Source organism: Geodermatophilus sp. SYSU D01119 (genome assembly GCF_054049975.1).
The window spans coordinates 55965-111449 of sequence record NZ_JBJGYL010000003.1; the positions used below are offsets into that span (position 1 = coordinate 55965).

Genomic DNA, 55485 nt, shown 5'->3' on the forward strand with positions numbered 1-55485 from the left:
CGGCGAAGGCCGGGGCGCCACGCCGCACGAGCATGCCCAGCGCCACCGGCACCAGCACGACCGCGAAGACCTGCACCGTCTTGCCGAACTGCAGGCCGATCGAGTCCGCGCCGGCCGGCTCGAAGACGGTGACCGCGAGGTTGGTGAGCAGCGGCAGCGTGACGACGGCCAGCAGCGAGTTGACCGCCGTCAGCGAGACGTTGAGCGCGACGTCGCCGCGGTACAGGTGGCTGAACAGGTTCGCCGTGGTGCCGCCGGGGGAGGCGGCGAGCAGCACCATGCCGACGGCGAGCACCGGCTCCAGCCCGGCCAGCGCCACCAGCCCGAAGCACAGCGCGGGCAGCACGAGCACCTGCAGGCCCAGCGCGACGACGGCCGCCTTCGGGCGGCGGGTGACCCGGGCGAAGTCGTCGACGGTCAGCGACAGCCCGAGGCCGAACATGATCACCGCCAGCGCGGCGGGGAGGGCGACGGTGCTGAGGGCCGAGTCCATGGGCGACCTCCGGGACGGCCGCGGCGCCGTTGCCGCGGGACTGTGCGGATCGTGGCGGACCGCGGGCCCCGAGGCGAGCCCCACACCGGTCGGACGCCACCCGGGCGGTTGAGGGTGCACCCGTCCGGGCACCCCACCTGGAGCGCTCGCGGCGGCACCGCCGTCGCCGGGCCGCTCCCGGGGGGAGTCGACCGAGGCGGGCAGCAGGCCCGCGCACGCGGACGGGACGGAGCACGGGACGTGACCTCGCTGGGCACCGGGCGGCAGACGCTGGGCGGCCGCTACGAGCTGGTGGAGCCGATCGCCAGCGGCGGCATGGGCCAGGTGTGGCGCGGCCGCGACGTGCTGCTCGAGCGGCCGGTTGCGGTCAAGGTGCTGCGCAGCGAGTACGCCGACGACCCGGTGTTCCTCGAGCGGTTCCGCTGCGAGGCCCGGCACGCCGCCGCGCTGAGCCACCCGAACATCGCCGCGGTCCTCGACTACGGGGAGACGAGCGACGCCGACACCGGCGAGTCCCTCGCCTACCTGGTCATGGAGCTGGTCGAGGGCGCGCCGCTGTCGGCGCTGCTGTCGGCCGACGGGCCGCTGGAGCCGGGCGCCGCCCTGTCGGTGCTCGAGCAGACGGCGGCCGGGCTCGCCGAGGCGCACCGCGCCGGCCTGGTGCACCGCGACGTCAAGCCGGCCAACATCCTCGTGCGCCCCGACGGCGGGGTGAAGCTCACCGACTTCGGCATCGCCTGGTCCGCCGAGAGCGTGCCGCTCACCGGCACCGGGCAGGTCATCGGCACCGCGCGCTACATGTCCCCGGAGCAGGCCGCCGGCGGGCGGGTCAGCCCGGCCAGCGACGTCTACGCCCTCGGCCTGGTCGGCTACGAGTCGCTCACCGGCCATGCGCCCTTCGACGGCACCAACCCGGTCACCGTGGCGCTCAAGCAGGTGCGCGAGCAGCCCGAGCCGCTGCCCGAGGACGTGCCGCCGGTCGTGCGCTCCCTCATCGACGCGGCCCTGGTCAAGGACCCGGCCGAGCGGCCGCCGGACGCCGACGCGTTCCTCACCGCGGTGCAGGAGACCATCGAGGGGACCGCCGGGGCGACCGCCGTGCGGACGGGGCCGCCGACCAGCCCGGTCCCCGGCCTCCGGCCGGTGGGCGACGGGGACGACGGGGGCGACGACACGGCGCAGGCATCCTCCCGGCGCTCCCGCGCCCTGCTGCTCGTCCCGGTGCTGGCGCTCGTGCTGGCCGGCCTGCTGGCCGTGGTGCTGTGGCCCAGCGGCTCCGGCGGGCAGGCCCCGGCGCAGGCCGCGGAGACGTCCGCGCCCTCCGGCGGGAGCGCCGCCGCGGCGTCGTCGGTGGTGCTGACCGCCGGCGAGCACGTGGGCCGGCCGGTCGAGGAGGTCGCCGCCGACCTCACCGCCCTCGGCCTCACCGTCGCCCGCGAGACCGAGGAGACGACGGCGGTCGAGCCGGGCACCGTCGCGGCGCTCGACCCCGTCGGCGTGCCGCTGCGGGCCGGCGACACGGTCACCCTGTCGGTCGCGGTCGCGCCGCCCGCCGCGTCCCCGGCCGGGCAGGCGCCCGCGGAGGAGACCGCCCCGGCCGGGGAGCAGGCGCCCGCGCCGTCGGACACCGCCGCTCCCGGCGACGCGTCGGGGCCCGCGCCGGCCGCTCCGTCGGGGACCACGCCGTCCGGTCCCGCCCCGTCGCAGCCGGCCGGGTCCGCGGCCCCGCTGCCGGGGGCCGGGGTGTCCGCGCCGGAGGACCCGGCGCCCGAGGGGTCCGGTGCCGCGCCGTCCGAGCCGGTGGAGACCGGGCCGGCGCCGTCGGACCCGGTGCCGTCGGACCCGGTGCCGTCGGAGCCGGTGCCGTCTGAGCCGGTGCCGTCGGACCCGGCGCCGTCGGACCCGGTCGGGCCGTCGCCGTCGGAGCCGGAGGCCCCCGCGCCGACGTCGCCGGGGTCGTCGGCGTCGTCGTCCGCGCCGTCGTCGGGCCCGTCCGGGCCGCCGTCGGCGGTCCCGTCCGCCCCGGACGCCGGTGCGGCCGGCTGACCGGCGCCGACTAGGGTCCTCCGCCATGCCGACCAGGTCGCCGGACGCGCCGGCAGGGACGATCGCGACGCTGGACCTGCCCACCCGGGCGGTGACCGCGCTGACCCGCGCCGGCATCACCGACGTCGCCGCGCTCGCCGGCCTCTCCCGACGCGAGCTCGCCGCCGTGCCGGGCCTCGGGCCGGGGCTGGTGAGCGCCATCCGCCGGGTCGTGCCCGAGCCGCCGGCGCAGTTGCCGCTCCCGACCGAGGACGACGGCGGCCCGGCCTCGCCGGAGATCCCGTCCTTCGCCTCGCTGCGCGACCCGCGCCGGCGCACCGCGTTCGACCTGCTGGTGCCCGAGACCCCGCCCGCGGCCGAGCCGACCACCGGGCGCGCCGAGGCGCCTGCCGCCGACGCCGCCGACCCCGGGGACGACGAGCCCGGGGACGACACGCCCGGGGACGACGACCCCGAGCCGGCGCCCGCGCCTGCGCCTCCGCCTCCGGCGGCGCCCCGCCCGGCCGAGTACGCCGACCTGCTCGCCTTCGGCGTCCGGGTGGCCCGCGCCGCCGTCGCGCTGCCCGCCCGGCTGGCCTTCTGGTCGGTGCGCACCCAGGCCGACTGCCTGCGCCGCCTGCTGGGCTGAACGAGGAGGAACCCGTGTCGCTGCAGCGCCGAGGGATCGCGCGCCGCCGCGCGGCCCTGGTGGGACTGGTCCTCGCGGTCGTCGTCCCCGTCACGACCGCCTGCGGCGGGGGCGACGGGGAGGGCGGCGGGAACGGCGTCGAGCAGACCGAGGACGAGGGTGGCTCGGGCGGCGGCTCCGGCGGCGGGGACGAGCCGGACGAGAACCAGCCGGACGAGAACGAGCCCGGCGAGGACGAGGGTGGCTCGGGCGGCGCCTCCGGTGGCGAGGACGAGCCCGACGAGGACGAGCCCGACGAGGACGAGCCCGACGAGGACGAGCCCGACGAGGACGAGCCCGACGAGGACGAGCCCGACGAGGGCTGAGCCCGCGGGAAACCGCGCGACACGCCGACGACGCGCGCGACACTCGTCACGCCCGGCGGGCGCGCGATTGTCACGGACCGATAACGACGTCTACCGTGGCGCCGTCCGACCGGTCGTCACGTCCCCGCCCGGGGAGTCCGGGCGGATGCCGCCGAGTCGCCCTCCGGGGCGAGCCGGGGACCCACCGCACCACTGGGGTGAATCCCGCGCGGCCGGACGCCGTCCGGTGCGCGGGTAGGGCTGCTTCCCGCCCGAACCCGTCAGCTGACCCGGTAGGCGGCCATCGGGAGAACGGAGAGCCGCCGGATGGCGCGCGCCCTCAGCACCACCGCACCACCCCCGCGCCGGCTCCGCCGCACCGGGGTGCGCCCCCGGATCTGACCGCCCCGGCCGTCCCCGACGCCGGTCCCGCGACCGCCCGGCCCGCCCGGACGCCGGTCGCCGGCCGACCGCGTCCCGCGGACCGCCGGAGCCGCCACGCACATCCGCCACGCCGTGCCCGTCACCGGGCCGCGTGGCCGCACCCCTGGAGCACAGCCCCGCATGGACGCCCCCACCGCCGAGATCCGCACGCCGGAGCCGGCCGCCCCCACCGCGGAGATCACCGTCCCCGCCGCGCCGCGCGCTGCCCGCCGCAGCGCCCGGACCGCCCGCACCGCCCGCCCGGCCGCCCGCCGCTCCGCCGTCCGCCGTCCCGGGCTGCTGCTCGGCGTCGCCGCCGCCGGCGCCCTGGCCGCCAACCTGCTGCTCACCCCCGACCCGGCGGCCGAGGCGCAGGCCGGCACGTCGGGGTCGGTCAGCGTGGCCGCGGCCCTGGGCCTGTCGGCCGCCACGGGGCCCGCCGCCGAGCCGGAGACCGTGCAGCCCCAGGACATCGAGGCGCTCGGCCAGGTCGCCGCCAGCCGCGGCAGCCGCGAGGCCGCCGAGACCGCCGCCCAGCAGGCGCAGGCCGGCGCCGACCAGGCCGTCCGCGACGCGCAGGCCGCCGAGGCCGCCCGCCTCGCCGCCGAGGCCGAGGCCGCGCGCGTGGCCGCCGAGGCGGCGGCCGCCGCCGAGGCCGCGGCCGCCGAGGCCGCCGCCGCGGCGGAGGCCGAGCAGGAGTCCACCGCCGCGTCGTCGTCCTCGTCGTCGTCGTCCTCGTCGTCGGCGTCCTCGTCCTCGTCCTCGTCGGGGACGACGGCCTCGCGCGTGGCCCGGATCAGCAACACCTCCGGCCCGGTGAAGCCGGTGGTGCAGGCTGCCGCCGACGCCGTGGTGAGCAACGTCCCCGGCGCCGCCTCGATCACCCTGGGCGGCACCCGGGCCAGCGCCGCGGATCCGGGCGGGCACCCGTCGGGCCTGGCCCTGGACTACATGGTCATGTCCGACGCCGCCCTCGGCGACGCGATCGTGCAGTACCACATCGACCACTGGGCCGAGCTCGGCGTCGACTACCTCATCTGGGAGCAGCGGATGCTGTCCTCACCGGGCGGGTCGTGGTCGCGCATGGAGGACCGCGGTGGCGTGACCGCCAACCACTACGACCACGTGCACGTCAACTACCAGGGCTGAGCCCCGGACCCGGTCCGCTCAGGCCGGCAGCCAGCGCACCGGGTCCTCGAGCACCGCGTCGAGGGCCCGGAGCGCCGCTCCCGTCGCGCCCGCGGCCGGCGCCGCGCTCCCGGAGTCGACCACCGGCCGCCGCCAGCGGGCCGACAGCACCCGGCGGGCCAGGTGGTCCTCGAGTTGCGGCCGCAGCAGGCCGGTGAGCTCGGCCAGGTGGCCGCCGAGGACGACGGTCGGGATGTCGAGCACGTTGACCACGCCGGCCAGCGCCACGCCGAGCGCCCACGCCGCGCCGTCGAGCGCCGCCCGCGCGGCCGGGTCGCCGGCCTCGGCACGGGTGCGCAGCTCGTCGGGGCCGGCGTCGGCGGGCACCCCGGCCGCGGCGAGCAGCGCCAGCCGGCCGGCGTAGCGCTCCAGGCAGCCGGTCGATCCGCACGGGCAGGCCGGGCCGTCCGGGTCGACGCAGACGTGGCCGATCTCGCCCGCCCAGCCCGAGCTGCCGGTCATCACCCGCCCGCCGAGCACCGCGGCGCCACCGATGCCGATCTGACCCGAGAGGTAGACGAAGTCGCGGTGCGGCCCGGGCCGTCCCGGCGCGTCCTCGGCGACGCTGCGCGCGGCCAGGTCGGCCTCGTTGCCGAGCGCGGGCGCCAGGTCCGCGGGCAGCGCGCCGGCCAGCACCTCCGCGGGGCACACCCGCGACCAGCCCAGGTTCGGCGCGCGCAGGAGCAGTCCGCGGCCGGCGTCGACCAGGCCCGGCAGCGCCAGCCCCGCCCCGACCACGCGGGTGCCCGCGGGCAGCGCGCCGAGCACGTCGGCCGCCAGCCCGCCGAGCAGTGTCAGCGCGGCGACCGGGTCGCTGTCGCGCAGGTCCTCCTCGCGCAGCCGCTCGGCGAGCACCCGGCCGCGCAGGTCGAGCACCCGCACGGCGACCAGCCCGGCGTCGACCTGCATGCCGAGGCCGGCGGGGCGCGCGCCGGGCGCCAGGGGGGTGGCGGGGCGGCCGCGGCGGGCGGCGGGCCCGCGCTCCACCTCGTCGAGCAGGCCCCCGGCGACGAGGTCGTCGACGAGGCGGGCCGCCGTCCCGCGGGTGGTCCCGAGGGCCGCGGCGACCCCGGCGCGGGACAGCTCGCCCGGGTCGGCGCAGACGGCGCGCAGGACCAGTGCGAGGTTGGTCGCGCGCAGGGTCGACTGCCGGGCACCGCTGGGGGTACGGCCGTCGGACACGGGTTGAGGCTAGCGGCCTCCGTCGTTTATGTTCTACGGCAGCACAAAAGCGGTGGCCCACGTCACCCGGACGAGCACCCCGTGCCCAGCGGAAGGAACCCCATGGCGAACCAGCCCACCCGCGAGGACAAGTTCAGCTTCGGTCTCTGGACCGTCGGCTGGAACGCCCGCGACCCGTTCGGCGAGGCCACCCGCCCGGCGATCGACCCGGTGGAGAGCGTCGAGAAGCTCGCCGAGCTCGGCGCCTACGGCGTCACCTTCCACGACGACGACCTGATCCCCTTCGGCACCGACGACGCCGAGCGCACGAAGATCATCGAGCGGTTCAAGCAGGCGCTGGCCGACACCGGCCTCGTCGTCCCGATGGCCACCACCAACCTGTTCACCCACCCGGTGTTCAAGGAGGGCGGCCTCACCGCCAACGACCGCGGCGTCCGCCGGTTCGCCCTGCGCAAGATCATGCGCAACATGGACCTGGCCGCCGAGCTCGGCGCGAAGACCTACGTCCTGTGGGGCGGCCGCGAGGGCGCCGAGGTCGACGGCGCCAAGGACCTCAAGGCGGCGCTGGACCGCTACCGCGAGAGCATCGACACCCTGGCGCAGTACTCCGAGGACCGCGGCTACGGCCTGCGCTTCGCCCTGGAGCCCAAGCCCAACGAGCCGCGCGGCGACATCTTCCTGCCCACCATCGGGCACGCCATCGCCTTCATCTCCACCCTGCAGCACGCCGACCTGGTGGGCGTGAACCCCGAGGTCGGGCACGAGCAGATGGCCGGCCTGAACTACACGCACGGCATCGCCCAGGCGCTGTGGCAGGGCAAGCTCTTCCACATCGACCTCAACGGCCAGCACGGCATCAAGTACGACCAGGACCTGGTCTTCGGCCACGGTGACGTGCTCAGCGCCTTCGCCACCGTCGACCTGCTCGAGCACGGCGGCCCGAACGGCGGCCCGGCCTACGACGGCCCCCGCCACTTCGACTACAAGCCGCTGCGCACCGAGGACCTCACGGGCGTGTGGGAGTCGGCCGCGGCCAACATGCGCACCTACCTGCTGCTCAAGGAGCGGGCCGCCGCGTTCCGCGCCGACCCGGAGGTGCAGGAGGCCCTCGCCGACGCCGCCGTGCCGGAGCTCGCGCAGCCGACCCTCGGCGACGGCGAGTCCTACGAGCAGCTGCTCGCCGACCGCTCGGCGTTCGAGGACTTCGACGCCGAGGCCGCCGGTGCGCGCCGCGGCGGCCAGGTCCGCCTCTCCCAGCTGGCGGTCGAGCACCTCCTCGGCGCCCGCTGATGGCACTGGTCGCGGGGGTCGACACCTCGACCCAGGCCTGCAAGGTCGTCGTCCGGGACGCGGAGTCCGGCACCCTCGTCCGCGAGGGCCGGGCGCCGCACCCCGAGGGCACCGAGGTGGCCCCCGCGGCCTGGGCGGCCGCGCTGGAGCAGGCGGTGGCGCAGGCCGGCGGTCTCGACGACGTCGCCGCGGTCGCCGTCGGCGGCCAGCAGCACGGCATGGTCTGCCTCGACGAGGACGGCTCGGTCGTGCGCGACGCCCTGCTTTGGAACGACACCCGCTCCGCCGGCGCGGCCGCCGACCTCACCCGGGAGCTCGGCGGCCCGCAGGCGTGGGCCGACGCGGTCGGCCTGGTGCCGGTGGCGTCGTTCACCGTCACCAAGCTGCGCTGGCTGGCCGAGCACGAGCCGGCCAACGCGGAGCGCACCGCCGCGGTCTGCCTGCCGCACGACTGGCTGACCTGGGTGCTGGCCGGGGAGCCGGGTCTCGACGCCCTGGTCACCGACCGCGGCGACGCCAGCGGCACCGGCTACTGGTCGGCGGCGACGGGGGAGTACCGCCCCGACCTGCTCGAGCGCGCCTTCGGCCGCACCCCGGCGCTGCCGCGGGTGCTGGGCCCGGCGGAGTCCGCCGGCACGTCCACCACGGGCGCCACGCTGGGCCCGGGCACCGGCGACAACGCCGCGGCGGCGCTGGGCCTGGCCGCCGAGCCCGGCGACGTCGTGCTGTCGGTGGGGACCTCCGGCGTGGTGTCGATCGTGTCGGAGGTCCCGGCCGCCGACGCCACCGGCGCGGTCGCCGGGTTCGCCGACGCCACCGGCCGCTACCTGCCGCTGGTGGCCACGCTCAACGCCGCCCGCGTCCTCGACGCCACCGCCCGGCTGCTCGGCGTCGGCCACGACGAGCTGTCCCGGCTCGCCCTGTCGGCCCCGGCCGGCGCCGGGGGGCTCACGCTCGTGCCCTACCTGGAGGGCGAGCGCACGCCCGACCGCCCGACGTCGACCGGCGCCCTGCACGGCCTGACGCTGGGCACCTCCACCCCCGCGCACCTCGCGCGCGCCGCGGTCGAGGGGCTGCTGTGCGGCCTGGCCGACGGCCTCGACGCCGTCCGCGCCACCGGGGCGGAGGTCCGGCGGGTGCTCCTGGTCGGCGGCGGCGCCCGGTCGGAGGCGGTGCGGGCGATCGCCCCGGCCGTCCTCGGCGTGCCGGTGCTCGTGCCGCCGCCCGGGGAGTACGTGGCCGACGGCGCCGCCCGCCAGGCCGCCTGGGTGCTGTCGGGCGCGGAGGCGCCGCCGGAGTGGGCGCGGCCGGGCACCGAAGTGCACGAGGCCGCCCCGACGCCGGAGGTGCGCGAGCGCTACGCCGAGGTGCGGGAGATGACCGCCGAGCGCCTGCGCGCCGGGTGAGCGGGGGGTTCCTCCCGGAGGGGCTGACGCCGTCGCTGCTGGTCCTGGTGCTGGTGGCGGCGCTGGCCGCCGGGTGGGTCGACGCCGTCGTGGGCGGCGGGGGCCTCATCCAGCTGCCGGCGCTGCTGCTGGTGCCGGGGCTGGCGCCGGTGCAGGCGCTGGCCACCAACAAACTCGCCTCCGTGTTCGGCACCACCACCAGCGCGGTCACCTACCAGCGCCGGGTGCACCCCGACCTGCGCACCGCGCTTCCCATGGCCGCGGTCGCGCTGGCCGGCTCGTTCGGCGGCGCGTCGGTGGCCGCGCTCCTGCCGGCGAGCGTGTTCAAGCCGGTGATCGTCGTCGCGCTGGTCGGGATCGCGCTGTTCACGGCGTTCCGGCCCGCGCTCGGCGAGGTGACGGCGCTGCGGCACACCGGCCGGCGGCACACCGGCACCGCACTGGGGATCGGCGCGGTCATCGGCTTCTACGACGGCGTGCTCGGCCCGGGCACCGGCTCGTTCCTCGTCTTCGCCCTGGTGTCGCTGCTGGGCTACGACTTCCTCAACGCCAGCGCCAAGGCCAAGATCGTCAACGTCGCCACCAACCTCGGCGCGCTGGCGTTCTTCGTGCCGCACGGCTCGGTGGTGTGGGGGCTGGGCCTGTCGCTCGCCGCGGCGAACGTGGTCGGCGGCTACCTCGGGTCGCGGACGGCCACCAGCCGCGGCACCGGCTTCATCCGCGCCGTCTTCCTCGTCGTGGTCACCGCGCTGATCGTGCGGCTGGGCTGGGACGTGTGGACCGAGAACGTGCGTGGCTGACCGTGCGGGGCCGGCCGGGCCCCCGCCGCGCGCCGGCGGGGGCCCGGCCGGTCTCAGGTCCCGCGCAGCTCGCGGCGCAGGATCTTGCCGGTGACCGTCTTGGGCAGCTCGTCGAGGAGCACGACGCTGCGCGGGTACTTGTAGGCGGCCATCCGCTCCCTGCAGTGCGCGATCAGCTCCTCGGGCGTCGCGCTCGCGCCCGGCTTGAGGCTGACGAACGCCTTGACCGTCTCCCCGCGCTTCTCGTCCGGCACACCGACGACGGCGGACTCGCGGACGGCGGGGTGCTCGGCCAGGACGTCCTCGACCTCGCGCGGCCACACCTTGTAGCCCGAGGCGTTGATCATGTCCTTCTTGCGGTCGACGATGAACACCCAGCCCTGCGGGTCCATGAAGCCGACGTCGCCGCTCCTGAGCGCCCCGCCGGGCAGGTTGGCCGCCGTCTCGTCGGGCTTGCCCCAGTAGCCGGCCACCACCTGCGGGCCGTCGGCCACGATCTCGCCGACCTCGCCGAGCGGCACGTCCTTGCCGTCGTCGTCCTGGATCCGCACGACCGTGTTCGGCGCCGGGACGCCCACCGACAGCGCGCCCGAGGTCGGGTCCACCGGCGAGGGGGACCCGAACGGCGTCACCGTCATCGGCGACGTCGTCTCCGTCAGGCCGTAGGCGTTGTGCACCTGCTTGCCGGTGGCCTGCAGGAACCCCTTCTCCGCGGTCGGGGAGATGGCCGCCCCGCCCGAGTAGATGGACGTGAACGACGCGAAGTGGTCCTTCGTGAACCCCGGCGCGTTGAGCAGCGCGCTGAATGCGGTGATCGCCCCGATGGTGAACGCCGGCCGGTGCTCGAGGAACGCGTCGAGCACGACCTGCGGCTCGAAGCGGTAGGCGAGCACCAGCGTCTGCGGCACGAGCATGCTCACCGCGATGTGCCCGATCAGGCCGGTGATGTGGAACAGCGGCGCGATCCCGAAGATCGACCCGTCCCGGCCGGCGTGGGTCCAGTCGCGGTAGACCTGCGCGGTGAAGCAGACGTTGCGGTGGGTGTTCATCGCGCCCTTGGGCACGCCCGTCGTCCCCGACGTGTAGGTCAGGAACGCGACGTCGTCGGGCCCGAGCGTGGCCGCCGGCGGTGTCTGCCCGCGGTGCTGCTCGACGAACTCCAGCAGGTCGGTGGTGCCCTCGTGCCGCTGCCGGGTGACCCCGGCGAACAGCCGCTCGTCGTCGCGGGTCTGCAGGTCCAGCCCGCTGGTGGTGAGCACCAGCCGGACGTCGGTGCCCGGGACGACGTCGCGGGCGACCTCGTCGTAGAGGGTGTCCAGGCACAGCAGCACCGTGGCCCCCGAGTCACCGAGCAGGTAGGTCAGCTCCCGCGCCCGGCTCATCGGGTTGATCGACACCATGACGCCGCCGGCCTTCCAGGTGGCCACCATGGCCATGACGAACTGCGGCACGTTCTGCAGGTAGACCGCCAGCCGGTCGCCGGGGGAGAACCCGTTGGCCAGCAGCCCCGCCGCCATCGCGTCGGTGGTCTCGTCGAGCTCGCGGCGGGTGACGGTGCCGTCGAAGTACTGCAGCGCGACGCCGTCGGGGTCGCGCTGCACGCCGGCGCGGAACATCGACAGCGCGTCGGCGAACTCGATGTCGTAGTCGGCCGGCTGGTCGCCGTAGAGCGACAGCCAGGGCCGGTCGTCGTAGTCGCTCATGACGGGCTCACTTGAGGACGACGGGGTTGACCGGCGAGCCGCTGCCCTTGTGCACCTTGAGCGGGGCGGCGACGTAGAGGCCGTCGTACTGCCCGTCCTCTGCGCAGTCGGCGGCCAGCGCCTCGAGGTCGGCGATCTCGGTGAGGGTGACGCCGAGGTTGCGCATCAGCGCGTTGTGCAGCACCAGCGCGACCCCGTTGTTGGGGTCGGTGGTCACCTCGTTGGCGATCGTGTCGGTGACCAGGTTCGGGATCTCCATGTCCTGGAACCACTGCACGAGCTCGGGGCTGTAGACCAGGCCCGGCTCGTTGAAGCCCTCGTAGAAGCCCTCGCCCTGCTCGAAGAACAGCTGCAGGAAGTTGGTGCGGATGACCAGGATGTCCCGCTTGCGGATCTCGGTGCCCTGCGCCTGCGCGCAGGCCAGCAGGTCCTCGTGGGTGAAGGTCTCGCCCTTGTCGAGGGTGGGCTTGCCGCGGAAGCGGGCCATGTCCAGCAGCACCGAGCGGCCGACGACGCCCCGCTGGGCGATCGGCTCGACGCTCGCCTTGTCCAGCCCGCCGACGGTGGTCCGCGCGTCGTAGCCGTTCCAGATCTTGCCGCCGTACCAGACGTGGCCGAGGCCGTCGTACTGCGTGGAGCCCTGCAGGAAGGCGTTGATCTTGTCGTCGGCGTAGTGCAGGCCGCCGGGGTACTGCGGCGCGTCGGGGGAGTCCCAGGTGGACTCGTCGAGGATCTGGGTGCGCTCGGCCGGCGTGCGCCCGGGCCAGACCGGGTCGCCCTTCGGGTCGCCGATGAGCCGCTGCAGCGTGAAGACCTTGCCCTGCCGGACCAGCCCGACGGCGGCCAGCACCTGCTCGGGGCCGAGGTAGTTCAGCGAGCCGACCTCGTCGTCGTCGCCCCACTTGCCCCAGTTGGTGGGCGAGTCGGCGAGGAGCTCCTCGAGCGAGGGGACGGTGGTCTCGGGCTCTGCGGTCACGGCTGGCCTCCATGGGCAGACGGGGGAACGGTTGCGGGGTGCACCCGACCCCGACCCTGCCGCGCTGTGGTCCCGGCCACAAGGCGGGTGCAACGATCCCTGCAACCGGATCCGCCGCCCAGCCGAGGAGCGCGTCATGACCAGCCCCGAGTCCGTCTTCACCTACGGCGCGCCGCAGCTCAAGTTCGGCAGCGGGGCGTCCGACGAGATCGGCTACGACCTCAGCCGCTACGGCGTGCGGCGGGTGCTCGTGGTCACCGACCCCGGGGTGGCGGCCACCGGGCTGCCGCAGCGGGTGGCCGACCAGATGGGCCGCTTCGGCATCGAGGCCCGGGTCTACGACGGCGTGCACGTCGAGCCCACCGACGTCAGCCTCACGCAGGCCATCGAGGACGCCCGCTCGTCGGGCCCCTGGGACGCGTTCGTGGCGGTCGGCGGCGGGTCGAGCATCGACACCGCCAAGGCGATCAACCTGCTCACCACCAACCCCGGCGAGCTCATGGACTACGTCAACGTGCCGGTGGGGAAGGGGCAGGCGCCGAGCGAGCCGCTGCGGCCGCTGGTCGCCGTCCCGACGACGACGGGGACCGGCTCGGAGAGCACCACGATCTGCGTCATGGACGTGATCGCCCAGCGGGTGAAGACCGGCATCAGCCACGCGCGGCTGCGGCCCACCCTCGCCGTCATCGACCCGGACCTGACGCTCACCCAGCCGGCCGGCGTCACCGCGGCGTCGGGGATGGACATCCTCTGCCACGCGCTGGAGAGCTACACCGCGCGCTGGTACACGACCTACGACCGCAAGGCGCCCGAGCAGCGGGTGCCCTACTGCGGGTCCAACCCGATCTCGGACATGTGGTCGGAGAAGGCGCTGTCGCTGCTGGCGGGCTCGTTCCGGCGCGCGGTGCGGCACGGCGACGACACGCAGGCCCGGGCGGACATGGCGATGGCGGCCACCTTCGCCGGCATGGGCTTCGGCAACGCCGGCGTGCACATCCCGCACGCCAACGCCTACCCGATCGCGGGCCAGGTGAAGGACTTCCACCCCAAGGACTACCCGTCCGACGAGCCGATGGTCCCGCACGGGATGTCGGTGGCCCTGACCGCGCCGGAGGCCTTCCGGTTCACCTTCGACGCCTCGCCCGAGCGGCACGTGCGGGCCGCGCAGCTGCTCGCCCCGAACGCCGGGCAGCCCGACGACCCGTCGGAGTTCCTGCCCACCGTGCTCACCGACCTCATGCGCGACATCGACATCCCCAACGGGGTGGGTGCCGTCGGCTTCGGCGAGGGCGACGTCGGCGACCTCGTCGAGGGCACGATGAAGCAGCAGCGCCTCCTGGCCACCTGCCCGAAGGAGGTCACCGAGGACGACGTCGCGGGGATCTTCCACCGCTCGATGTCGCTGTGGTGACCCGCTCCCGCTGACCGACCTCGCGCCGCGGTGCCCGACCTCGCGCCGCAGCGCGAGGTCGGGCACCGCACGGTGGGGCCGGGCGGGCTCAGCCGGCGGGGACGACGCTCTTCGTGACCTGCGCCGAGGCGACCAGGACGCCGTCGACCGTGGCCTCGGAGCGCAGGAACGCCACCGCCCGCCCGCGGCGCAGCACCGCGCCGGTGACCTCGACCCGCGCGTCCGCCGGCACCGGCCGCAGCAGCGAGGCGGTGAGGTCGTGGGTGACGGCGTGCTCGGCGTCGCCCAGGTGCGGCAGCAGCGCGAGGAACGCCGCGACGTCGAGGAAGGTGTAGACGACGCCGCCGTGCAGCAGCGCCGCCTGGTTCTGCGCGGCGGCGCCGACGGGGAACCAGATGCCGGCGGTCGGGTCGGCCGGGTCGCGCAGCCGCATGCCCAGGTGCCGGTGCAGCGGGATGTCGAGGACCGCCTGGACGCGGGCGGCCGTGACCTCCGGCGAGGTCCCCGGCGAGGTGCCCGGGGAGGTCACCGGCCGGCCAGCAGGTCGAGCGCGCGGCGGGTGAGCGCGGCCGTCGCCTCCGCGTCGTAGGAGGGCAGCGTCCGGTCGGCGAAGTAGTGCTGGTCGCCGGGGTAGAGGTACAGGTCCGCCCCGGCGCCCGTGGCCCGCGCCGCGGCGACCAGCTCGCGGGCGGCGTCGAGGTCGCCGTCGTCGACGAACAGCGGGTCGGCGTCCATGCCGTGCACCTGCAGCGGGACGCCGGCCGGCCACGGCCCGAACTCGCCCGGCGGGAGGCAGGAGTAGAGGAACAGCGCCCCGCGGGCGCCGGCCCGGGTCTGCGCCAGCTGCTGGGCCGGCAGGACGCCGAGCGACATCCCGGCGTAGACGACCTCGGCGGGGAGGTCCGCGACCGCGCGGGCGCCGCGGTCGGCCAGCTCGCCGGAGCCGATCTCCCGCGCGTGCGCGACGCCGTCGGTGACCGCCTCGAAGGTGCGGCCGGCGAACAGGTCGGGCGTGTGCACCGTGTGCCCGGCGGCCCGCAGGTCGTCGGCGAAGGCGGTGACGCCGGGCGTCAGCCCGAGCGCCGCGTGGAACAGGACGACCTCGGCCATGCGGGCATCATCCCGGGGCCCGGGACCGCCCGCCGCGCGGGCCGGGCGCCGTGCGGTCAGGCGCTGAGACGCTCCCGGCGCTCGAGGCGCACCCGGCGGCGCTCGCGCTCGGACAGGCCGCCCCAGATGCCGAAGCGCTCGTCGTTGGCGAGGGCGAACTCCAGGCACTCGGCGCGCACGGTGCAGCCGGTGCACACGCGCTTGGCCTCGCGGGTCGAGCCGCCCTTCTCCGGGAAGAAGGCCTCGGGGTCGGTCTCGGCGCACAGGGCGTCGAGACGCCAGGCGGCCGAGCCGCCCTCGGTGGGGTCGGCCCAGAAGGACAGCGGGGCCTGCTCGGCCGGGGCGTCCGCGGGGACGGTGTAGTCGTCGTACACGTCCTCGGCGTCGTAGGCGAAGTCGGCCTCGTCGTAGGCGAGGGCGGGGCCGTCGGCGACGAGGCTGAGGTGGGGGCGCGAGAAGGAGTACACGGGGAGCTCCTCGGGAGTCGGGGGTCTGGCGTCGCCCGGTGTGACGGACGGGTACGCCCTGGCTGCTGACAGTGACGTTACGGAGACCCGTCCCGTGATCGCACTGGCAGAAAACTGCGGAACGTCGGCGTCCGCTTGGCGTTACCTGCCCTCGACCTGACCATCCGGCGTGTCGCCGCCGCCCGGTCCCGCCGGTGCGGTACGTGCCCGGCGGGAAGATCTTCCGGGCGACCTGTCGATCTGGTGCGGTGCTGCGTGTCGGAGAGGTGGAGGGCCCGAGAGGCGGGCTCCCGGAGCGCAGGAGGCGCAGATGAGCCGCTACATGATCCTGATCTACGAGGACGAGGCGTCCTACGCGACGGCGACCCCCGAGGTCATGGGCGAGATCATGCAGGAGCACGACCGCTTCTCCGCCGGCGTCGAGCAACTCGGCGCGAAGCTCGTCGGGGGCGAGGCGCTGGAGCCCACGCCCACCGCCACGAGCGTCCGCGGCGGCGACGTCACCGACGGGCCGTTCGTGGAGACCAAGGAGGCGCTCGGCGGCTACTACGTCATCGACGCCCCCGACCTCGACACCGCGCTCGCCGTGGCCCGCACGGTGCCGGCCCGCTTCGGCGGCGTCGAGGTCCGGCCCGTCATGGTGTTCGACTGAGCCGACCGGACATGACCGCCGACCCGGACGCCGGCCCCGACGCCGTCGCCGCCGCGGTCGCCGACGCGCACCGTCGAGAGTGGGCCTTCGTGCTCGCCGCGACGGTGCGCGTCACCCGCGACCTCGACGTCGCCGAGGAGTGCGTGCAGGAGGCCTTCGCCGCCGCGCTCACCGAGTGGCGCGCGGCCGGGGTGCCCGCGCGGCCGGGCGGCTGGCTCACCACCGTGGCCCGCCGCCGGGCGCTCAACGTGCTGCGGCACTCCGGCGTCGAGCGCCGGCACCTGCCGCTGCTGGTCGAGGACCGTGACGGTGAGCCCGTCGCCCCCGACCCCCGCGACGACGGCGCGCACGGCTACCCCGACGACCGGCTGCGGCTCGTCGTCACCTGCTGCCACCCCGCGCTCGACCGGCCGGCCCAGGTGGCGCTGACGCTGCGCCTGCTGTGCGGCCTCACCACCGCCGAGGTGGCCCGCGCCTTCCTGGTCAGCGAGCCGACGATGGCCGCCCGGCTCACCCGCGCCAAGAAGAAGATCGCCGTCGCCCGCATCCCCTACCGGGTGCCCGCACCGGCCGAGCTGCCCGCCCGGGTCGACGCCGTCCTGGCCGTGGTGCACCTGCTCTTCACCACCGGGCACACCGTCCCGGCCGGCGAGGAGCTGGTCCGCCGCGACCTGGTCGAGCGCGCGCTGCAGCTGTGTCGCATGCTGCGCGGCCTGCTGCCGGGGGACCCGGCGGTCGCGGGCCTGCTGGCGCTGCTGCTGCTCACCGACGCCCGCCGGGACACCCGCACCGCCGACGACGGCCGGCTGCTGCTGCTCGAGGAGCAGGACCGGGCGCGGTGGGACGCCGCGGCGATCGCCGAGGGCGTGGCGCTGGTGCGCGAGGCGCTGCGGTCCCGCCCGCCGTCGCGGTACGCGCTGCAGGCCGCGATCGCCGCGGTGCACGCCGAGGCGCCCACCTGGGCCGACACCGACTGGCGCGAGATCGTCGCGCTGTACGGCGTGCTCACCTCGGTGTGGCCCTCGCCGGTGGTGGCGCTCAACCGCGCCGTCGCCGTCGGCTTCGCGTCCGGGCCGGCGGCCGGGCTCGCCGCGCTCGACGCGCTGGCCGCCGAGCCGCAGCTCGCCGGCTACGGGTACCTGCCCGCTGCCCGCGCCGACCTGCTCCGCCGCCTCGGCCGGGTCGCCGAGGCGCGGGAGGCCTACGGGGAGGCGCTGCTGCTCACCGGCAACGCCGTCGAGCGGGACTTCCTCGCCCGGCGGCTGGCCGACCTGGGCTGAGCGGGCCGGGCTGAGCGGGCCCGCGCTCAGCCGAGGACCGTGCGCTCCAGGTAGGCGTTGCGGAACGCGCCGCGCGGGTCGAGGCGGCCCACCAGGTCGCGGAAGTCGCCCATCCGCGGGTACTGCTCCGCGATCTCGGCGGCGCCGGTGGTGAACAGCTTCCCCCAGTGCGGGCGGGCGCCGAACGGGCGCAGCGCCGCCTCGATCTCCGGCAGCAGCGCGGTGACGGCCGGCTCGTCGGGCAGCCAGGTGAAGTGCAGCGCGAGCACGTCACCGCCGGTGGCCGGGCTCAGCCAGAGGTCGTCGCCGGCGATCGTGCGGATCTCGCTGACCTGCAGCAGTGGCGCGATCCGGTCGGCGAGCGCGCGCATCGCCTCGCAGGCGGCCCGCCCGTGCCCGGCGGGCACGAAGTACTCGCTCTGCAGCTCCTCGCCGTGGCTCGGGGTGAACTCGGCGCGGAAGTGCGGCAGCCGCTCGTGCCACTCGCCGGGCAGGTCGAGCTGGTCGGTGAGGTTCTCGATGGGGGTGTCGCGCAGCATGTGCGTCGGCTCGGTGGCCGCCCGCGCGCCGAAGAAGTCCTCGGGAGCGGCGGCGTCGAGCTCGTCGGTGCGCGACTTGACCCAGACCGAGGTGACCCGGTGCCAGTCGGTGAACACGCTGACGCTGTAGGCGGCGCCGGTGACCCCGGGCAGGTCGGCGAACAGCCGGTCCCAGGTGAGGTCGAGGTAGACGTTGGTGCGCACGGAGAAGGTCGGCTGGAAGCGCAGCGCCACCCGGGTGACCACGCCCAGCGCGCCGAGGTGCACCACCGCGCCCGGCAGGTCGGGGGAGTCCTCGCCCAGGACGACGACCTCGCCGTCGGAGCGCACCAGCTCCAGCCCCGCGACCGAGGTGGCCAGGGACCCGTTGCGGCTGCCCGAGCCGTGGGTGCCGGTGGCGGTGGCCCCGGCGATCGTGATGTGCGGCAGCGAGGCCAGGTTGTGCAGCGCCCGCCCGTGCCGGGCGAGCTCGGGCACCAGCCGGCTGTAGGGCATGCCGCCGGGCACCCACAGGACGCCGGAGCCGTCCGGCTCGGCCCGCCCGAGCTCGACGTGGACGTCGAGGTCGTCGAGCAGGACCAGGTCGGCGTCGGTGTCGGCGATGTCGTTGAAGCAGTGCCGGGAGCCCAGCGCCTTCACCCGCTCCGCGCCGGCGACGACGTCCTGCAGCTCGGCGAGCGTGCGCGGCCGGTGCACCCGGGCGGCGCGGTAGGTGAGGTTGCCCGCCCAGTTGCGCAGCGGGGTGTCGAGGGCGGTCACCGGACTCCGATCGGGGTGAGGACGCCGGCCTGCTCGAGCAGGCCGGTCAGGGCGCGGCCGTCGCCGGCGCGCACGACGGGGACGTCGCCGGCACGCTCCCCGGTCTCCGGCGAGGGGGTGCCGGCGGGGGCCGTGGTGCGCAGCGCGATGGCGACGACCCGGCCGGGGTGCGCGGTGGCGAAGTCGCGGTAGATCTCGGGGTCGTGCTCGCCGTCGTCGCCGACGAGGAACCACCGCACGCCCGGCAGGTCGGCGGCCACCCGCTCCAGGGAGCCGCGCTTGTGCGCCCGGCCGCTGCGGAACCACGCGCGCGGGCGGATGCCCCAGTCGGTGAGCAGCAGGGCCCCGGCGGGGAAGCCGTGGCGCTCGAGGAAGGCGGTGATGGCGCCCGCCAGGTTCCAGGGCCCGTTGCTCAGGTAGACGACGGGGGAGTCGGGGTGCTCGCGCGCGATCCGGGTGAGCAGGGCGGCCATCCCGGCGACCGGGCGGCGGGTGGCGCTGTTGCCGGCGAAGGTGCGCCAGGCCGCGCGCAGGGGGTGCCGGATGCCGGTGATCCAGACGGTGTCGTCGATGTCGCACACGATCCCACGGCCGGCGTCGGGGGCGGCGACGTGCACGTGGGCGGCCACCGGCGGGCGCCCGCCCACGTGCAGCAACGCGTCGGCGCGTCCGGGCGGCAGGACCGCGGGCAGGGTCAGGTCGAGCAGGCCGGCCTCGTCGGCGCGGGCGCGCACCCGGCTGCCGGCGAGCTCGACGTCGATCTCGCCGAAGGGCTGCTCGAGGGTGAGCAGGCGCCGCCAGCCGGGCAGGTCCCGCCGGGCCTCGGGCGCGGTGCGGGCCGGGGCGAGCAGCAGCCGCCCGCGCACCCGCGCCCGGCCGCCGGCGGCGTAGCCGGGGTAGCCGAGCGCCGTCGTCGTCCAGCCGCGGTCGCGGGCGTACGCCGACGCCGCCCGGTTGGCGCGCAGCTTGGCCGCGTGCAGGGCCGCGACCAGCCGCCCGGAGGGGCTGCCGGGGGCGGTCACCGGCCGAGGTGGGCGCGCAGCGCGGCGACCACCATGCGGTGGTCCTCCAGCTGCGGCAGCCCCGACACGACGACGACCCCGACCGGGCCGACCCCGCGGACGACGAGCGGCACGGCGCCGCCGTGCGCGGCGTACAGCCGCAGGTCCAGGCCCGAGGACTCCTCGAACGTGGTGCCGCGCTCGACCCAGGTCTGCCGGACGTACAGCGAGCTGTGCCCGAAGCGGTGCACCACCCGGGCCTTGCGCTCGATCCAGTCGGCGTTGTCCGGCGTCGCGCCGGTCAGCGCGGCGGAGAACAGCCGGTGCCCGTTGCGGGCGATCTCGACGGCGACCGGCGCGCCCGCGCGGCGGGCCGTGGCCACCAGTGCCGACCCGAGCTCCCAGGCGTCGTCGTTGGTGAACCGGTCGAGCTGCAGCTCGTCCTCCTCCGCCGCGAGCTCGGCGACGGTCGGGAAGCCGCTCACGCCCCGGCCCCGCCGACGACGACGTCCCACGGCCGTACCGACCAGGAGGTCACCAGGCCCCGCAGCACGTACGGGTCGCTCCCGGCGAAGCGCTCGACGGTCTCCCGGTCGGCGTCCCACACGAGCAGGGCCCGGTCGTAGGGGTCCGGCAGGGCGCCGGCCAGCAGGAGCTCGCCGCGCTCGTGGGCCGCCCGGGCCAGCGCGAGGTGCTCCTCGCGCAGCGCTGCCCGGCGTTCCAGGTAGTCGTCGGCCAGGGTGTACTCGAGCAGCAGGTGCATGCCGCCACTCTCACACGGCTCAGGCGGACAGGGCGCTCCCACCGCCCGGCGCGAGCCCGGCGGTCAGCTCGGTGGCGAGCTCGGTGGCCAGCTCGTCCAGCGGCAGGCCGACGGCGCCGGCGAGCGCGGCCACGGTGAAGAACGCCGGGGTGGGCACCCGGCCGGACTCGATCTTGCGCAGCGCCTCCAGGCTCACCCCGGACGCCGCCGCGATCTCGGCCGGCGAGCGGGTGCCGCGGGCGGCGCGCAGCAGGGCGCCCAGCCGGCGGCCGCGCTCGCGCTCCTGCGGGCTCAGCGGGGGGCGCACCATGGCGTGATACTAATACCGGGATAGTCATACCGGCCGCTGCCGGTCCCGGACGGAGGAGAGAACCGTGATCGAGCTGCGCACCCCCGGCGAGCTGGAGGCGATGCGCGCCGCGGGCGCGGTGGTCGCCGACATGCTCGCCGCCGTCCGGGCCACGGCCGTCCCCGGCGTCCGCCTCACCCAGCTCGACCAGGTGGCCCGCGACGTGCTCGCCGACGCGGGCGCCACGTCCCCGTTCCTCGGCTACGCGCCGCTGCCGACCACCCCGCCGTTCCCCGGCGTGGTCTGCCTGTCGGTCAACGACGTCGCGCTGCACGGCATCCCGACGACGCTGCCGCTGGAGGACGGAGACCTGCTCGGCGTGGACGCCGGCGCCACCCTCGACGGCTGGGTCGGCGACGCGGCGGTCACCTTCCCCGTGGGCACGCCCCGGCCGGAGGACCTGGCGCTGGTCGCCACGGCGCAGCGGGCGCTGGCCGCCGGGATCGCCGCGGCGGTCGTGGGCAACCGGGTCGGCGACGTCTCGGCCGCCATCGGTGCCGTCGGGCGGGCCGGCGGCGTCGGCATCAACACCGACCAGGGCGGGCACGGCGTCGGGCGGACCATGCACGAGGCGCCGCACGTGCCCAACGAGGGCCGCGCCGGGCGAGGGGTCAGGCTCGCGGCCGGGCTGGTCATCGCCATCGAGCCGTGGTTCCTCGGCGGCGGCAGCGACGACTACCGGGTCGACGCCGACGGCTGGACGCTGCGCAGCGCCGACGGCAGCCGGGCCGCGCACGTGGAGCACACGGTCGCGGTCACCGAGGACGGCCCGCGCATCCTCACCGCTCCCCGCTGACCCGCTCCGGACCCGCCCCGGCTCAGGGCCGCCGCCGCAGCTCCCGCCACAGCCAGGCGGCCAGCGCGGCCGGGACGACGGCGAAGGCCGACACGGCGGCGACGTCGCCGATGCCCGCGCCGACCCAGGCGAGCAGCAGCGGGGTGCCGAACCCGGCGTAGGCGAAGGCGTAGAAGGCGCTGTTCATCGCCCCGCGGGTCTGCGGCGGGGCGAGCCGGGCGGTCAGCGTCAGCCCGGCGGTCAGGCACAGGCCGGCGCCCGCGCCGAGCAGCACCGACGCCGGCAGCAGCAGCGGCTCGGACCGGGTGACGATCGCCAGCACGCTCACCGCGAGGCCGGCCGAGCCCATCGCCATGCCCAGCGGCCCGCCGCGCGCGACCCCGCGGCCCACCCGGGCGGCCACCGCGCTCGCGCCCAGTGCCAGCCCGCCGATCAGCCCGGCGTAGGCCGGCCCGACGCCGCCGGGCACCACCAGCAGCGGCAGCAGGGTGGCCGCGACCGCGGGGAAGGCGAACACCCCGACGGCGGTCGGGGCGAGCAGCGCGCGGAAGGGCCGGCGCGCCTCCGGCGGCAGGCCGAGGGTCATCAGCCGGCCGGGGCGGCGCTCGGTCACCGTCTCCGGCACGGTGAGCAGCGCGACCAGGCCGACGGCGACCACGGCCACGTGCACCAGGTAGGGCAGCGTCGTCGGGGCGGGGCCGTACTGGGCGAGCACGCCGCTCATCGCCGGGGCGATCGCGAAGCCCAGCGACGTCGACACCGCACCCCGGGTCGCCGCCGACTGCTGCCCCTCCGGCCCGGCGAGCTCCTGCAGCCAGGCGTTGGCCACGGAGAACACCACGCCCGAGACCACGCCCTGCAGCAGCCGGGCGAGGTAGAGCAGCGGCAGGTGCCCGGCGGCGGGGAGGAACAGCAGCGACACCAGCCCGGCGACGACCGCGAACGGCAGCACCAGCGCCCGCCGCCCGAAGCGGTCCGACGCCGCGCCGGAGACGGTCAGCGCGGCGATGAGACCGATCGCGTAGCAGCCGAAGACGGCGGTCAGGTCGGCGTCGGACAGGCCGAGCGTGCGGCGGTAGACCAGCAGCAGCGGGGTGGGGATGTTGGTGCCGAGGGCGACGGTGAACAGGCCGAAGGTGAGGGCGTCGAGTCGGCGCCGGGTGTCCCGCCGCGACCCGGCCCGCTGCGTCGCGGGGTCCGGCACCCGGCGGACGCTACCGCGCTCCCCGCCGTCCGGGAGGTGTGCCGCCCCGCGGCGGGGTAGTCGCAGTCGGAGGGGCCGTCCGGCCCGGTCGGGAGGTGGGTCCGTGCGGCTGCTGGTGCTCGGCGGGGGCGGCTTCCTGGGGGCCGCGGTGGTCGACGCCGCCGTGGCGGCGGGCGACTCCGTGACGGTGTTCTCGCGGTCGGGCCGCCCGCAGGCCGACGGTGTCGAGGTGCTCACCGGCGACCGCCGCGGCGACCTCGGCGCGCTCGCGGGCCGGCGGTGGGACGCCGTCCTCGACACCTTCCGCGACGACGAGCCCGGCGCGCCCGCGGTCGCCACGACGGCCCGGCTGCTGTCGGGGGCGGTGGGCGCCTACGGCTACGTGTCCGGGATGGGCGTCCACGCCCCCGACGGGCCGGCCGCGCCGGACGAGACCGCGCCCGTGCGCGCCGCCGGTGAGCAGCCCGACGACGCCCCGCTGCAGGCGCGCTCGCTGGCGGAGCTGGCGGCCGAGCGGGCGCTGGCCGAGCACTTCGACGGGCCGGTGCTCGTCCCGCGGGTGGGCGTCGTGGTCGGGCCGCGCGACCCCTCCGACCGGTTCACCTGGTGGCCGGTGCGGCTGGCCGGGGCGCTGGCCGGCCGGCGCGACCGGCGGGTCTGTGTGCCCGGCGACCCGGCCCGGCCGGTGCAGTTCTCCGACGTCCGCGACGTCGCGGGCTTCGTCGCGGCGATGCTGCGCGCCGGCCGCGGCGGGGTCTTCGACACCGTCGGCCCCGGCCGGCGGCAGACGCTGGCCGGCGTGCTCGACGCCTGCCTCGCCGCGGCCGGCGGGAGCCCCGGCGACGTGGAGTTCGTGCCGGTCGGGGAGGAGGCGCTGCGCCGGGGCCTGGCCGACGTCGGGAGAGAGCGGCGCCCGCTCTGGTACCCGGAGGACCAGATCCCGCAGGAGGCCGTCGACTCCTCCGCCGCGCTGGCCGCGGGCCTGGCCTTCCGGCCCGTGGAGGACACCGCCCGCGACACCCTCCGCTGGGTGCGCCGGGACCGCGGCACCTGGCCGGACCTCGACGTGGGGCTCGACGCCGACCGGGAGCGTGCGCTGCTCGCCGCGGGCTGACCCCCGGTGCCCGGCCGCTGCCAGGATGGGCCGGCGACGGAAGGAGGGACCCGTGTCCCTGCACCGGCACTACCCGCCCGACCTCTACCGCGGCACCACCGGGGAGGCCAGCGCCTGGGTGCGGCCCGCGGACCGCCCGCCCGACACCGTCTCCGCGGCCGGGGTGACGTGCGAGTTCCTGGCCACCGGCGAACAGACGGCCGGCCGGTTCGGCCTCTACCGGTGGACCTTCGGCGAGGAGCCGTCCGGGCCGGGGCCGCACTTCCACCGGTCGATCTCCGAGCAGTTCTACGTCCTGTCCGGCTCGGTGGAGGTCTTCGACGGCCGGTCGTGGGGAACCGCCGGGCCCGGCGACTTCCTCTACGTGCCGGAGGGCGGGGTGCACGGGTTCCGCGGCGGGGGCCGCGCGTCGATGCTGCTCATGTTCGCGCCGGGCGGCCCCCGCGAGGAGTACTTCGAGACGCTCGCCCGCGGGGAGCGGATGACGCCGGAGGAGCGGGCGGAGTTCATGCTGCGGCACGACACGTACTGGGTGTGACGCGCGGCCGGCCCGGGCGGTGCGGCCCGGGCCGGCCGGCACTCAGCGGTGCAGCAGCTCGCCGAAGCGGGCGCAGCTCTCCTCGATCGCGGCCTGCGCGGCGGGGGAGAAGGCGCCCATGTCGAAGAAGCCGTGGATCATCCCGTCGTAGCGCAGCACGTGCGCGGTGCCGCCCGCGGCCTGCAGCGCTCTCCCGTACGCCTCGCCCTCGTCGCGCAGCGGGTCGTACTCCGCCGTGACCACGACCGCCGGCGGCAGACCGGAGAGGTCCGCGGAGTGGAGGGGCGACATCCGGGCGTCCCTCGCGTCCTCCCACGCGCCGCGGTAGTGGCCGTAGAACCAGTCCATCGTGTCCTTCTCGAGGAAGTACCCCTTCGCGTTCTCCACGCGCGAGGGGTACTCGCCCTCGGCGTCGACGGCCGGGTAGATGAGCAACTGGCCGAGCAGCGGCGTCCCGTCGTCGCGCAGCGCCTGGGCGACGACGGCGGCCAGGTTGCCCCCGGCGCTGTCGCCGGCGACGGCGAGGCGCTGGTCGCCGCCGAACTCGTCGAGGTGCTGGGCCACCCACCGGGCGGAGGCGACGGCGTCCTCGGCGGCGGCCGGGAAGGGGTGCTCCGGCGCGAGCCGGTAGTCGACCGCGACCACGACGGCCCGGGAGTGCCGGCAGACGTTGCGGGCCATGTCGTCGTGGGTGTCGAGGTCGCCGATCACCCAGCCGCCGCCGTGCAGGAAGACGACGGTCGGCAGCGGGCCGTCGGCGCCCTCGGGCCGGTACACGCGGGCGGGCAGGTCGCCCTCGGCGCCGGGCACGGTGCGGTCCTCGACGGCGCCCACCGGCACGGCGGTCTCCGGTGTGCGGGCGTCGCGGGTGAGCGAGAGGTAGTAGGCGCGCCCGGCCTCGGGCGTGCCCGCGGACAGCGGCGGGGCGCCGGACTGCTCGAGCATCGTGAGCAGGGCGGCGATGGACGGGTCGACCGGCACGGGTGTCCTCCTGGATCGGGGCGTCGGGGCGGGCTCAGCGGTAGACGAGCGAGCCGTCGTCGAGGTCGGCCTTCGGCAGCGCCTCGCACTCCTGCGCGTGCTCGAGCATGTGGGTCCACGGCTCGCGGTCGCCCTGCCGGAAGAGCAGGTGCTGCGAGCGCAGGACGTAGCCGGCGTTGAAGTTCTCCGGGTCCGACCACGGCTTGAGCGCCATGCCGGCGTCCTCGGGCCGCAGCTCCGGGACGACGGTGCGCGCGCCCTTCTCCGCCATGCGCTCGAACACCCGGCTGACCAGGTCGCAGACCAGGTCGACCCGCAGCGTCCAGCTGTGCCGGAAGTAGCCGAAGACGTAGGCCATGTTGGGGACGCCGCTGATCATCACGCCGCGCCAGGTGACCCGCTCCGGGAACTCGACCGGCTCGCCGTCCACGGTGAAGGCGACGTCGCCGAACGCCGACAGGTTGAACCCGGTAGCGGTCACCACGACGTCGGCCTCGAGCTCCTCGCCGGAGGAGACGCGGATGCCCTTCTCGGTGAAGGTCTCGATGGTGTCGGTGACGATCGACGCCTTCCCCTCCTGCAGCGCCGTGAACAGGTCCCCGTCGGGGACGATGGCGATCCGCTGCTGCCAGGGCCGGTACCGGGGTGTGAGGTGCTTCTCGACGTCGAAGCCCTCGGGCAGGAGCGGCTTCACCGACTCCATCAGGAAGGCGTGCAGCTCGTCGGGCGCCTCGTGGGCGAGGCGCGCCAGCTCGTCGGTCTGGGCGGTGTAGGCGCGGCGGAGGATCTCGTGCGTCCAGTCCTCCGGGATGTCGAGGGCGCGGAGGGTCACCGCCAGCTCGTGCGTCAGCGGCAGCGCCAGGAAGTAGGACGGCGAGCGCTGCAGCATCGTCACGTGCGCGGCGTCCTGCGCGATGGCGGGGATGAGCGTGGCCGCCGTCGACCCGGAGCCGATGACGACGACCCGCTTGCCGGTGAGGTCCAGGTCCTCGGGCCAGGACTGCGGGTGCACCAGCACGCCGGCGTAGTCGTCGAGGCCGGGCCAGTCGGGGCGGTGGGGCTCGGCGTGGTTGTAGTAGCCCTGGCACATCCAGAGGAAGTCGGTGGTCATCCGCACCGTCTCCCCGGTGTCCTCACGGCTCACCTCGACGGTCCACCGGGCGTCCTCGCCCGACCAGGACGCGGCGGTCACCCGGTGCCGGTAGCGGATGTGCGGGGCGAGGCCGTCCTCCTCGATGACCTCGTCGAGGTAGGCGAGGATCTCCCCGCCCGCGGCGATCGAGGGGCCGCGCCAGGGCTTGTGCCGGTAGCCGTAGGTGAACAGGTCGCTGTCGGAGCGCACGCCGGGGTAGCGGTGGGTCCACCAGGTGCCGCCCCGCGCGTCCTGGGCGTCCAGGAGCACGAAGCTGCGGTCGGGGAACCGCTCGCGCAGGGTGTGCGCGGCCCCGATCCCGGAGACCCCGGCACCCACGATCAGGACGTCGACGTGCTCGACGTCCTCACGCGTGGGCTGCGGGGCCTCCAGGGTCGCCGTTCCGGTCGTCGTGGTCATCGGACCTCCCCCAGGAGCTGTGATCCAGCTCACCCAACCTAGCGAGAGTTCCCGTCGGGGTTCCAGCGAGGGGCGGGCGGGCGGCCGCGCGCGCCGCGACGAGCAGCCGGGCGCGTCGTGACAGGCGCCGGGGGAGCGGCGGCCGGGCCTCGGCGGCGAGCTGGCGGGCGGCGACGACCGACGCCGGCTCGCCGGTGTCCCCGCTCACCGGGAGGCCCGGCCGAGGTCGAGCGGCAGCGCGTCCAGGCCGTGCACGAACGACAGCCGGCGGAAGGCCAGCCGCTCCGGTGGCACCGCGAGCGCGAGGCCGGAGAAGCGCCGCAGCAGCGCCGGCAGCACGGTGGTGAGCTCGAGGCGGGCGAGCTCGGCGCCCACGCAGCGGTGGATGCCGTGCCCGAAGGCCAGGTGTCCGCCGCGGGTCGCGCGGTGCGGGTCGAGGCGGTCCGGGTCGTCGCCCGCCCAGTGCGGGTCGCGGCCGGCGGCGGCGAGGGAGACCAGGACGACGTCGCCCGGCGCCACCGCCGTGTCCCCGACGACCGTGGGCCGGCGGGCGAAGCGCGGGAAGGCCACCGACACGGCCGCGATCAGCCGCAGCAGCTCCTCGACGACCGCCGCGACGTCCGCCGGGGAGCCCTCGCGGACCAGCGCGGCCGCGGCGGGGTCGCGCAGCAGCACGAGGGTGCCGAGGGCGATGGTCGACGCCGTCGTCTCGAAGCCGCCGGTGACCAGCCCGTCGGCGAGGCCGGCCAGCTCGTCGTCCGGGATCGCCTCGCCCTCCTCCCGCACGATCCGGCCGATGAGCCCGTCGCCGGGGGAGCGCCGCTGGGCGGCGACCGCCTCGGCGAGCAGCCGCCGCTGGGCCGACACCGCGCCGAAGGCGCCGGCCGGCCCGCCGGTGGCGTCGAACCGGCGGGTGGCCAGGCGGGCGAGCACCTGCTCGTCGGCGCCCTCGAGGCCGAGCAGGCCGGCGATCACCTGCATGGGGACGGGGGTGGCGACGTGCCGGACGAGGTCGGCGGGGGACCCGGCGGCCTCCAGCGCGTCGAGCGCCCGGTCGACGGTGTCCTCGACTCCCGGCACCAGCCGCTGCAGGCGGGCGCGGGTGAACTCGGGGGCGACGAGGCGGCGCAGCCGGGTGTGGTCGGGCGGGTCGGTGAACCCCAGCCCGCCGACGTCGCCGCCGGTGACCGGGCCGTCTCCGCTGAAGAGGTGGCGGACGTCGGTGCTGTACCCGTCGGCGTCGGCGAGCACGGCGCGGGCCTCGGCGGCGCCGGTCACCAGGTGCACGGCGACGTCGAGGGGCAGCTCGAGCCGGTGCACGGGGCCGCGCGACGCGAGGGCGGTGAGCGCGGGTGCGGGGCCGACGCCGTCGCGGCGCAGCGGCACGGTCGCGGCGCGCGGCAGCACCCGCAGGGTCGCCAGGTCGATGCCGCGCCGGCGCACCCGGCGGGCCAGCAGCGCGCCCAGCCACCGGCGCACCCGCCGGGGGCGCGCCGGAGGCGGCGCGGGCGCCCGGTCCTCGGGACGGGGGCACTCGGGGAGGACCAGCTCGGCAGTGCTCATTCCGCCTTCTCTCACGTCCGCGGCTCTCGGGGACCCGAGCCTCCCGACGGCACCCGCCGCCCGACATCAGGTGGAACCCCCGAACCGGCCCCCGTCTCCGCCGCGGCCGGGTGGGGGACTCCCCCGAGGACCCCCGCCGGCGAGGTGCGCCGCCCGCGTGCGTGTGGCTTCCTGGGCGGGTGGAACTGCGCACGCTGGGCCGCAGCGGCTGTGCCGTCTCGGTCCTCGCCCTGGGCACGATGACCTTCGGCGCCGAGACCGACGAGGCCGGCGCACACGAGCAGCTCGACGTGTTCACCGAGGCCGGCGGCACGCTCGTCGACACCGCCGACGTCTACTCGGCCGGCGCCTCGGAGGAGATCGTCGGGCGCTGGCTGGCCGCCCGCCCCGGCGTGCGCGACCGCGTCGTGCTCGCCACCAAGGGCCGCTTCCCCATGGGCGAGGACGCCAACGCGCTGGGGAACTCCCGGCGCCACCTGCGGCGGGCGCTCGACGACTCGCTGCGCCGGCTCGGCGTCGACCACGTCGACCTCTACCAGCTGCACGCCTGGGACCCGCTCACGCCGCTGGAGGAGACCCTGCGCTTCCTCGACGACGCGGTCTCCGCCGGCAAGGTCGGCTACCCGGGGCTGTCGAACTTCACCGGCTGGCAGGTCCAGCGCGCCGTCGACGTCGCCGAGCGCGACCACCTCGCCGTCCCGGTCACCCTGCAGCCCTCCTACAGCCTGCTGGTGCGCGGCATCGAGGCCGAGATCGTGCCGGCCTGCCGGTACAACGGGCTGGGCCTGCTGCCGTGGGGCCCGCTGGCCGGCGGCTGGCTGTCGGGCAAGTACACCCGCGACCAGCGGCCGGAGGGCGCCACCCGGCTCGGCGAGGACCCCGGCCGCGGCATGGAGGCCTACGACCGGGTGGCCGCGCGGGCGCGCACCTGGGACGTGCTCGAGGCGGTGCAGGACGTGGCCGAGGCACGCGGCGCGACCATGCCGCAGGTGGCGCTGGCCTGGCTGCTGGCCCGCCCGGCCGTGAGCTCGGTGGTCCTGGGCGCACGCACGACCGACCAGCTGCGCGGCAACCTCGGCGCCGCGGGCCTCGCGCTGTCGGCGGAGGAGACGGCGCGGCTGGACGCCGTCAGCGACCCCGCCGATCCCGACTACCCCTACGGCGAGGTCGGCACGGAGCAGCGCCGCCGGGACCTCGCCGGCTGAGCGTGCGCCGGGCGCTCCGGGCGGCGCTGGCCGTCGCCGTCGTGTGTGCTCTGGTCGTGGGACTGCTCTGGGCCCTCCAGCGGCGGCTGGTGTACCTGCCCGACGACGGCCCGGTTCCCGCGGCGGCCGGCGCCGTCCCCGGCGCCCGCGACGTCGAGCTGGCCACCGCCGACGGGCTGACCCTGGGCGCCTGGTTCGTCCCCGGCCCCGCCGGCGCGGCCACCGTCCTCGTCGCGAGCGGCAACGGCGGTCACCGCGGCCTGCGGGCGCCCCTGGCGCGGGCGCTGTCGTCGGCCGGCCTGGGGGTGCTGCTGTTCGACTACCGCGGCTACGGCGGCAACCCGGGCAGCCCGAGCGAGGAGGGGCTCGCGCGTGACGTCCGGGCTGCCCGGGCCTGGCTGCTCGAGGAGGCCGGCGTGCCCGCGGACCGGCTCCTCTACGTCGGAGAGAGCCTCGGTTGCGGGGTGGTCACCGCGCTGGCGGTGGAGCACCCGCCGGCCGGGCTGGTGCTGCGCTCGCCGTTCACCGACCTCGCCGCCGTCGGCGCCGAGCACTACCCGTTCCTCCCGGTGCGGCAGCTGCTGCGCGACCGCTACCCGGTGGCCGAGCAGGTGGCCCGCGTCCGGGTGCCGACGACGGTGGTGTGGGGCTCGGCCGACACGATCGTGCCGCCGGCGCAGAGCCGGGCGGTGGCCGACGCCGCCGCCTCCCTGCACCGCCGGGTCGAGGTGCCCGGCGCCGACCACAACGACCGGGTGCTGCTCGACGGCGAGGCGCTGGTGGCCGCGGTCGTCGAGCTGGCGGACCTCGCCTCCGGCTGACCGCTGCCGCGGACCTCGGCCCCGGACCTCAGCCCCGGAGGACGGCGGAGAAGGCGCGCAGGTCGCCGGCGAGGAGGTCGGGGACCTCGAGGGCGGCGTAGTGGCCGCCGCGGTCGAACCGGCTCCAGTGCACGATGCGGTCGTTGTCGCGCTCGGCGAACACCCGGATGGTGCGGAAGTCGTCGGCGAAGACGGCCACGCCCATGGACGCGTGGTTGACCGCCGGCGCGGCCTCGGCCCGGGCGTCCTCGAAGTGGTACCGGCCGGCCGAGGCGGAGGTGTTGGTGAACCACTCGAGGCTGACCTCGGTCAGCACCTGCTCCCGGGTGAGCAGGCTGGTGCCGTTGCCGAAGGACAGGAACAGCTCGTTCCACGCCAGCTGCCCGGCGGGGGAGTCCGACAGGGCCGCGGCGACCGTCTGCGGTCGGGAGGCGTTGAGCGCGTTGTAGCCGCCGACCGACTGGAACCACTGCAGGTGCTCGAGCGCGGCGTGGTCCTCGGGCTGCAGCCGCTCGAACTCCGCCGGGTCGCCCGAGGGGAACGAGAACAGCTGGAGCACGTGGCCGCCGAGGAACCCCGGCGGGTCGAGGAGCCCGAGCTCGCGGGTGACGATCGCGCCCAGGTCGCTGCCGTGGGCGAGGTAGCGGTCGTAGCCGAGCCGGCGCACCAGGACGTCGACGGCGCGGGCGACGCGGGCGCTGGTCCAGCCGCGGTCGACCACCGGTGTGCTGAAGCCGAAGCCGGGCAGCGAGGGCACCACCACCGAGAAGGCGTCCTCGGCGCGCCCGCCGTGGGCGACCGGGTCGGTGAGCGGGCCGATCAGGTCGAGGAAGTCGACGAACGAGCCCGGGTAGGAGTGCAGCAGGACCAGCGGGGTGGCGTCCGGCTCGGCCGACGGCACGTGCAGGAAGTGCAGCGGCTGTCCGTCGACCTCGGTGAGGAAGTGGGGGAAGGCGTTCATCCGCGCCTCCTGCGCCCGCCAGTCGAGGGCCTGCCAGGCCTCGATCGCCGGGGCGAGCCAGGAGTTGGGCACGCCGTAGGTCCAGTCGTCGCCCGGGGCGGGCTGCGGCAGGCGGGTACGCGCCAGCCGCGCCTGCAGGTCGTCGACGTCGGCCTGCGCGACGTCGACGCGGAACGGGCGGATCTCGGGGGTGCTGGTCGTCGTCATGCCCGCACGCTAGGAAGGGAACAGGAAGGGGACGTTCCTGATGCGCGAGGGGGTGGGCAGGCGGTGCCGGAGACCGCCGCGCGCCTGCTGGCGCTGCTGTCGCTGCTGCAGGCGCGGCCCACGTGGCCGGGGCCGGAGCTGGCCGGACGCCTGGCGGTGAGCACCCGGACGATCCGCAACGACGTCGAGCGGCTGCGGACGCTCGGGTACCCGATCGAGGCGGTCCGGGGGTCGGGAGGGCACTACCGCCTCGGTGCCGGCGCCACGATGCCGCCGCTGCTCCTCGACGACGAGGAGGCGGTCGCCGTGGCCGTCGGCCTGCGCGCCGCCACCGGGCTCGCCGGGATCGAGGAGAGCGGCGCCCGCGCGCTGGCCAAGCTGGAGCAGGTGCTGCCCGGCCGCCTCCGCCGGAAGGTCACCGCGGTCTCCGCGGCGGTCGCGGCGGGACCGGAGAACACCACCTCGAACGTCGAGGACCCGGTGCTGGACCCCGAGGTCCTCAGCGCCGTGGCGCTCGCGATCCGCGACCGGCACTGGCTCCGCTTCACCGACCGCGGCGAGCCGGTGCTGGTCGAGCCCCACCGGCTGGTGAGCTGGCAGCGCCGCTGGTACCTCGTGGGCCGGGCACCCGACACCGGGCGGTGGGCGGCCCACCGGGTCGACCGGATGCAGCTGCGCCCGCCGACCGGCCGCCGCTTCGACCCGCAGCCCCCGCCCGAGGGCGGCTACACCGACTTCGTCCTGCGCGAGGTCGCCTCGACCGGCTGGGACGTGCACGCGCGGATCACCGTCCACGCCCCGGCGGGGGAGGTCCTGGCCCGCATCAACGCCGCCGTCGGCGTCGTCGAGTCGGTCGACGAGGAGACGTGCGTGCTCGTCACCGGCGCCGACAGCCTGGAGACCGTCGCCGTCTACGTGGGGATGCTGGGGCTGGACTTCACGGTCACCTCGCCGCCGGCGCTCGTCGACCACGTCGCAGGCCTCGCCGACCGCTACGCCCGCGCTGTCGGCCGGCCCTCCCGCCCGCGGCCGGGATGAGCTCACCGGTCCCCGCCGGCGCGCCGTCGGCGGAGACCCCCGGCCACCAGGACCGCGCCGAGGACGGCGGCGACCAGGGGGACGGCGAGGGCCGACCGCAGCGCGTCGAGCTGCGACGCGCCGGTGGCGGCCACCGCGTACGCGGCGCTCACCGCGGACAGCCCGAGCGCGGTCCCGAACTGGACGGCGGTGTAGAGCAGGCCGCTGGCCAGCCCGTGCTCGGCGGGCGCGACGCCCTCGGTGGCCGCCATCGTCAGCGGCCCGTACGCCAGCGAGAACGCCAGGCCGAGCAGGAGGAAGGCGGGCAGCATCGTCAGGTAGGTCCAGTCCGCCCCGAGGGGCAGGAAGAGCGCGTACGCCGCCGCGGCCAGCACGAACCCGCCGAGCAGGACGGGGGACAGCCCGTACCGGCCCACCAGCCGCGGGGTCAGCGTGGGGGACAGGACCGCGTCGATGCCCACGACGAGCATCGCCAGGCCGGTCGCGAGCGGGCTCCAGCCGCGCACCTCCTGCAGGTACAGGGTGACCAGGAACTGGAACCCGGCGAAGGCGCCGAGGAACAGCAGCGCCCCGAGGTCGGTGCGCACCAGACCCGGCGTGCGCAGGATCCCCAGCCGGACCAGCGGGACGCGGGCGCGCCGCTCCACGGCGACGAAGACGGCCAGCAGGAACAGGCCCGCGCCGATCGGCACCAGCGGCCCGGCCTCCCCGTCGCCGGCCCGCTCCAGCCCGACCACGCCCCGGGCGAGCAGCAGCACGGCGGCCGTGACCAGCAGTGCGCCGGCCAGGTCGACCGGCCCGCGCGCGGGGCCGGGACCCCGCCGGGACCCGGCCGTGCCGTCCTCCCGCAGCAGCGGGACGGCGGCCAGCAGGATCGCCCCGGAGAGCAGGACCGGTGCGAAGAAGACCCAGCGCCACCCCACCGAGGTGAGGACGCCGCCGATGACCAGGCCGAGGGTGAACCCGGCGGCCCCCGTGCCGGCGTAGAAGCCGAGGGCTCGTGTCCGCACCGGCCCCTCGGGGAAGCGCCCGGTCACGAGCGCGAGGCCGGCCGGCGTCATGAAGGCCGCGGCGACGCCGGTCGCGAAGCGGGCCAGGAGGAGCACCCAGCCCTCCCCGGCCAGCCCGCCCAGCCCGGAGAAGGCCAGGAAGACCGCGAGCCAGGTCAGGAACACGCGGCGGTGCCCCAGCAGGTCGGCGGTGCGGCCGCCCAGCAGCAGGAAGCCGCCGTAGCCGAGCACGTAGGCACTCACCACGGCGCCCAGCTCCGCGGTCGACAGCCCCAGGTCGGCGCGGATGGCCGGGAGGGCGACGTTGAGCATCGCGACGTCGACCCCCTCCAGGAAGATGGCGCCGCAGACGACGGCGAGCACCCCCCGGTCGCGGGCGGTCATCACGTCCCGGGCGGGAACGGTCATGCGGTCCTCCTGTCGGGAGGGCGGGCGGGCCGCCGTGCGGGAGGGGACCCGGTGCGGCCCGGGGAACGGGCGGCGAGCAGCGCGGCCCGGCCGAGGAGGAGGCCCCAGAGCAGGAACCAGGGGTCCCACAGCAGGACGTGCCAGCGCAGCGCGACGGGATCGGCCGGCGGCGCCCCGGCGAGGCCGAGCAGGGCCGCCGCGCCGGCGCCGGCCTGCAGCGCTCCGTAGGCGGTCAGAAGTGCCCCGGCCGCGAGGGCGGCGCCGGTGACCAGCCGCCGGGGCAGCTGCCGGGCGGGTGGGCGGACCAGGGCCAGCGCCAGGGCGGCGGCGGCCAGCTTCGCGGCGGTCGTCGCGGCGCCGAGGGCCAGGGCCGCCGGTCCGCCCCGCCGGGCCAGCTCCTCCACCGCGCCGCCGACCGTGGACAGCAGCGCGGTGCCGCCCACCGTCCAGTAGGCGCTCGTCCCGGCGGAGCCGAGGGCCAGGGCGGCGGCGCCGTACGCGGGGATCGCCGCCCGCCGGGTCCGGGCGGTCACGGCCGGCGGAGGAACTCGACCACCCGGGAGAACCCGTCGGTGCCGTGGCCGGCGTCGACGGCCCGGCGGGCGAGGTCGCGCAGGACGGCCGGCAGCGCGGGGTCCACGCCGCTGTCCTCGCTCGCGCGGACGACGTGGTCGAGCCCGGCCGCGTCCATCGCCAACTGGTCCTCCTCGCCCGGGTACGCCCCGGCGTCGACGTCACTCGCCAGGCCGGCGAAGGTGGCGGGCAGCAGCGAGACGATCCGCTGCGCGTGCGGCAGGAACTCGACCGCCGACACCCCGTTCGCCGTCGTCATCGCGGCGGCGTGCAGGAACGAGGTCATCCCGGCGAAGAAGACGCCGAGCACCGCCGTGTCGAGCAGGGACGCCAGGCCGGGGTCCTCGCCGAGGTGCTCGGCAGCGCCGAAGGCCTCCAGCCGGGCGCGGTGGCGGTCGAAGACCGCCCGGGGCCCGCTGTAGAGGACCAGCGACCCCGGCGTGCCGATCATCGGCGTCGTCGACGTGATCGCGCCGTGGAGGTGGGCGGTCCCGCGCTCCGTGGCCCACGCCGCGGTGCGGCGCGCCTCCGCGGGCGTCGCCGTCGACAGGTGCACCACGGCCCGCCCCTGCAGCGTGCCGGGGTCGAGGGCGCCGAAGGCCTCCCGGTAGGCCGCGGCGTCGCGCAGGCAGACCACGACCAGTCCCGCGGCGGTCACCGCCTCGTGCAGCGTGCCGGCGACCCGCGCCCCGTCGTCGGCGAGCGGCCACGCCCGGGACGCCGTGCGGTTCCACACGACGGTGGGCGCGCCGGCGCGCAGCAGGGCGCGCGCCAGCGCGGCGCCCATGGGGCCCAGCCCGACGACGGCGACCGGGTCGGCCGCGCGAGGGGACCGCTCGTCGGGTCGGGGGTGGGCTGTCGCGGATGCGGGCATCGGTGGGCCTCCTCGGTCGGGCGGGTGCTCCCCGGTGGCCGCGGCCACCGGGCACGCACGGCAGTCAACCGGCGCACGCTGAGCGCCGACATGGCCTCGACGCTCATCCGGATGTCCGAGCGTCCAACGGGGCTAGGCTCGGGCCGTGGACGCGCTGACGGGCCTGCTGGAGGAGGTGCGGTCGAGCGGCGCGCTGTTCGGGCGCAACGTGGTCAGCCCGCCCTGGTCGGTGCACTTCGCCGAGGAGGCGCCGCTGACCCTCGTGGCGATGCTGCGCGGATCGGGGTGGCTCGTCCCCGGGGACGCCGACCCGGTGCCGCTCGACGAGGGCGGGCTGGCGGTCGTGGTCGGGCGCCGGCCGTTCACCGTCGCCCACGACCGGGACGGGTCCGCACCGCCGCTGTACGTGCTGCTGCCCGGCGACCGCTGCACGACGGCCGACGGCGCCGAGGCCGGCGAGGACCTGCGGCTGGGCGTGCGCACCTGCGGGGCGGACCTCGACGGCCCGACCGTGGTGCTCAGCGGCACCTACCAGGTGCGCGGGCAGGTCTCCGCCCGCCTCGTGCAGGCGCTGCCCCGGGTGCTGGCCGTCGCGCCGACCGGACAGCTGCGGCCGTTGCTCGACCTCACCGAGACGGAGATCGAGCGCGAGGAGCCCGGCCAGCAGGCCGTCCTCGACCGGCTGCTGGACCTGCTGCTGCTGTCGACCCTGCGGGAGTGGTTCGCCCGCCCCGACGTGGAGCCGCCGGCCTGGTACCGGGCGCTCGGCGACCCCGTCGTGGGGCGGGCGCTGCGCCTGCTGCACGCCGCGCCCGCCCGGCCCTGGACGGTGGCGGGGCTGGCCGCGGAGGTCGGGGTGTCCCGCGCGACGCTCGCCCGCCGCTTCGGTGAGCTGGTCGGTGAGCCGCCGATGACCTACCTCACCGGGTGGCGGCTGTGCCTCGCCGCCGACCTGCTGGCCTCCACCGACGACACCGTCCAGGCGGTGGCCAGGCGCGTCGGCTACGAGAGCGCCTTCGGGCTCAGCGTCGCCTTCAAGCGCGTGTACGGCACCCGGCCCAGCCGGCACCGGGCCTCCGCCGGAGCCTGACCTCAGCCCGCCCGGGTGGGCCCGTCGGGCAGCACCGACCCCCGCAGTGCCCCGCCCGCCCAGTGCAGGGGCTGCTCGTCGGGGCGGCGGGGTGCCCACGGGTCCGCGGCGAGGAACACCTCCCACAGGTGCACCTGCGTCCGCCAGTACGCGACCAGGGACCGGCGGACTCTCACGAGGTCCATGCCGCCACGGTGGGCCCCCGCGCCGGACCGGAACAGCCCTCCGCCCGCCGCGGACCGCAACGCGGCTGCCACTCAGCCGGCGCCCGGCTCCTTCGCCAGCCCGCGCAGCAGGAGTCCGGTGAGCTGTTCGTAGGCGGCGGCGTCGTCGAGGCCGGTGCTGGCGGCCACCTGCCGCTGCTGGATGCGCACCATGACGGCGGTGACGACGTCGGCGGCGAAGGCGGCGTCGACCTCGCGGAACGCGCCCTCGGCCACGCCGTCGCGGATGATCCCCTGCACCCGCGCGGCGGCCGCGCGGGTGTTGCGCTCGTAGATCTCCCGGGCCGGCGGGAAGGCGGCGACGTCGTCGTAGAAGCGGGCCGACGCCGGCGCCAGCTCCTCGGCCACCGCCCGCAGGTAGGCGACCAGCCGGTCGGCCGGCGGGCGCGGGGGCGCCAGCGCCGCCTCCACCCGGGCGGTCGCGGCGCGGAAGAAGTGCACGACCGCGACCCGGACCAGCTGCTCCTTGCTGCCGGCCAGCGCGTAGAGGGTGCGCTTGGAGCAGTGCAGCCGGGCGGCGAGGTCGTCGAGGGTGAGCGAGGCGAAGCCCTCGGCGAGCAGCACCTGCACGAGCTGGCCGAGGAGCTCCTCGTGCCGGGCCGCGCCGCGGCGCACCGGCACCCGCTCCTCCACCGACATGCCCTGATCCTCCCGCACCCCCGATCGACCCCCGCAGCGGTACCGTGGGACCGCCGCCAGTACCGATGAGGGGATCGCCGTGGCCGTCGACCGTCTGCTGCCCACCGACGAGGCGCAGGACCTGATCGAGCTCGTCCGGGACGTCGCCGACAAGGAGCTCGCGACCCGGGTCACCGAGCACGAGCGCGCCGAGACCTATCCCGAGGGGCTGTTCGCCACGCTCGGCGGGCTGGGCCTGCTCGGCCTGCCCTATCCCGAGGAGATGGGCGGGGGCGGCCAGCCCTACGAGGTCTACCTGCAGGTCCTCGAGGAGCTCGGCGCCCGCTGGGCCGCCGTCGCCGTCGCCGTCTCCGTGCACGGGCTGTCCTGCCACCCGCTGGCCACCTTCGGCACCGACGCCCAGCGCGACCGGTGGCTGCCGGCGATGCTCGCCGGCGAGCAGATCGGCGGCTACTCGCTGTCCGAGCCCCAGGCCGGGTCCGACGCCGCCGCGCTCGCGTGCAGGGCGGAGCGGACCGAGCAGGGCTACCGGGTCACCGGCACCAAGGCGTGGATCACCCACGGCGGCAAGGCCGACTTCTACGCGCTGTTCGCCCGCACCGGCGAGGGCTCGCGCGGCATCTCCTGCTTCCTCGCCCCCGGGCAGGTCGAGGGCCTGAGCTTCGGCCGGCCCGAGGAGAAGATGGGCCTCGCCGCCGTCCCCACCACCTCCGCGCACTGGGACGGCGCCCTGCTGGAGTCCGACCGGTTGCTCGGCGCGGAGGGCCAGGGCCTGTCGATCGCCTTCTCCGCGCTGGACTCCGGCCGGCTCGGCATCGCCGCCGTCGCCACCGGCCTGGCCCAGGCGGCCCTCGACACCGCCGTCGCCTACGCCCAGGAGCGGACGACGTTCGGGCGCAGGATCGCCGACCACCAGGGGCTGGGCTTCCTGCTCGCCGACATGGCCGCCGCCGTCGACTCCGCCCGCGCCACCTACCTCGACGCCGCCCGCCGCCGCGACCTCGGCCGCCCGTACGGCCGGCAGGCCAGCGTGGCCAAGCTCGTGGCCACCGACGCGGCGATGAAGGTGACCACCGACGCCGTGCAGGTGCTCGGCGGCTACGGCTACACCCGCGACTTCCCCGTCGAGCGGTACATGCGCGAGGCCAAGATCATGCAGATCTTCGAGGGCACCAACCAGATCCAGCGCCTGGTGATCAGCCGCTCGCTGGCACGCTGAGGCGGTGACCGCCCCCGCGCCCCGGCGCTTCCCGCGCTCGGTCTACGGCGCGGGGGAGGAGCCGGACGCGCGGTTCAGCCTGGCCAACGAGCGCACCGCGCTGGCCTGGATCCGGACGTCGCTGGCGCTGTCGGCGGCCGGCGTCGCGCTCGAGGCGCTCGACGTGCCGATCGCCGAGGGGCTGCGGCTGGCCTGCGCGCTGCTGCTGGTCGGCCTCGGCGTCCTCGCGCCGGTGCAGGCGTGGTGGGGGTGGACCGCGACCGAGCGGGCGATGCGGCGGGGCCGGCCGCTGCCCGGCCCCGTGTTCACCCCCGTGCTCGCGGCGGGGACGGCGGCGGCCGGCGTCCTGCTCGTGCTGGGCCTGCTGCTGCGGTGAGCGGCGTCCCGGGGCCGGCGCCCGACGGCGGCCTGCAGGCCGAGCGCACCGCGCTGGCCTGGCGGCGGACGGCGCTGGCCATGGCGGTGGCCTCGGTCGGCGCCGGGCGGCTGGCCGCCCCGGTGCTCGGGGCGCTCGCCCTCGCACTGGCCGGTGCGGGCCTGCTGCAGGCGGTGGCCGCCGGCGCCGGGGCGCGGCGCCGCTACCGCGCCGTGCGCGCCTCGCTGCACGCGCGCGGCGACCTGTCCGGGGTGCCCGGGGGTGGCCTGCCGGTCGCCGCGCTCGCCGCGGGCGGGGTGCTCACCGGGCTGCTCGCCCTGGCCTTCGTGCTCGGGCCGGGCTGACCGCGTCCCAGGTCGCGGTGGGAGGCTGCTCCCCGGAGCGAGGGGAGGTGGCGATGCGCGGGGACGGGCCCGGGGCCGTGGTGGTCGGCGTCGACGAGTCGCCGACCTCGCTGCGCGCCCTCGACTACGCCACCGGGCTCGCCCGCCGCCAGTCCGGCCGGCTCGTGGTCGTCCACGTCCGCTCGTTGCGTCCCGTGGGCCCGGGCCTGGACGCCCTCGCCCCCGTCGCCGTGCAGGCCGCGCTGGAGGGACGCCAGACGCTGGAGGACGACCTGCGCGCCGAGGCCCGGCGGCTGGCCGAGCAGGGCGACGTCGAGGTGACCTTCGTGCTGCGGGTGGGCGACCCGATGCGCGAGCTGTCCGCCGTCGCCGACGAGCAGCACGCCGACGTCGTCGTCGTCGGCGCCTCCACCCGGCCGGCGCACCGGCTGGCCGGCTCGCTGGCCGCCCGCCTGGTCCGCAGCTGCGGCTGGCCGGTCACCGTGGTGCCGTGACCGGCCCGACCATGCGCGCGCACGTGCTCACCGGGCCCGGGGAGAGCGTGGTGCAGGAGGTGCCGGTGCCGGTGGCGGTGCCCGGCGAGGTGGTGGTCGACGTCGAGCGCGTGGGCGTCTGCGGCACCGACGTCGAGTTCGCCACCGGCGAGATGGCCTACCTGCACCAGGGGCACGCCGCCTACCCGATGCGGCTGGGCCACGAGTGGTGCGGGCGGGTGTCGGCCCTCGGCGCGGGCGTGGACCCGGCCTGGCTCGGCCGGCGGGTCACCGGCGACACCATGCTCGGCGACGGCACCTGCCGCCGCTGCCGGCGCGGGCGGCAGCACGTCTGCGAGCAGCGGCAGGAGGTGGGCATCCGCGGCGGGCGGCCCGGCGCCCTGGCCGAGCGGCTCGCCGTCCCGGCGTCCTCGCTGCACCCGCTGCCCGACGCCGTCGACCCCGCCCTCGGGGCCCTCGTGGAGCCCGGCGGCAACGCGCTGCGCGCGGCCCGGGCGGCCGCCGCCGGCCCGGGCGACCGGGCGCTGGTCCTCGGGCCGGGCACGATCGGCCTGCTCACCGCGATGTTCCTGCGCGCCGCCGGTGCCGAGGTGCACCTGCTCGGCGTGGACCCCGCGTCGCTGGCCTTCGCCCGCTCGCTCGGCTTCGCGCACGCCTGGACGGCGGGCACGCTGCCGGACCTGCCGTTCGACGCCGTCGTGGACGCCTCCACCGCCGCCGCGCTGCCCGCCCTCGCCCTGGAGCGGGTGGAGCCGGCCGGCCGCGTGGTCTACATCGGCCTGGCCGGCACGCCGAGCCGGGTCGACACCCGCGACCTGGCACTCAAGGACGTCACCGCCGTCGGGGTGCTGTCGGCCTCGCCCGGGCTCGCCGCGACCGTGGCGGCCTATGCCGCCGGCGAGGTGGACCCGCGCCCGCTGGTGTCCGCGACCGTCGGGCTGTCGCAGGTGGGCGCGGTGCTGGCGGGGGAGCGGCCCGCGGGTGCCGGGCCGGGGCCGAAGGTGCACGTGGACCCGCGGCTGCCCTGAGCGGCGGGCAGGATCGGTCCGGGTGGCGGAGCGGAGCGGGAGGACCGGGATGGCGAGCGAGGCGGACCTGCGGCGGCGGTGGGCGGAGGGACGGGCCACCCACGGGCTGTGGAGCCTGCTGCCCGGTGCGGTGACGGGCGAGGTGCTGGCCCGCACCGGCGCCGACCACGTCGTCGTCGACCTGCAGCACGGCGCCGGCACCGAGGCCGACCTCCCCGGCGTCGCGGCGGCGGTGACGGCGGCGGGCGCCGTGCCGCTCGTGCGCACTCGCAGCCCGCACTTCGCCGACGTCGGCCGCCCGCTCGACCTCGGCGCGCGCGGCGTGATCGTGCCGAACGTCCGCGACGCCGCGCACGCCGCCGAGGTGGTCGCCGCCTGCCGGTACGCCCCGGCCGGCGGCCGGTCGATCGGGCGGCTGTCCGGCGGGGCCGACGAGCCGCTGGTCGTCGTGATGGTGGAGGCCGCGAGCGCGCTCGACGACCTCGACGCGCTGCTCGCCGTCGACGGCCTGGACGGCATCTACGTGGGCCCGGGCGACCTCGGGCTCTCCCTGGGCCTCGCGGGGGAGGAGCACCGGGCGGAGCTGCGCGGGGTGCTGTCGTCGATCGTGGCGCGGGCCGTGGCCGCCGGGGTGCCGGTGGGCGTGCACGCCTACAGCGGCGAGGAGGCGGCCGGGTACGCGGCGGAGGGCGCCACGATCGTCACGGTGGCCGTCGACGTCGCGGTGCTCGCGGCGGCGGCGGCCGGGCACCTGGCCACGGCCCGGGGATCGGTGCGGGGAGCGGACGCCGGGGAGGGCTGAGCCCCTCCCTCAGCCGGCGGGCGGGTCCTCCGCCGGGTCCTCCGCCGGGTCCTCCGCCGGGTCCTCCGCCGGGTCCTCGGCCGGCGGGCGCGGCTCCTCCCGCCGCGCGCGGAGGGCCTCGACCTCGGCGGCGAGCGCGGCGGTCCGCTCGGCCGCCTGCCGGGCGGAGTTCCCGGCGTCGGCGGCCCTGCGGCCGGCGTCCTCGGCGCGCCGGGCGGCCGCGGCGGCCTCGGCCAGCGCGTCGCGGAGGTCGCGCTCGGCGGCGGCCGCCCGCGTCGTCGCCTCCGCCGCGGAGTCCCGGGCCTCCTGCTCCGCGCGCCGGGCGGCGTCCCGCTCGCGCTCGGCGTCGCGGGCCCGCTCGCGCGCGGCGGCCGCGTCGGCGAGCGCCCCGTCGCGGGCGGCGGCCGCCTCGTCCCGTTCCCGCGTCCGCTCCCGCACCGTGCCGGTGAGGGTCCGCTCGGTGACGCTCCACCGGGCGCGGGCCTCGACCAGCTCGTCGTGCTCCCGCGCGGCCGCCGCACGGGCCTCCTCCGCGGCCCGCCGCGCCCGCGCCGTCTCCCGCTCGGCGTCCCGCGCCGCCGCCTCCGCGTCGTCGGCCCGCCGTTCCGCGCCCGCCCGCCCCTCCTCGGCCGACAGCCGCACGGCCTCGGCCTGCTCCCGGGCGGCCTCGGCCTGCTCGCGAGCCTCGTCGGCGGACGCGACGCGGCGGGCGGCGTCCTCGCGGGCGGCCGTGACCTCCCGCTCGGCGGCGGTGCGGGCGGCCTCGGCGGCCCGCTCGGCGGAACGGCGGCCCTCCTCGGCCTCCGCGCGGAACTGCGCGTCGCGGCGGGCCTGCTCCTCGGCGCGCAGCCGGGCGGCGTGCGCGGCGTCGACGTCGGCCCGCGCCTGGGCCAGCCGCGCCTCCACGGTGGCCTCGTCCTGGTACTGCGCGAGGGCCTCGGCGGCGGCGGCGAGCAGGGCGGCCTGCGCCTCCGCGGCCTCGGCGGCCTCGCGGGTCGCCTCGGCCCAGCGGCCCACGAGGTGCCGCACCCGGCCCTCGGGCGGCAGGTCCCCGGCCAGCGCGGTGGCGGTGGCGGTGAGCCGGCCGTTCTGCCGGGCGGCGGCGCGGGCCCGGGCGGTGCGCGCGGACTCGGGGTTGTGGTCCGGCCGGTCGCAGAACCGCGGTGACGGGCCGCTGCGCCCGGGGACCCGGGGCCGCGGGGGAGCCGGGCAGCCCGGGAAGGCGCACCGCGCCCTGTCCTGGACGTCGTCCTGGGCCGTCATGCCGCCGGACGATAGACGGATGGGCGGACCGTGCATCCGTCGGTGGTGGGCAACGCCCGACTGGTCGTGCGGTCACTTCCGAGAAGCACCTACTCTGCGAAGTGATGACGGAGGACCCGACGGCTCACCCGGTCGCCCCTCGGACGGCCGGGGGAGCGCTGCTGCCGGGCGACCTGGCCGCGGTGGGGGCCTACGTCGACGCGTCGCTCGCGGACTCGACGCGGGACGCCTACGCGCGCGACGTCGCCGCCTGGGAGGCGTGGTGCCGGGGCCGGTCCCTGCCGGTGGCCCTGCCGGCCGACCCGCTGGCGGTGGCGGCCTGGCTGGCCGAGCTGGCCGACGAGGGGCGCAGCCCGCGCTACGTCGCCCGCCGGCTCTCCGCGCTCAACGACCTGCACCGCCGCGCCGGCCTGACGCCACCGGGGGACACCGAGGGCGTGCGCCGGACGCTGACCGGCATCCGCCGCACCGCCGTCCGCAGCGGCTACCGGCCCCGGCGGGCCCGGGCGATCGACACCGCCACCGTCCGCGCGCTCGTCGAGGACCTGCCGGACACGCTCGCCGGCACCCGGGACCGCGCCCTGGTGCTGGTCGGTTACGCCCTCGGCCTGCGGGCGTCGGACCTGTGCGGGCTGCGGGTCGAGGACGTCGTCCCGGCCGGGCACGGCGGCCTCGACGTCCTGATCCGGTACTCCAAGACCGACCAGGAGGGCGCGGGGGAGACCCTCGCGCTGGCCGAGGGGGTCCGCGAGACCACGTGCCCGGTGCGCGCCGTCCGGGCGTGGCTGGCGGCCCTCGCCGAGCACGGCGTTCCCTCCGGGCCGCTGTTCCGGTCGGTGGGCAAGGGGCGCACGCCCCGGCTGGGGGAGGCGCCGCTGACCACGCGCAGCGTCGACCTCGTGCTCCGGCGCGCTGCCGAGCGGGCCGGCGTCTCCGCCGAGGGGCTGTCCCCGCACTCGCTGCGGCGCGGGTTCGCCACCACGGCCTACGCGCAGGGCGTGTCGGAGAAGGAGATCAGCCGGACCGGCCGGTGGCGGTCGCTCGTCGTCCGCTCCTACGACGCCTCCAGCCGGTGGGCCGACCCGGCGTCGGGCTCGCTCGGCCTCTGACGGCACCACCGCCGGCGCGGTGCTGCTCGTGCCGGTCGGCGCCGGGCCGTGGCCGGCGGGTGGGCCCGCAGCCCGGCGGCTGGACCGCCGAGGGCACCGACAGCTCCACGACGGCGTTCCTCGCCCCGGTCGAGCCGTCGGGCCCGGCTGGTGACGGACTCGTCCCCGTTCAGCGACAATTCACGAGAATGGCATGTGGAGGCGCATTCGCATGTCAGATCGGTTACGCCAGGCCCTCATATTTCGTTTTCCGAACATTTGGTGAGATGCGTCTCCTCATTGCCGGTCGGCGGCCATTTCTGCGCGGGGTGCATTTTCGGCACCACCACTCCGGCATGCTGTGTCGTGCGCGGAGCGCGACGACGCGCTTCGACCTTGAACACTGCGAATGACGCTCGGTCATCGAACATTCACGCACAGATCGGTGCTGCTCAGCGCTCCGAGGCAATCACGTGCGGTGAGATTGCGCGTGGCCCCGATCCGCCACCATCGTGTGCCCCTCAGCCAGGGGTGGAGTCTCCACAACGCCGTCGCAGCTTCCCTGAGGCCTCGTCTCGATCCGTCGCACTGCTCCCCGCCTCCGTCGCCGGGTCCGAGCAGGAGCTGGCGGTCGTCCCCTTCCCCGCTCGGAGGCGCACATGCACCCACGCTTCGACTGGCACGGCCACGGCACGGACGGCGGTGAGCGCGCGTTCGTCGTGCGCGGCAACCGCGTCGTCGACCCCGACGGCCCCGGCCCGGTCCCGACCCCGCCGGTCGAGGCGACGGTCCCCGCCGTCCTCGACCTGACCGTGGTGGTCCCCACCTTCAACGAGAGCGCCAACGTGGCGGCGCTCGTCGAGCGGCTCACCGCCGCGTTCGCGGGCCACAGCGCGGAGATCCTCTTCGTGGACGACAGCACCGACGACACGCCCGAGGAGATCGCGCGCGTCGCCGCCGACGCTGCGCTGCCGGTCCGACTGCTGCACCGGGACGGCGACGAGAAGGTCGGCGGCCTGGCCGGCGCGGTCAGCGCCGGCATCCTCGCCTCCACCAGCGAGTACGTCCTCGTCATGGACGGCGACCTGCAGCACCCGCCGGAGCTGGCGCCGGTCCTCCGCGCCGCCGCGGAGGGCGTCGACCTCGCGGTGGCCTCGCGCTACACCGGCGACGGCGGCGCCTCGGGCCTGAGCAACGCCTACCGGCGGCTGGTGTCGAGCGGGAGCACCGTGCTGACCCAGGCGTGCTTCCCCCGGCGGGTGGGCCGGGTGTGCACCGATCCGATGACCGGGTTCTTCTGCGTGCGCCGGTCCGCGATCGACCTCGACCGGATGCGGCCCCGCGGCTTCAAGATCCTGCTCGAGATCCTCGCTCGGCACGACCTGCGGGTGCGGGAGATCCCGTTCGAGTTCGGCGAGCGCCTGGCCGGGGAGAGCAAGGCGTCCTGGCGCAACGGGCTGCACTTCCTGCACCAGATGATCGGCCTGCGCATGGGGCGGATGACCCGCTTCGCCGCCGTCGGCGCGCTGGGGACGGTCGTCAACCTCGCCGTGATGGCGCTGCTCGTGCACGGCGTCTTCGACGTCGACTACGTCGCGGCCTCGATCGTGGCGGCCGAGGTGTCCATCCTGCACAACTTCCTGCTGCAGGAGCGTCTCGTCTTCCGCGACCTGCGCGACGGTGCACACGGCTGGCGGTCCCGCCTGGGCCAGCACCTGCTGTTCAACAACGTCGAGGCGCTCGTCCGGTTGCCCGTGCTGGTCCTCCTCGTCGAGCAGCTCGGCACCAACGCCGTGGTGGCGCAGGCGCTGACGCTGTCGGTCGCCTTCGTCGTGCGGTTCCTCTTCGTCTCCCGGGTCGTGTACCGCCCGCGCACCGCTGCCGGTAGCCGCCGGAGCTCCTCGGCGCCCCGGGTCGACCCGGCCGACGTCCGAACCGGGCGCGGCCTGACGCTGGTCACCCCGACGCTGCAGGACTCGCCGTCGCAGCTGCTGCCCACGGACACCGCCCTGCCCGTGCCGCCCGACGACGTCGAGCGGGACCTCTACCTGAGCAGCCAGCACCGCTGGCTGGCCCCGGCGACGTTCGTCGGCTACATGCTGATCGTCGTCGGCGTCGCCTACTTCGTGAGCGGCCACCCCTGGAGCGCCCTGCTCCTCGTGCCGCTGCTGCTGAGCACCCTGTCCACCGTGATCTCGCTGTGCACGTCGGTGCAGCGCTCGCGCGTGACCCTGGCCGGTCACCGCGCCCGCGTCCGCGCCTGGCAGCCGGCGCACCGCCCCAGCGTGGACGTCTTCCTGCCGTCGGCGGGTGAGCCGCTGGAGGTCCTGGACAACACGTTCGCCTGGGTGCAGCAGGTCGCCTGGGACGGGGTGCTCACGGTGTACGTGCTGGACGACTCCGGCCGGCCCGAGGTGGCGCAGATGGCCCGCGAGCGGGGCTTCCGCTACCTCTCGCGCCCGGACCGCGGTCACCTGAAGAAGGCCGGCAACCTGCGCTACGGGCACGCGCGCTCGGACGGCGACTTCATCGTCATCCTGGACGCCGACTTCGTCCCGCGCAGCGACTTCCTCGACGAGCTCATCCCGTACTTCGACGACCCCACCGTGGGGATCGTCCAGTCACCGCAGTTCTTCGACATCCGCGTCGGCATGAACTGGGTCCAGCGCGCGGCGGGCAGCACGCAGGTGCTGTTCTACCGCTACATCCAGCCCGCCCGGGACGTCAACGACGCCGCGATCTGCGTCGGGACCAGCGCGGTCTACCGCCGGTCGGCGCTGGACGCGGGCGGCGGGTTCGCCGCCATCGACCACAGCGAGGACATGTACACCGGGATCAACCTCGCGCGGGTGGGGTACTCGCTGCGCTACGTCGCGACGGTGGTCACCAAGGGCGTGTGCCCGGACTCCTTCGAGGGCTTCGTCACCCAGCAGTACCGCTGGTGCGCCGGGTCGATGAGCCTCATGCTCTCCCGCGAGTTCCACGCGATCCGGATGCCCTTCGCGCGGCGGCTCAGCTTCTGGGCCGGCTTCCTCTACTACGTGTCCACCGCCGTCGACGTGGTGACCACGGTCGTCCCGTCCCTGCTGATGATCTACTTCGCCGCCTCCGAGGTGGCCGTCGAGAACTACATCTTCGTCCTGCTGGCGCTGGTGGCGCGGCAGGCGCTGATCCCCTTCATCACCGGCAACAGCGACTCGCTGGTCAACCTCACCCGGATCCAGACGACCTACTCCTTCGCACACCTGGTGCAGATCGTCGACCAGCTGCGCGGACGCGAGGACGACGGCTGGGTGGCGACAGGGGCGGCCCGGTCCTCCTCGCGGGCCCGGCGGATCATCCGGACGGCGCGGGTCTTCCTGGTCAGCACCCAGGTCCTCATGTGGGCGGCGCTGGCCTGGCGCATCCCGGAGTACGGCCTGGGCCACTACTGGCCCATGGTCGCTTTCGCGCTGTTCAACCTCTACGTGACCTACCCGATCATCCTGGCCGACGCGCACCTGCCCCGGCCGATGCAGACGGCCCGTCACGTGGCCGAGACCGGCCGTCGCCACCACGTCCGCGAGCAGGTGGCCGCGTGACCGCCGGCACGCTGGACCGGCCCCTGGCGCGCCCCGCTCCTGTCGCGGGCCCCGGCCGGACCCCCGGGCGGGCCCTGCCCCGGCTGGTCCTCCTCGCCCTGTGCGCCCTGCAGGTGGCCCTGGCCGTGCTCCCGCGTCGCAACCAGAGCCCGTTCGAGGACGAGGGCCTCTACGTCTACATGGGCCACCGCATGATCGAGCACCTGCTCCACGGCTCCTCGCTGTCGGAGTACCCGGGCGCCTACTTCTCGGGGGCTCCGGGTCTGTACCCGGTGCTGGCCGCGCTGGGGGACTCGGTCGGCGGGCTGCAGGGCGCGCGGGCGGTCAGCCTGGCCTTCGCCGTGGCGGCCACGATCTGCGTCAACGGACTGGGCCGGCAGCTGTACGGCGTCCGCGCCGGGCTCCTCGGCGCGGCCGCGTTCGTGCTGTGCGGCTCGGTGGTCTTCCAGTCCGGACTGGCCACCTTCGACTCGGCGACGCTCTTCCTGGTCGCCGCCGCGTCCTGGCTGACGGTCCACAGTGTCCGCAACGACGCCTTCCTCTGGGCGCCGGCCGTGGCGCTGGTCCTGGTGCTGGCGGCCGCCACCAAGTACGGCGGCGTGGCCTACGTCCCGGTCGTGGCGCTGCTGGCGGTGTGCGTCAGCGACAGCCGGCACCGGCTCGTGGTGCTGCGGCGGGCGGTCTTCATGGTGCTGGCCTGGGTCGTCATCGCCTTCTTCGCCTTCAGCGTGTGGGGGCAGAGCCTGCGCCAGGGGATCCTCGACACCACCGTCGACAGGGACCCGCTCAACCCCGCCGGGCCCGCCGTCATGCTCGAGCAGATCGTCACCTGGGTCGGGCCGTGGCTCGCGCTCGCCGTCCTGGGCGCGCTGGTCAGCCGGCGGACCTGGGCGCTCTCGCTGGCACTGCTCGCCGGCTCGGTGATCGCCCCCGCGCAGCAGGTGCTGAGCGGGGAGTCGACGTCGCTGGCCAAGCACGTGGCCTTCGGCATGGTGTTCGCCTGCCCGTTGGCCGGCCTGTTCCTGGACCGGCTCAGCCGGCGCCTGCGGTACCTGACGGTGCCCCTGGTCGCGGGGTCCCTCGTCGCCCTCGGGCTGACCGGCCTGCACCACGCGGACCGGTTCCTCAACGGGTGGGTGCCCAACGACGAGCTCGTCCCCGTGCTGCGGACGCTGGAGCAGGCCTCGCCGGGCAAGACGATCCTCGGGGACCAGCCCTCCGCCGAGCGGTACCTCATGCGCGAGGACACCGACCCGCTCCAGTGGGTCGACACCTACTCGTTCTCCTACGGCGGCGAGACCGGGATGGCGGCCTACGAGCAGGCCGTGCAGCAGACGGCGTTCGGCGTGATCTACCTGGCGGTGCGGTCGAACACCGAGAACGGTCGGGAGCTCTACGAGTACCTGCTGGAGACCGACACCCCGTACAAGCAGGTCGCCGTCGTCGAGCGCACCCTCTACGGGGAGCCGGCCGGGGTGTGGGTCCTCTTCATGCCCGAGGTGACGCCGACGCCCGACCTGGGAGGTGGAGGATCAGCGGACCCGACGGCGACCCCCCAGGAGTAGCCGCTCCGCCGGGAGGCGGGGGAGTCACGCGGCGACGCGTCCTGTCGCTGCTCGCGGCCGCTCCCGTGCTGGCGGCCGTGCCCCTCGGACGTGGCCTGCTGCGGGACGACGACGTCCCGGAGCTGGTCACCCGGTGCCGGTTCGGCGCCTGGGCGGCGACCGGCGGCGGACCGGTCGAGGACCACCGCGCGCTCGAGGCGCGGCTGGGCGCCGCGCTGCCGGTGTTCTCCTGGTTCCAGGCGCTCGACCCGTGGGACACCGCGATCGCGGAGGGCATCGCCGGGTTCGACCGGGCCGATCCCTACGACTGCATGGTCTGCCTCGAGGCGTGGGACACCCGCCTGGCCGACGTCGTGGCGGGGGAGAGGGACGACTACTTCCGGCGGTACTTCGACGGCGCCCGCACCTATCCCGGCCGGGTGGTCGTCCGGCTGCTGCACGAGGCGAACGGGAACTGGTACCCCTGGTCGGTCGCGCACGACGGGGACGCGGTGACCAGCACCGGGCAGTGGCAGGAGGCCTGGCGCCGGATCGTCGGGATCGCCCGCGGACAGGGCGCCGCCAACGTCACCTTCATGTTCTGCGCGAACGCGGAGGACGTCGGCGGGGTGCCCGTCGAGGACTACTGGCCCGGCAGCGAGTGGGTCGACGTGGTCGGGGTCGACGGCTACAACTGGGGCTGGGACGCCGCCGGCTCGCCCGACGTCACCGCCGAGGAGCTCCTCGACCCCATGTACCGGCGGCTGACGGCGCTGCACCCCACCGCCGAGTTCATGGTCGGGGAGCTCGGCTGCGCCGCGCACCCCGGCAAGGCGGGCTGGTACGAGGCCCTCTACCGGTCCCGCAGGTTCCCCCGGCTCACCCAGGTCGCCTTCTTCCACGAGGCCAAGGAGCAGGACTGGCGGCTGGACTCCGACGAGGAGACCCTCCGGACCAACCGCCGCTACCTGGCGCGCGCACCCCGGTGACCCCGGCGGTCCCGGACCGTGCCGAGCGGGCAGGCCTGCGGGCGCTCGATCGGCCGGCTCTCCGGCGGCGGTCCGGGGTCCCCTGACGGTCGCCGTCCGGGGCACCCGGGGGCGTCGGGGATACTCGTCGTCGTGCGGAGAGCCCTGCTGCTGGAGAACATCGACCCGGTGGCGGCCGACCTGCTCGGCGCGGCCGGGTACGAGGTCGAGTCGCTGCGCGGCGCGCTGGACGAGGACGACCTCGTCGCCGCCCTCGACGGCGTGGACCTCCTCGGCATCCGCTCGAAGACGCAGGTGACCGCGCGGGTGTTCGCCGCCCGCCCCGGCCTGGTCGGTCTCGGGGCGTTCTGCATCGGCACCAACCAGATCGACCTGCGCGCCGCGGCCGGCGCCGGGGTGGCGGTGTTCAACGCGCCCTACTCCAACACCCGCAGCGTGGTGGAGATGGCGATCGCGGAGATCATCATCCTGGCCCGCCGCCTGGTCGACCGGGACCGCGCGCTGCACGCCGGCTCCTGGGACAAGTCGGCGTCCGGCAGCCACGAGGTGCGCGGCCGGACGCTCGGCATCGTCGGCTACGGCAACATCGGCAGCCAGCTGTCGGTGCTCGCCGAGGCGCTGGGCATGCGGGTGCTGTTCTACGACCTCGAGGACAAGCTCGCGCTGGGCAACGCCGAGCGCTGCGACACGCTCGAGGAGCTGCTCGAGCGGGCCGAGACGGTGACGCTGCACGTCGACGGGCGGGCCGGGAACGCGGGCATGTTCGGCGCGGAGCAGTTCGCCCGGATGCGCCGGCGGAGCCTGTTCCTCAACCTCTCCCGCGGCTTCGTCGTCGACCACGAGGCGCTGCGCGAGCACATCCTCAGCGGGCACATCGCCGGTGCCGCCGTCGACGTCTTCCCCGACGAGCCGCGCGAGCAGGGCGACCCGTTCACGTCGGTGCTGCGCGGGCTGCCCAACGTGATCCTCACGCCGCACGTCGGCGGGTCGACCCAGGAGGCGCAGCACGACATCGGGCGGTTCGTGGCCGGCAAGCTCGTCGACTACACCGGCGCCGGCACGACGACGCTGAGCGTCAACCTGCCCACCGTCGCCCTGCACGGCTCGTCGGCCGACCGGTTCGCGCTGCTGCACCGCAACGTGCCCGGCGTGCTGGCGCGGGTCGACGCGCTCGTCGGCGAGCACGGGCTCAACGTCGACGGGCAGGTGCTGGCCACCCGCGGTGAGCTCGGCTACGCGGTCACCGACGTCAGCGAGGAGCTGCCGGCGGAGCTCGTCAAGGCGCTCGAGGCACTGCCGGAGAGCGTGCGGCTCACCACCTTCGGGCGCCGCGAGGGCTGACCCCCACGGCGGTGACCGGCCGTCGCTGTCCGCTGACCCAGCGGCAGCCCGGACCGTGTCGCCGTCGGCCGGGGCGGCGTTTCCGGCAGTCGTCGCCCACGGCGGCCCGTCGGGCTCGTCAGTCCTGCGGACGCCGGGGCGCGGCGACCGCGGACGTGTCCACGGACCCTCGTGCCTCCCGTCGACCCAGGAGGCCAGCCGTGTCCCGCTCCGCCCTCGTGTCCCGCTCCGCTCTCGCGTCCTCGCTGCTCACCGCCGCCGTGCTCCTCGCCGGCTGCGGCGGCGCCGACGGGGGCGACGTCGTCCCCGCCGCCGACGACCGCCCGCTCGCCTCCGCCGCCCCCACGACGGAGCCGGCGGAGGAGCCGGTGGCCGAGGAGCCGGCGGAGGAGCCGGTGGCCGAGGAGCCGGACGCCGGCCCACCGGAGACGGAGCCGACCGCCGAGCCCGCTCTCGAGCCGCCCGGCGGGCCGCCCGAGGGGCAGCCCCCGGCGGAGCCGCCATCCGATGTGCCGCCCGCCGAGGAGCCACCCGCCGAAGAGCCGCCCGCCGTCGTCTGGCCCGAGGAGGTCGTCCCGGCGCAGGGCAGCAGCGTCTGGGCGGTCTACCTGGCGGTCGGCTCGCCGGATTCCGAGTGGGACCTGCACGAGCTGGGCGAGACCGCGTCCTACGCCGGGTTCCTCGGCTACACCGGCTCCGGCGTCGGGTCGGTGTCCTGCGACCGGGGCGCCGCCGAGCAGCTCGGCTTCGACCCCGCCGACTCCCGGGTCGCCGTCTACTTCGACAGCGCCGCCCGCGCGCAGGAGTTCGTCGCCGTCTACGACCGCCAGGACGTCGGCTCGGCGCAGGTCACCACCTACTGCCTGGACTGACCCCTCAGCGGGGGAGCGGCTCCCGGTGCGGCCAGAACGCGAGCAGGGTCCGGATCCCGGTCACCAGCGCGAGCGGGCGGTCGAGCATCGGGTGGTGCCCGGCGTCCGGCAGGTCGACGACCGGCAGGCCGGCGGGCACCAGGGCCGCCATCTCGGCGGCCATGCGCGGGTCCACCAGCCCCTTCTCGCAGCGGAACAGCGCGGCCGGGACGGTCAGCCGCGGCAGCAACTCGGTGAGCAGCGGCGGAGAGCCCCACAGCCGGGGGTCGAACTTCCAGGTCCACCCGTCACCGTCCCGGCGCAGCGAGTCGGCCGCCACGTGCGCGCGCACGTACGGGAGCAGCACGTCCTGGGCCGGGACGGTACGGAAGCGCCCGACCGCCTCCTCGACGGTCGGGTAGGTGCGGTGCGGCCGTCGCCGTTCGCGCAGCTGCTCCTCCTCCGGCGGCCGCCGCACCAGGGGCGAGTCGATGACGGCGACGCCCGCGACGGCGTCCGGGTGCTCCACGCCGACGACGAGCGACACCCAGCCGCCCATGCTGTGCCCGAGGACGACGGGCCGGTCCAGCCGCTCGGCGTCCGCCACGGCGACCACCTCGCGGGCCCAGCCGGCCATGTCGTAGGCGGCGCGCCGGCCGCTGTCGCCGTGCCCGCTGAGGTCCAGCGCCACCACCCGGTGCGAGTGCAGCTGCGGGGCGACGTGGTCCCACCAGCCCGAGTGGGCTGCGCCGCCGTGCACCAGCACCAGCCCGGGACGCCCGGCCTCGCCCCACGCCCGGTAGCGCACGGGCGTGCCGTCGACCTCGACCTCCCGCCGCTCGGGCGCCTGCGCCAGCGCGGCCGCGAACCAGGCGGGGGCGACGCCGGTCTCGGTGGCGGCGGACATGGGCGACTCCTCGGGGTGGTCCGGTCGGTCCACCGATCATCCGGGCCGGCCCGGTCCGGCTCGCACCGGGTGGACACCGCCGCGTCCGCAGGCGGCCGGGACGGTGCCCTGAACAGGCCCGGGCGCGGGGCGGCCGGGCTGGTGCCGGTCGCCTCGACCGTCCTCCGGGCGCCCCCCCTGCACGACCGGCTCGACCGCGAGGGCCGGACCGAGGAGACGGTCGACCGCCTGCTGCGGGCCGACCTCCTCCGCACCCTCGCGCCGGCCGTGAGCACCCTCACCCTGGTCACGGCGTCGGGACGGAGTCGGCCGGTCACGGATCGGGGAGCGGTTCTGCACCGCGCTGACCAACTTCTGCTTTCCACCGAGCACAAGTGTCGCTAGGTTCGGTGACGTGGGGCACAGCCCCACTCGCGGACGGGGACGACGACCCGCGTCCCGGGCGCCTCGGTGGAGGTGCCCGGGACGCGGGACGGCGACTCCGCGAGCGACGACGTGCACCGCTGCACCCGTCGAGAGGGATCCACCCGAGGTGAAGAGAAGTCTCCGGTCCACGGCACGCGCCGTGCTCCTGGCCGCCCTGTCCGCCGTGCTGTTCGTCGGGCTGGCCGGCACCGCCACCGCCGCGCCACCGACCAGCACCCCGGCCGCGTCCGACTGCGCCGGTCGCGGCGTGCCGCTGAGCAAGATCTCCATCCAGCTGTACACCTTCGCGGGCTACATCGGCTCGTCGCAGGAGCGCCACGAGGAGGTCCTGCGCCGGCTGGCCGAGATGGGCTACCGCAACGTGGAGCCGTACACGCTGAGCGGCTGGACCGCCGAGGAGTACCGGGCCCTGCTCGACGAGTACGGGCTCAAGGCGTCGGCCCGGCACGTGGACGTCGGCACGCACACGGCCCCGGCCGACATCGCGCAGATCATCGAGGACAACCGCGTCCTCGGCATCAAGTACTTCGGTTCCGGCAGCAGCGCCGGCGCCCCGTGGACGCAGCCGCTGCCGACCGAGGCCGACTGGGTCGCCTACGCGCAGTACCTCGACGCCGTCGGCGAGCAGGCCCGCAAGGCCGGCCAGACGCTGATGATCCACAACCACGACTTCGAGTTCACGCGCGTCTTCGGTGACCGCACCGCCTTCGACATCCTCATGCAGCACACCCAGGCGAAGAACGTCGTCTCGCAGCTCGACCTGTACTGGGTGTCCTACGCGGGCCTCGACCCGGTCGACGTGGTCGAGGAGTACGGCAACCGGATCCAGCTGTTCCACGTCAAGGACCTCAACCCGGACCTGAACCGGCGGATCGAGATCGTGGGCCGCGGGAACATCGACTTCCCGTCGATCTTCGCGGCGGGCGGCGGCAGCACCCGGTACTTCGTCGTCGAGCACGACCCCCGCTGGGGCGACGGGACCTTCGACCCGTTCCAGGCGGCACGTGAGGGTCTCGCCTACCTCACCTGCACCACCTACTGACGCACCTGCACTCCGCTCGTCGGGGGCGGTCCCGGGTACCGGGGCCGCCCCCTCGCGCGTCCGGGGCCGCACACTGCACACCCCGCCCGGCACCGGCCCCCAGGGAGCAGGCATGGACCTCGACGTCACGGCACGTCCGCGGGTGCACGCCGTGGTCGGGGCCGGGGGAGCCACCGGCCGGAGGCTGGTCGCGCACCTGCACGCGTCCGGACACCGGGTCCGCGCGGTCACCCGGGACGGCCGGGACGTCGGCTCGCCGGGTGTAGAGCTCGCCGCGGCCGACGCCACCGACGCCGCGGCGCTGGCAAGGGCGTGCCGGGGGGCGGACGCCGTCCACCACTGCGTCATGCCCGTGCTGTCCCGGTGGACCAGCGGCTTCCCCGTGGTCACCGACGCCCTGGTCGCGGCCGCGTCCCGGATCGGCGCCCGGCTCGTCTACGCCGACGACACCTGGATGTACGGCCGGGTCGACGGCCCGATGACCGAGCACACCCCGTGGCGCCCGGTCAGCCCCAAGGGCGTGCTGCGCGCCTGGCTCGCCGAGCGCATGCTGCACGCCGCCGCGGCCGGGCGCCTGCAGGT

At 76.3% G+C, this 55485-nt stretch carries 56 protein-coding genes and 1 riboswitch (2 of these 57 running past the window's edge); of the genes, 31 read left to right on the plus strand and 25 right to left on the minus strand.

Annotated features, from left to right (window positions below; translation table 11 throughout):
• Positions 1-493, minus strand: the 5' portion of a protein-coding gene (locus ACI79X_RS02950) for a bile acid:sodium symporter family protein (protein WP_457023914.1). The gene continues 386 nt to the left of window position 1, outside the view; the window shows 493 of its 879 coding nt (coding positions 1-493); its start codon is at positions 491-493; the stop codon falls past the left edge of the window.
• 240 nt (positions 494-733) lie between these two features.
• Here ACI79X_RS02950 and ACI79X_RS02955 point away from each other — a divergent pair, with 240 nt between their 5' ends.
• The 4 genes from ACI79X_RS02955 (at position 734) to ACI79X_RS02970 (ending at position 5083) form a co-directional block, all read left to right on the plus strand.
• The gene (locus ACI79X_RS02955; RefSeq protein ID WP_457023915.1) at positions 734-2539 is read left to right on the plus strand and encodes a protein kinase domain-containing protein; all 1806 of its coding nucleotides are present in this window, start codon (positions 734-736) and stop codon (positions 2537-2539) included.
• Positions 2540-2564: 25 nt separating this feature from the next.
• Positions 2565-3167, plus strand: coding sequence for a DNA-directed RNA polymerase subunit alpha C-terminal domain-containing protein (locus ACI79X_RS02960; protein ID WP_457023916.1), 603 nt, complete (start codon positions 2565-2567; stop codon positions 3165-3167).
• A gap of 14 nt (positions 3168-3181) precedes the next feature.
• Positions 3182-3532, plus strand: a complete 351-nt coding sequence (locus ACI79X_RS02965) for a hypothetical protein (RefSeq protein WP_457023917.1) — start codon at positions 3182-3184, stop codon at positions 3530-3532.
• A 139-nt stretch (positions 3533-3671) separates the two neighbouring features.
• Positions 3672-3827: riboswitch (cyclic di-AMP (ydaO/yuaA leader) on the plus strand.
• Positions 3828-4075: 248 nt separating this feature from the next.
• A complete protein-coding gene (locus tag ACI79X_RS02970; protein WP_457023918.1) occupies positions 4076-5083 on the plus strand; it encodes a hypothetical protein in 1008 nt (335 codons plus the stop codon).
• Between the two features lie 18 nt (positions 5084-5101).
• Here the strand turns inward: ACI79X_RS02970 and ACI79X_RS02975 are convergent, their stop codons facing one another.
• Positions 5102-6304, minus strand: coding sequence for an ROK family transcriptional regulator (locus ACI79X_RS02975; protein ID WP_457023919.1), 1203 nt, complete (start codon positions 6302-6304; stop codon positions 5102-5104).
• 102 nt (positions 6305-6406) lie between these two features.
• On the opposite strand from ACI79X_RS02975, the gene xylA reads away from it, so the two are divergent.
• From xylA to ACI79X_RS02990, 3 genes are read left to right on the plus strand one after another with little or no spacing between them, the layout of a single operon-like run.
• Positions 6407-7594: a xylose isomerase gene (xylA, locus tag ACI79X_RS02980; RefSeq protein ID WP_457023920.1), complete on the plus strand. Its 1188-nt coding sequence runs from the start codon at positions 6407-6409 to the stop codon at positions 7592-7594.
• Positions 7594-9000 carry a xylulokinase gene (gene xylB, locus ACI79X_RS02985; protein WP_457023921.1) on the plus strand — a complete coding sequence of 469 codons (1407 nt, stop codon included), beginning with the start codon at positions 7594-7596 and terminating at the stop codon, positions 8998-9000. The genes xylA and xylB overlap by 1 nt, the downstream gene beginning before the upstream one ends.
• On the plus strand, positions 8997-9800 hold the full coding sequence (locus ACI79X_RS02990) for a sulfite exporter TauE/SafE family protein (protein WP_457023922.1): 804 nt from the start codon (positions 8997-8999) through the stop codon (positions 9798-9800). Before xylB ends, ACI79X_RS02990 begins: the two co-directional genes overlap by 4 nt.
• 53 nt (positions 9801-9853) lie before the next feature.
• On the opposite strand, the gene ACI79X_RS02995 is transcribed toward ACI79X_RS02990, so the two are convergent.
• Both ACI79X_RS02995 and ACI79X_RS03000 read right to left on the minus strand, forming a co-directional pair.
• A complete protein-coding gene (locus ACI79X_RS02995) occupies positions 9854-11503 on the minus strand; it encodes an AMP-binding protein (protein WP_457023923.1) in 1650 nt (549 codons plus the stop codon).
• Positions 11504-11510: 7 nt separating this feature from the next.
• Positions 11511-12479, minus strand: coding sequence for a cyclase family protein (locus ACI79X_RS03000; RefSeq protein ID WP_457023924.1), 969 nt, complete (start codon positions 12477-12479; stop codon positions 11511-11513).
• Positions 12480-12615: 136 nt separating this feature from the next.
• Here ACI79X_RS03000 and ACI79X_RS03005 point away from each other — a divergent pair, with 136 nt between their 5' ends.
• Positions 12616-13890 carry a hydroxyacid-oxoacid transhydrogenase gene (locus ACI79X_RS03005; protein ID WP_457023925.1) on the plus strand — a complete coding sequence of 425 codons (1275 nt, stop codon included), beginning with the start codon at positions 12616-12618 and terminating at the stop codon, positions 13888-13890.
• An 88-nt stretch (positions 13891-13978) separates the two neighbouring features.
• On the opposite strand, the gene ACI79X_RS03010 is transcribed toward ACI79X_RS03005, so the two are convergent.
• Genes ACI79X_RS03010 through ACI79X_RS03020 form a run of 3 tightly spaced genes read right to left on the minus strand, consistent with a single transcriptional unit; the run spans position 13979 to position 15467 of the window.
• The gene (locus ACI79X_RS03010) at positions 13979-14419 is read right to left on the minus strand and encodes a PaaI family thioesterase (RefSeq protein ID WP_457023926.1); all 441 of its coding nucleotides are present in this window, start codon (positions 14417-14419) and stop codon (positions 13979-13981) included.
• A complete protein-coding gene (locus tag ACI79X_RS03015) occupies positions 14416-15000 on the minus strand; it encodes a dienelactone hydrolase family protein (protein ID WP_457023927.1) in 585 nt (194 codons plus the stop codon). The genes ACI79X_RS03010 and ACI79X_RS03015 overlap by 4 nt, the downstream gene beginning before the upstream one ends.
• A gap of 56 nt (positions 15001-15056) precedes the next feature.
• A complete protein-coding gene (locus ACI79X_RS03020; RefSeq protein WP_457023928.1) occupies positions 15057-15467 on the minus strand; it encodes a WhiB family transcriptional regulator in 411 nt (136 codons plus the stop codon).
• Between the two features lie 310 nt (positions 15468-15777).
• Here ACI79X_RS03020 and ACI79X_RS03025 point away from each other — a divergent pair, with 310 nt between their 5' ends.
• Positions 15778-16119, plus strand: a complete 342-nt coding sequence (locus ACI79X_RS03025) for a YciI family protein (RefSeq protein WP_457023929.1) — start codon at positions 15778-15780, stop codon at positions 16117-16119.
• 11 nt (positions 16120-16130) lie between these two features.
• Positions 16131-17399, plus strand: coding sequence for an RNA polymerase sigma factor (locus ACI79X_RS03030; RefSeq protein ID WP_457023930.1), 1269 nt, complete (start codon positions 16131-16133; stop codon positions 17397-17399).
• A gap of 26 nt (positions 17400-17425) precedes the next feature.
• On the opposite strand, the gene ACI79X_RS03035 is transcribed toward ACI79X_RS03030, so the two are convergent.
• The 5 genes from ACI79X_RS03035 to ACI79X_RS03055 are packed head-to-tail and all read right to left on the minus strand — an operon-like array spanning position 17426 to position 20771.
• The gene (locus ACI79X_RS03035) at positions 17426-18697 is read right to left on the minus strand and encodes a D-arabinono-1,4-lactone oxidase (RefSeq protein ID WP_457023931.1); all 1272 of its coding nucleotides are present in this window, start codon (positions 18695-18697) and stop codon (positions 17426-17428) included.
• Positions 18694-19719, minus strand: coding sequence for an App1 family protein (locus tag ACI79X_RS03040; RefSeq protein WP_457023932.1), 1026 nt, complete (start codon positions 19717-19719; stop codon positions 18694-18696). Before ACI79X_RS03040 ends, ACI79X_RS03035 begins: the two co-directional genes overlap by 4 nt.
• Positions 19716-20183 carry a heme-degrading domain-containing protein gene (locus tag ACI79X_RS03045; RefSeq protein ID WP_457023933.1) on the minus strand — a complete coding sequence of 156 codons (468 nt, stop codon included), beginning with the start codon at positions 20181-20183 and terminating at the stop codon, positions 19716-19718. The genes ACI79X_RS03040 and ACI79X_RS03045 overlap by 4 nt, the downstream gene beginning before the upstream one ends.
• Positions 20180-20461, minus strand: a complete 282-nt coding sequence (locus ACI79X_RS03050; RefSeq protein WP_457023934.1) for a YciI-like protein — start codon at positions 20459-20461, stop codon at positions 20180-20182. The genes ACI79X_RS03045 and ACI79X_RS03050 overlap by 4 nt, the downstream gene beginning before the upstream one ends.
• Positions 20462-20480: 19 nt before the next feature.
• The gene (locus ACI79X_RS03055; protein ID WP_457023935.1) at positions 20481-20771 is read right to left on the minus strand and encodes a helix-turn-helix domain-containing protein; all 291 of its coding nucleotides are present in this window, start codon (positions 20769-20771) and stop codon (positions 20481-20483) included.
• A 64-nt stretch (positions 20772-20835) separates the two neighbouring features.
• Between ACI79X_RS03055 and map the strand changes: the two genes are divergently transcribed.
• Positions 20836-21606, plus strand: a complete 771-nt coding sequence (map, locus tag ACI79X_RS03060; RefSeq protein WP_457023936.1) for a type I methionyl aminopeptidase — start codon at positions 20836-20838, stop codon at positions 21604-21606.
• A gap of 22 nt (positions 21607-21628) precedes the next feature.
• Here map and ACI79X_RS03065 read toward each other — a convergent pair whose 3' ends face one another.
• On the minus strand, positions 21629-22810 hold the full coding sequence (locus ACI79X_RS03065) for an MFS transporter (RefSeq protein ID WP_457023937.1): 1182 nt from the start codon (positions 22808-22810) through the stop codon (positions 21629-21631).
• 103 nt (positions 22811-22913) lie between these two features.
• On the opposite strand from ACI79X_RS03065, the gene ACI79X_RS03070 reads away from it, so the two are divergent.
• Both ACI79X_RS03070 and ACI79X_RS03075 read left to right on the plus strand, forming a co-directional pair.
• Positions 22914-23924: a hypothetical protein gene (locus ACI79X_RS03070; RefSeq protein WP_457023938.1), complete on the plus strand. Its 1011-nt coding sequence runs from the start codon at positions 22914-22916 to the stop codon at positions 23922-23924.
• 52 nt (positions 23925-23976) lie between these two features.
• Positions 23977-24462, plus strand: coding sequence for a cupin domain-containing protein (locus ACI79X_RS03075; protein ID WP_457023939.1), 486 nt, complete (start codon positions 23977-23979; stop codon positions 24460-24462).
• A 42-nt stretch (positions 24463-24504) separates the two neighbouring features.
• Here the strand turns inward: ACI79X_RS03075 and ACI79X_RS03080 are convergent, their stop codons facing one another.
• The 3 genes from ACI79X_RS03080 to ACI79X_RS03090 form a co-directional block, all read right to left on the minus strand.
• Entirely contained in the window at positions 24505-25443 is a 939-nt protein-coding gene (locus ACI79X_RS03080) for an alpha/beta hydrolase (RefSeq protein ID WP_457023940.1), read from the minus strand.
• A gap of 34 nt (positions 25444-25477) precedes the next feature.
• Entirely contained in the window at positions 25478-26995 is a 1518-nt protein-coding gene (locus ACI79X_RS03085) for a flavin-containing monooxygenase (protein ID WP_457023941.1), read from the minus strand.
• A 204-nt stretch (positions 26996-27199) separates the two neighbouring features.
• Complete coding sequence (locus ACI79X_RS03090; RefSeq protein WP_457023942.1) at positions 27200-28558, minus strand: cytochrome P450; 1359 nt, start codon at positions 28556-28558, stop codon at positions 27200-27202.
• Between the two features lie 179 nt (positions 28559-28737).
• Here ACI79X_RS03090 and ACI79X_RS03095 point away from each other — a divergent pair, with 179 nt between their 5' ends.
• Both ACI79X_RS03095 and ACI79X_RS03100 read left to right on the plus strand, forming a co-directional pair.
• Entirely contained in the window at positions 28738-29763 is a 1026-nt protein-coding gene (locus ACI79X_RS03095; protein WP_457023943.1) for an aldo/keto reductase, read from the plus strand.
• Between the two features lie 56 nt (positions 29764-29819).
• A complete protein-coding gene (locus tag ACI79X_RS03100) occupies positions 29820-30584 on the plus strand; it encodes an alpha/beta hydrolase (RefSeq protein ID WP_457023944.1) in 765 nt (254 codons plus the stop codon).
• A gap of 28 nt (positions 30585-30612) precedes the next feature.
• On the opposite strand, the gene ACI79X_RS03105 is transcribed toward ACI79X_RS03100, so the two are convergent.
• Positions 30613-31752, minus strand: a complete 1140-nt coding sequence (locus ACI79X_RS03105; RefSeq protein ID WP_457023945.1) for an epoxide hydrolase family protein — start codon at positions 31750-31752, stop codon at positions 30613-30615.
• 63 nt (positions 31753-31815) lie between these two features.
• Here ACI79X_RS03105 and ACI79X_RS03110 point away from each other — a divergent pair, with 63 nt between their 5' ends.
• Complete coding sequence (locus ACI79X_RS03110) at positions 31816-32790, plus strand: helix-turn-helix transcriptional regulator (RefSeq protein ID WP_457023946.1); 975 nt, start codon at positions 31816-31818, stop codon at positions 32788-32790.
• Between the two features lie 2 nt (positions 32791-32792).
• Here ACI79X_RS03110 and ACI79X_RS03115 read toward each other — a convergent pair whose 3' ends face one another.
• The 3 genes from ACI79X_RS03115 to ACI79X_RS03125 are packed head-to-tail and all read right to left on the minus strand — an operon-like array spanning position 32793 to position 35655.
• Complete coding sequence (locus tag ACI79X_RS03115; protein ID WP_457023947.1) at positions 32793-34208, minus strand: MFS transporter; 1416 nt, start codon at positions 34206-34208, stop codon at positions 32793-32795.
• Positions 34205-34741, minus strand: a complete 537-nt coding sequence (locus ACI79X_RS03120) for a DUF3995 domain-containing protein (RefSeq protein WP_457023948.1) — start codon at positions 34739-34741, stop codon at positions 34205-34207. Before ACI79X_RS03120 ends, ACI79X_RS03115 begins: the two co-directional genes overlap by 4 nt.
• Positions 34738-35655, minus strand: coding sequence for an NAD(P)-dependent oxidoreductase (locus ACI79X_RS03125; protein ID WP_457023949.1), 918 nt, complete (start codon positions 35653-35655; stop codon positions 34738-34740). Before ACI79X_RS03125 ends, ACI79X_RS03120 begins: the two co-directional genes overlap by 4 nt.
• A 145-nt stretch (positions 35656-35800) precedes the next feature.
• Here ACI79X_RS03125 and ACI79X_RS03130 point away from each other — a divergent pair, with 145 nt between their 5' ends.
• On the plus strand, positions 35801-36745 hold the full coding sequence (locus tag ACI79X_RS03130; protein WP_457023950.1) for an AraC family transcriptional regulator: 945 nt from the start codon (positions 35801-35803) through the stop codon (positions 36743-36745).
• A gap of 2 nt (positions 36746-36747) precedes the next feature.
• Here the strand turns inward: ACI79X_RS03130 and ACI79X_RS03135 are convergent, their stop codons facing one another.
• Entirely contained in the window at positions 36748-36930 is a 183-nt protein-coding gene (locus ACI79X_RS03135; RefSeq protein ID WP_457023951.1) for a hypothetical protein, read from the minus strand.
• A gap of 72 nt (positions 36931-37002) precedes the next feature.
• Entirely contained in the window at positions 37003-37608 is a 606-nt protein-coding gene (locus ACI79X_RS03140) for a TetR/AcrR family transcriptional regulator (RefSeq protein WP_457023952.1), read from the minus strand.
• A 79-nt stretch (positions 37609-37687) separates the two neighbouring features.
• Between ACI79X_RS03140 and ACI79X_RS03145 the strand changes: the two genes are divergently transcribed.
• From ACI79X_RS03145 to ACI79X_RS03170, 6 genes are read left to right on the plus strand one after another with little or no spacing between them, the layout of a single operon-like run.
• On the plus strand, positions 37688-38827 hold the full coding sequence (locus tag ACI79X_RS03145) for an acyl-CoA dehydrogenase family protein (protein ID WP_457023953.1): 1140 nt from the start codon (positions 37688-37690) through the stop codon (positions 38825-38827).
• Positions 38828-38831: 4 nt separating this feature from the next.
• A complete protein-coding gene (locus ACI79X_RS03150; protein ID WP_457023954.1) occupies positions 38832-39203 on the plus strand; it encodes a YidH family protein in 372 nt (123 codons plus the stop codon).
• Positions 39200-39547 carry a DUF202 domain-containing protein gene (locus ACI79X_RS03155; RefSeq protein ID WP_457023955.1) on the plus strand — a complete coding sequence of 116 codons (348 nt, stop codon included), beginning with the start codon at positions 39200-39202 and terminating at the stop codon, positions 39545-39547. Before ACI79X_RS03150 ends, ACI79X_RS03155 begins: the two co-directional genes overlap by 4 nt.
• Before the next feature lie 53 nt (positions 39548-39600).
• A complete protein-coding gene (locus ACI79X_RS03160; RefSeq protein WP_457023956.1) occupies positions 39601-40041 on the plus strand; it encodes a universal stress protein in 441 nt (146 codons plus the stop codon).
• Positions 40038-41069, plus strand: a complete 1032-nt coding sequence (locus tag ACI79X_RS03165) for a zinc-dependent alcohol dehydrogenase (RefSeq protein ID WP_457023957.1) — start codon at positions 40038-40040, stop codon at positions 41067-41069. Before ACI79X_RS03160 ends, ACI79X_RS03165 begins: the two co-directional genes overlap by 4 nt.
• A gap of 49 nt (positions 41070-41118) precedes the next feature.
• The gene (locus ACI79X_RS03170; protein WP_457023958.1) at positions 41119-41871 is read left to right on the plus strand and encodes an aldolase/citrate lyase family protein; all 753 of its coding nucleotides are present in this window, start codon (positions 41119-41121) and stop codon (positions 41869-41871) included.
• Between the two features lie 9 nt (positions 41872-41880).
• On the opposite strand, the gene ACI79X_RS03175 is transcribed toward ACI79X_RS03170, so the two are convergent.
• Positions 41881-43134, minus strand: a complete 1254-nt coding sequence (locus ACI79X_RS03175; protein ID WP_457023959.1) for a hypothetical protein — start codon at positions 43132-43134, stop codon at positions 41881-41883.
• A gap of 104 nt (positions 43135-43238) precedes the next feature.
• Here ACI79X_RS03175 and ACI79X_RS03180 point away from each other — a divergent pair, with 104 nt between their 5' ends.
• Positions 43239-44243 (plus strand): site-specific integrase, encoded by a 1005-nt coding sequence (locus tag ACI79X_RS03180; RefSeq protein ID WP_457023960.1) that lies wholly within the window; start codon positions 43239-43241, stop codon positions 44241-44243.
• A gap of 236 nt (positions 44244-44479) precedes the next feature.
• Here ACI79X_RS03180 and ACI79X_RS03185 read toward each other — a convergent pair whose 3' ends face one another.
• On the minus strand, positions 44480-44626 hold the full coding sequence (locus tag ACI79X_RS03185; protein WP_457023961.1) for a hypothetical protein: 147 nt from the start codon (positions 44624-44626) through the stop codon (positions 44480-44482).
• 255 nt (positions 44627-44881) lie between these two features.
• On the opposite strand from ACI79X_RS03185, the gene ACI79X_RS03190 reads away from it, so the two are divergent.
• From ACI79X_RS03190 to ACI79X_RS03210, 5 genes are all read left to right on the plus strand, one after another.
• On the plus strand, positions 44882-47803 hold the full coding sequence (locus ACI79X_RS03190; protein ID WP_457023962.1) for a glycosyltransferase: 2922 nt from the start codon (positions 44882-44884) through the stop codon (positions 47801-47803).
• Positions 47800-49368: an ArnT family glycosyltransferase gene (locus tag ACI79X_RS03195; RefSeq protein WP_457023963.1), complete on the plus strand. Its 1569-nt coding sequence runs from the start codon at positions 47800-47802 to the stop codon at positions 49366-49368. Before ACI79X_RS03190 ends, ACI79X_RS03195 begins: the two co-directional genes overlap by 4 nt.
• A 77-nt stretch (positions 49369-49445) precedes the next feature.
• Positions 49446-50336 carry a glycoside hydrolase family 26 protein gene (locus ACI79X_RS03200; RefSeq protein ID WP_457023964.1) on the plus strand — a complete coding sequence of 297 codons (891 nt, stop codon included), beginning with the start codon at positions 49446-49448 and terminating at the stop codon, positions 50334-50336.
• Positions 50337-50468: 132 nt separating this feature from the next.
• Positions 50469-51677, plus strand: a complete 1209-nt coding sequence (gene serA, locus ACI79X_RS03205) for a phosphoglycerate dehydrogenase (protein WP_457023965.1) — start codon at positions 50469-50471, stop codon at positions 51675-51677.
• Positions 51678-51877: 200 nt separating this feature from the next.
• Positions 51878-52549 (plus strand): hypothetical protein, encoded by a 672-nt coding sequence (locus ACI79X_RS03210; protein ID WP_457023966.1) that lies wholly within the window; start codon positions 51878-51880, stop codon positions 52547-52549.
• Positions 52550-52553: 4 nt separating this feature from the next.
• Here ACI79X_RS03210 and ACI79X_RS03215 read toward each other — a convergent pair whose 3' ends face one another.
• The gene (locus tag ACI79X_RS03215) at positions 52554-53435 is read right to left on the minus strand and encodes an alpha/beta fold hydrolase (protein WP_457023967.1); all 882 of its coding nucleotides are present in this window, start codon (positions 53433-53435) and stop codon (positions 52554-52556) included.
• Positions 53436-54000: 565 nt separating this feature from the next.
• Between ACI79X_RS03215 and ACI79X_RS03220 the strand changes: the two genes are divergently transcribed.
• Positions 54001-54903 (plus strand): sugar phosphate isomerase/epimerase family protein, encoded by a 903-nt coding sequence (locus ACI79X_RS03220; protein WP_457023968.1) that lies wholly within the window; start codon positions 54001-54003, stop codon positions 54901-54903.
• A 112-nt stretch (positions 54904-55015) separates the two neighbouring features.
• Positions 55016-55485 carry the 5' portion of an NAD-dependent epimerase/dehydratase family protein gene (locus ACI79X_RS03225; protein ID WP_457023969.1) on the plus strand. The gene runs 481 nt beyond the window's last position, so only the first 470 of its 951 coding nucleotides appear in the window; the start codon lies at positions 55016-55018; its stop codon lies off the right edge, out of view.

Excerpts from the sequence above, each read along its gene's own strand:
- ACI79X_RS02960 (WP_457023916.1), top strand. The coding sequence starts at position 2,565 with ATGCCGACCAGGTCGCCGGACGCGCCGGCAGGGACGATCGCGACGCTG.
- ACI79X_RS02970 (WP_457023918.1), top strand. The coding sequence starts at position 4,076 with ATGGACGCCCCCACCGCCGAGATCCGCACGCCGGAGCCGGCCGCCCCC.
- xylA (WP_457023920.1), top strand. The coding sequence starts at position 6,407 with ATGGCGAACCAGCCCACCCGCGAGGACAAGTTCAGCTTCGGTCTCTGG.
- xylB (WP_457023921.1), top strand. The coding sequence starts at position 7,594 with ATGGCACTGGTCGCGGGGGTCGACACCTCGACCCAGGCCTGCAAGGTC.
- ACI79X_RS02995 (WP_457023923.1), bottom strand. The coding sequence starts at position 11,503 with ATGAGCGACTACGACGACCGGCCCTGGCTGTCGCTCTACGGCGACCAG.
- ACI79X_RS03005 (WP_457023925.1), top strand. The coding sequence starts at position 12,616 with ATGACCAGCCCCGAGTCCGTCTTCACCTACGGCGCGCCGCAGCTCAAG.
- ACI79X_RS03015 (WP_457023927.1), bottom strand. The coding sequence starts at position 15,000 with ATGGCCGAGGTCGTCCTGTTCCACGCGGCGCTCGGGCTGACGCCCGGC.
- ACI79X_RS03025 (WP_457023929.1), top strand. The coding sequence starts at position 15,778 with ATGAGCCGCTACATGATCCTGATCTACGAGGACGAGGCGTCCTACGCG.
- ACI79X_RS03030 (WP_457023930.1), top strand. The coding sequence starts at position 16,131 with ATGACCGCCGACCCGGACGCCGGCCCCGACGCCGTCGCCGCCGCGGTC.
- ACI79X_RS03050 (WP_457023934.1), bottom strand. The coding sequence starts at position 20,461 with ATGCACCTGCTGCTCGAGTACACCCTGGCCGACGACTACCTGGAACGC.
- ACI79X_RS03055 (WP_457023935.1), bottom strand. The coding sequence starts at position 20,771 with ATGGTGCGCCCCCCGCTGAGCCCGCAGGAGCGCGAGCGCGGCCGCCGG.
- ACI79X_RS03085 (WP_457023941.1), bottom strand. The coding sequence starts at position 26,995 with ATGACCACGACGACCGGAACGGCGACCCTGGAGGCCCCGCAGCCCACG.
- ACI79X_RS03090 (WP_457023942.1), bottom strand. The coding sequence starts at position 28,558 with ATGAGCACTGCCGAGCTGGTCCTCCCCGAGTGCCCCCGTCCCGAGGAC.
- ACI79X_RS03105 (WP_457023945.1), bottom strand. The coding sequence starts at position 31,752 with ATGACGACGACCAGCACCCCCGAGATCCGCCCGTTCCGCGTCGACGTC.
- ACI79X_RS03115 (WP_457023947.1), bottom strand. The coding sequence starts at position 34,208 with ATGACCGTTCCCGCCCGGGACGTGATGACCGCCCGCGACCGGGGGGTG.
- ACI79X_RS03125 (WP_457023949.1), bottom strand. The coding sequence starts at position 35,655 with ATGCCCGCATCCGCGACAGCCCACCCCCGACCCGACGAGCGGTCCCCT.
- ACI79X_RS03135 (WP_457023951.1), bottom strand. The coding sequence starts at position 36,930 with ATGGACCTCGTGAGAGTCCGCCGGTCCCTGGTCGCGTACTGGCGGACG.
- ACI79X_RS03140 (WP_457023952.1), bottom strand. The coding sequence starts at position 37,608 with ATGTCGGTGGAGGAGCGGGTGCCGGTGCGCCGCGGCGCGGCCCGGCAC.
- ACI79X_RS03160 (WP_457023956.1), top strand. The coding sequence starts at position 39,601 with ATGCGCGGGGACGGGCCCGGGGCCGTGGTGGTCGGCGTCGACGAGTCG.
- ACI79X_RS03170 (WP_457023958.1), top strand. The coding sequence starts at position 41,119 with ATGGCGAGCGAGGCGGACCTGCGGCGGCGGTGGGCGGAGGGACGGGCC.
- ACI79X_RS03175 (WP_457023959.1), bottom strand. The coding sequence starts at position 43,134 with ATGACGGCCCAGGACGACGTCCAGGACAGGGCGCGGTGCGCCTTCCCG.
- ACI79X_RS03180 (WP_457023960.1), top strand. The coding sequence starts at position 43,239 with ATGACGGAGGACCCGACGGCTCACCCGGTCGCCCCTCGGACGGCCGGG.
- ACI79X_RS03190 (WP_457023962.1), top strand. The coding sequence starts at position 44,882 with ATGCACCCACGCTTCGACTGGCACGGCCACGGCACGGACGGCGGTGAG.
- ACI79X_RS03215 (WP_457023967.1), bottom strand. The coding sequence starts at position 53,435 with ATGTCCGCCGCCACCGAGACCGGCGTCGCCCCCGCCTGGTTCGCGGCC.